Consider the following 47142-nt stretch of genomic DNA (forward strand, 5'->3'; position numbering starts at 1 on the left):
AAACTGCGCCGTTTCATGGGAATACCTCTTGGGACCGTTGATGGTGCGTTGTAGGTAGACAGCAGATATTGTTCGGTGTAGCTGTATAAAAATGAACAATCTGGCTGAAAATATCGCGCAATGACAACGTTGGCACATCTGGAAACCTTTGTTGAAGTTGCCGGTCTTGGCAGTTTCGCTGCTGCCGCCCGGCAGCTCGACTTGCCGAGGTCGACAGTGACGGCTCGTATCAAGGCACTGGAGGAAGAGCTTGGCGTTGCCCTGTTCCAGCGCACGACCAGGCAGGTGCGCCTCACGGTGGAGGGCGAGGCCTACCGGGAAAAAGTGCAGCCGGCCTTGCGGGATCTGGAGGAGGCCGGAGAACAGCTGAAATCGGCGCAGGCACCGCAGGGGATGGTGCGTATGTCCGTCCCGGTCGACCTGCCGCTGGATGTTCTGGCAGAGGCGATGGCCAGCTTCAATTTGCGATATCCGGAAGTCCGGGTCGAAGTGCATGTCAGCGATCGACCCGTTGATCTGACCGGCGAGCGGTTCGACTTCGCCCTCCGCGGCAACCGGGTTGCATCGGAAAGTGTCATCGTCCGGAAGATCGCCTCCAGTTTCCTTGTTCTTGTTGCCCGGCCGGAGCTCATGGAAGAGGCGTCGTTCGGGGAACTGTTGACGTCAGGACGGGTGATCGATCCCGCCGAAGTGCTAGAAGAGGCAGGGCAAGGAGGAGGCGCCCCTGTTTACAGGACGCGGAACCTGCAGCTTGCGCTGGCCCTGGTGCTGAATGGCGGTGTGGCGGGTATCTTGCCGAAATCGATGTGTGCCGAATTCCTGGCGGATGGACGCTTGGCCGAGGCTGCGTGTCCGGTCGATCTGCCGGAGCTGCCGCTCTTTGCGGTCCTGCCGTCACGACGGTTCATCCCCAAGCGCGTTCGCCTGCTGGTGGATCATCTGGCAAGTGCTTTCGGCTGATCGGATTTTACACGGTCTTGCCCCAACCAGACATTGCCGTTGGGCAGCTTGTCGGCTATCACCGCCCCACCAGACATTAATCGATTTATGAAAGGCATGTTCATGAGCTCAAACGGCGCGGCCGCGGAAATCGGCCTGATCGGTCTCGGTACCATGGGTGGCAACCTTGCGCTCAATATTGCCGAACATGGCTTTCAGATCGCGGTGTTCAACCGGACCACGGAGAAGACCGACCAATTCATGGCGAAGGCCGGGGAACTCGCGCCGAAACTGGTTCCGACCAAGACGCTGGAAGACTTCGTTGCATCCATCAAGACCCCGCGCGCGGTGATCCTGATGGTTCCGGCCGGTGAAGCGGTCGATGCACAGATCGAGGCTCTGCGGCCGCTGCTCGATGCAGGCGATCTCATCATCGATGCGGGCAATGCCAATTACCACGACACGAACCGCCGCGCGGCGGAAGCCGGCGAAAAAGGCCCTCGCTTCATGGGGATCGGTGTTTCCGGTGGCGAGGAAGGCGCGCGCTTCGGTCCGTCCATCATGGGCGGTGGTGCGAAGGACGCCTGGGATCAGGTCGGCCATATTCTGGAAGCGATTTCCGCCAAACACGAAGAAACGCCCTGCGCGGCCTTTCTGGGTGAAGCGGGCGCGGGTCATCTGGTCAAGACCGTCCACAACGGCATCGAGTATGCCGACATGCAGATGATTGCCGAGGTCTACGGCGTCATGCGCGACGGTTTCGGCATGTCGGCTTCAGAGATCGGGGATGTCTTCGAGAAGTGGAATGGCGGCATCCTGCAGTCCTACCTGATCGAGATTTCCGGCAAGGTTGCCAAGACGGCGGATCCGGACACCGGTAAACCGATGCTCGACATCATCCTGGACAAGGCCGGCCAGAAAGGCACTGGCCGCTGGACGGCCATCGAGGCGCTGATGCTGGGCACCCCGGCGAGCGCCATCGAGGCGGCCGTTGCCGTGCGCAACATGTCCGCGCGGTATGAGGAACGCAAGGAAGGCGAAGCCGAATTTGGCGCGGCTCCGAGCGGCATGGACCGCGAGGCCGTGACGATCGATGCGCTGGAAGCTGCTCTCGTTGCCGGCAAGATCATCTGTTATGCGCAAGGCTTCGGTCTGATCCTGGAAGCGGCCAAACAATATGGCTGGGCAATGCCCCTGCCGGAAATCGCCAAGATCTGGCGTAACGGCTGCATCATTCGCTCGTCCATGCTGAACGACATGTCGTCCGCACTGTCCGACGACGCCGAACGCAACCTGATGCTGGCGCCGTTCTTCTCGGCAAAGCTGAAGGAAACCGAAGCGATGCTTCGCCAGGTCGTTGCCCAGTCCGCGCTGCATGGTTTGCCGGTACCGGCCCTTTCGGCGGCGCTGTCCTATTTCGACATCATGCGCACAGGCCGTTCCACCGCAAACATGCTTCAGGGCCAGCGCGATTTCTTCGGCGCGCATGGCTTTGAACGCACCGACAAGGACGGCGGCGGCTACCACGGCCCCTGGGCGATGGGCTGAGGCCAAAAAATCAGACGCTCAGGCTTTCGCCTGGGCGTCATTGCGGCTCGGCGTGTGCCCTGCGAAGCACTTGTCCGCAATGACGGCGCACGGATATGCGCCGCCTCGCAGTGCCATCCTGCTGGTTACTGCGCCAGTCCAAGTGCCGCCATGTTGGCAATTGACGCCGGCAGGCCGGAATGGTCGCGCAGTTCGATGATCAGACGGGGATCACTCTCGAGTTTGGAAAGCGCGCCGAACACGGAGTGCCAGTTGATGGTGCCCTGCCCAAGCGTCCAGTGGCGGTCGGCGTATCCATCCGCGTCCTGCAGGTGGATATGGCGCAGACGATTGCCGGCGGCCCTGACGTAGTAATCGACCGGCGGGGCGCCAGTCGTGCCATGAGCATAGTGAGCGTGTCCGGTATCGATAGAGACTTTCACCGCCTGTGAACCGAAGCTCTCTGCAAGCTTTATCCGGGCATAAGGGTCCTTGTCCTCGATGTTCTCGATGACGAGTTCGCAGCCGATATCTTCTGCCCGCTTGACTGCGTCGCTCATGGTCAGGTGACAGAGCTCTATCTTGCGCTGCCGGGCATTTTCATAATTGTCGAGGTTGTTGAAGTCCCAGGTCGAATAGGGGCTGTGCACGACCATGTGGGTGCCGCCCAGTGCCTCGCAGACTTCCAGCCCCTGCAACAGGCGCTTGCGTACGATCTCGCGGACATCCACATCCATGCTGTCGACGGTGAAGCCGAAGAAGGGGCCGTGAATGCCGACACGGCCCTGATGGCCGTCCAGCAGTTTTTGGGCCTTCTCGACAATCGGTTTCCAGTCACCGTTCAGCACTTCGGCCGGCCAGAAGTCCTGAAGTTCCAGATCCCGCGGTTTGTCCAGCATCAGATTGCGATGGGTTTCCAGCGCGTCGACTGTCAGCGCGGCACCAAGAATTGGGAGATCGGTCATGAAACACCTTTGAAGGAGACGAAACGGTTGTCGCCTGATTAGAGGCTGATCCTTGACACTATTGCGACGGAGAGCGGATCAAATTTCAGTATCCACGGTCCCGGTCGACGGCTGGGGGAACCGTACCGTCTTCAAAATACCGGCCGATGTTGTCTGCCACGATCCTGGACGCTGTGCTGATGATGGTCGGGGCGGATATGTGCGGCAGCACCGTGACCTTGTCATGATCCCACAGCGGACTTGACGGTGGCAGTGGTTCTTCATCGAAGACGTCGAGAACTGCATGGCCGAGCGGGCCGTTGTCGAGTTTGTTGATGAGAGCGGCAGTGTCGATAATAGGGCCTCGGGCGAAATTGATGATCGAAGCGCCCTTCTTGCAGGCGCTCAGCTCGTCCTGGCCGATCAGCCCCCGTGTTTCATCCGTCAGCGGCATCAGCAGGACGATGAAATCGGACTGGCCGAGCACCTCCAGAAGCCCGGCGCGACCATGCCGGCAGGCTATGCCTTCAATTGATTTTTCGGTGCGGCTCCAGCCGAGCACGTTGAAGCCGTTGGCTTTCATCCGCAAGGCGGTCGCTGCGCCGAGCTTGCCAAGACCCAGAACACCAACCGTGCGTTCCTGTGGACGTTCGAGTACATGGTCCTGCCAGACCTTCTGCCGCTGCTGGGCAATGTAACGGGGCATGCCCCTGTGCAGGTAAAGCGTCCAGGCAAGAACCGCTTCCGACATGGTTTCCGCCATTTGCGGATCCGTCAGGCGGACGATCTTCGGACCGTTTGCGGGAAGCTCACCCATCAGGCGCTCCACCCCGGCCCACAGGCTTTGTACCCAGACCAGATTGGGAAGTGCCGCCACATTGGCGGGGTTCGGATTGGCGACGATGGCAACGCGCGCTTCAGATCGTTGGTCTTCCGTCAGGTCTTCGAACGGCTTGACGTCGGCGATGCCGTCGAGAGCCTTCGGCAGTGCTTCGCGCCAGCTCTGGCGCTCATCAGGGCTTGCGGAGGAAACAAAGGGAACGACGGGCCTCATGCGGCGAAAACCCCGGCTTCATCGGCAAAGCCCTTGATTTCGATTGGGTTGCCGGAAGGGTCCTTGAAAAACATGGTGCTCTGCTCGCCGGGTTGGCCCTCGAACCGGACGGTCGGGGCGATGACGAAGGCGAGGTTAGCGTCTGTCAGTTTTTGCGCAAGCGTCTTCCAGGTCTCCATGTCCAGCACCACGCCCAGGTGCGGCATCGGCACCATGTGATCACCGACCTTGCCGGTGTTGGTCGTCTCGAAAGGCTTGCCGAGATGGAGGGACACCTGATGGCCGAAGAAGTTGAAGTCGACCCAGGTCTGCGTGCTGCGACCTTCCTTGCAGCCAAGCAGGCCGCCGTAGAACGCGCGGGCTTCGTCCAGATCGGTTACGTGATAGGCAAGGTGAAAACAGGGTTGCATCGCTCGGCTCCTTTGAAAATGGATGTTGAGTAGCAGATCCGATTCAAAACATTTAAGATGTTTTTCTGCTTCTGAGCGAAGGGAAATGTTTTGGACACCCGATTTCTTGAAAGCCTGCTGGCCGTTGCCGAAACCGGATCCATTGCTGCGGCTGCGCGGCAGCAGGGGCTCACGGCCGCTGCCGTCAGCCAGCGTATTCGTGTGCTGGAAGCCGAATTGGGGGCAACGCTTCTCAACCGAACGGCACACGCAGCCCTGCCGACCGAAACCTGTTTCCGGCTGTTGCCCGCAGCACGTCGCCTTGTGCGGGACGCGGAGCAGCTGACAAACCGCATAGATGCTGATGGGTTAAGCGGTCCATTTCGGCTTGGGGCGGTATCGACGGCCCTTTCGGACAACGTGCCCGCGGTCATCCAGCAGTTCCGGCAAAAGGCGCCTCAGGCGGTGCTGACCGTTCGGCCCGGCACGTCGGCCGACCTTTACGAAGGATTGCGCAGCGGGGCGTTGGACGCGGCCATTACGGTTGCCGCCCCATTTGAATTGCCCAAGGACATCATCTGCAGAACACTGGAGGCTCAGGCTATCGTTCATGCCTTGCCGCCCGAACGCGATCTATCCAAAACCGAGGCCGGAAAACTGCCCTGGATTGTCTATGACAGGCAATCGTGGGGCGGCCGCAAACTCTGGGCGGATTTTGGCGTGTTGGTTGGCGAAGAACACATCCTTTGTGAGCTCGATGCTCCGGAAACGATCGCGCAGATGGTGTCTCAGGGAGCAGGACAGGCGATTTTGCCCGTATGGCGAGGGTTGCGGATGCATGGTCCGGAGATGACCTTGAAAGATCTTCAGGGCGGCGCCGGCCGCGAAATGGTTTTCTTGCGAAAGCACACTTGTTCCGCACCGGTACTTGCCGACCTCGTGCACAAGGTGTTACGCGATCAGGTCATCAGTACACATGGTTAAATTCGGCACTTACTGGTTGATCTTATTGAGTTTAAACACCTTTTAAGGGTGAAAAGAATCACTGTCATAGTAAGAAAATTATGTGTCATGACGAATACCGGCATTAAAATGTCGTTTGCAGGCATGTTCACGAAATTTGACGTATGAATGGTATGAGAATTGCGACTATACTGTTGTGCTAGGAGCCTCTTAATGCAATTGTATTGGTCGTTGGGCCTGAGCTCGGTACAAATACCGAGTATGACCTTCTTCTCAAGTAGAGACGGCGGTCAGGCTTATTTCGAGCAAGAACAACGTATATGCGTCAAATGAAGGCTGAATTAATAAGATTTAATCTAGAGGCCTTCACGGCTCAATTCTGTTCTCAACTCGTTATTCTTTTCCATTGGACGCGCAGGGAGGTGATTGCTTTCACGGAAGCTTTCGCGCGCCGCGCCCAATTCAATCTCAAGCAAACAGACTGCACAGGAGCATCCTCATGAAGAAGTTGTTTGTCTCGGTCGCCGCGACCGCTCTTATCGGCATGGCCTCGTCCGCCATGGCAGAAGAGTGCGGCACGGTCACCGTTGCGGAAATGAACTGGGCGTCGGCAGGCGCTATTTCGCAGATCGACAAGATCATTCTGGAAAACGGCTACGGCTGTACCGTTGAACTGGTGAGTGGCGATACCATGCCGACATTCACCTCCATGAATGAAAAAGGCGAACCGGACATGGCTCCGGAACTCTGGATCAACGCCGTGCGCGAGCCTCTCGACAAGGCAGTTGCCGAAGGTTCCCTGATCATCGGCGGTGAAATCCTGAACGAAGGCGGCGTCGAAGGCTTCTGGGTCCCGACCTATATCGCCGAAGAGCATGACATCTACACCGTCAAGGATGCCTTGGCACATCCGGAACTGTTCCCTGGCGCGGAAGACGAAAGCAAGGGTGCCTTCTTCACCTGCCCTGCAGGCTGGAACTGCCGCATCACCACCGGCAACCTGTTCCGCGCCTTCGGCTTCGACAAGGGCGGTTTCGAACTGGTCGATCCGGGTTCCGCTGCGGGCCTTGACGGTGCGTTGGCAAAAGCCAACGAGCGCAAGGAAGGCTGGCTCGGTTACTATTGGGCACCGACCGCGATCCTCGGCAAGTACGACATGACCCTGCTCGACTTCGAAGTCCCGCATGACAAGGAAGAGTGGGACACCTGCACCGTGATCGAGGACTGCCCGGAGCCGAAGCCGAACTCCTGGGTGAAGTCTGAAGTCTTTACCGTCGTCACCGACGACTTCGCCAACAAGGCAGGCCCGGCCATGGAGTACATCAAGGGCCGCACCTGGGATAACCGGACGGCCGGCAAGGTTCTTGCCTGGATGACCGACAACCAGGCTGCCAACGAAGATGGCGCATACTATTTCCTCGAAAACTTCGAAGATGTCTGGACCCAGTGGGTCAGCCCGGAAGTCGCTGAAAAAGTGAAAGCCGCGCTCTGACAGGCAAAAGAAACAACAGGGGCCGCTCCAATGGTGCGGCCCCAACCATTTGGGGCAAAAACTAAACCATCGGGACAACAAAGATGGATTGGATAGAATTTCCATCGCTGGGTCGAACAGACCTGCTGGCGATCAAGAAGACAATCGACGGTTCGTTCAGAGGTTTCACCAGAACCTACGGCGACTATATCGACAACTTTTTCAACCCCTTGCAAGATTTCCTGGTCTTCCTCGAAAACCTTCTGATCAACTCGCCCTGGCCGATCATTCTCGCGGTTTTCGCGCTGGCGGTTTACTTTTTGAGCCGAAAGATCAGTGTTACGGTCGGAACGGTACTGGCCCTGGTGTTCATCGGGGTGTTCGGGCTCTGGGAAGACACCATGCGCACCGTCGCCATGGTTACCGTATGCACCTTGCTGGCAATTGTTCTGGGAATTCCGATCGGCATCGTGATGGCGCGGTCCGATCGTGTTCAGGGTTTCGTCAATCCGATCCTGGACCTGATGCAGACGATGCCGAGCTTCGTCTACCTCATTCCCGTTGTGATGATTTTCGGTATCGGCAAGGTCCCGGGTCTGATAGCCGTCGTGATTTACGCCATTCCGCCGATGATCCGCCTGACAAATCTGGGTATCCGGCTTGTCGATACGGATGTGCTTGAAGCTGCTGATGCCTTTGGATCCAGCGCCCGTCAGAAGCTGATGAACGTTCAGCTTCCGTTGGCTTTGCCGACCATCATGGCCGGGATCAACCAGTGCATCATGATGTCGCTTTCCATGGTTGTTGTCGCTTCCATGATCGGCGTACGTGGACTTGGGCAGGAAGTGCTTGTTGCCATTAACAACCAGTACCTGACCGCAGGTATGCTCAGCGGCCTGTCCATCGTCGCGATCGCCATCATCTTCGACCGCGCAACCCAGGCTTTCGGCAAGCGCCTTCAGAAACACTCGGAGGTGGTTCATGGCTGAGGCAACGGGTATCGAGATCAAGAATCTCTACAAGATCTTCGGATCGAACGGCAAGGAGATGGTCAAGAAGGTCAAGGACGGCATGTCCAAGTCCGAGTTGAACGAGAAATTCAACCATGTGCTTGGCCTCAACGACATCAACATCTCCATGCCAGGTGGCAAGATCCAGGTGGTGATGGGCCTTTCCGGCTCGGGCAAATCCACCTTGATCCGCCATATCAACCGGTTGATCGACCCGACCGATGGCGAAGTGCTTTATGGCAACGATGATGTCTGCAAGATGTCTCAGGCAGAGCTTCGGGAATTCCGCCGCCACAAGACGGCGATGGTGTTCCAGAAGTTCGCGCTGCTGCCACACCGCACGGTGATGAAGAACGCCATCTATGGTCTGGAAATCCAGGGTGTGCCGGTCAAGCAAGCTGAAGAGCGTGCGGCCCGCTGGATTGCCCGCGTCGGGCTGGAAGGGTTCGAGAACCACTATCCCAACCAGCTGTCCGGCGGCATGCAGCAGCGTGTGGGGCTTGCGCGCGCACTCACCAACGATGCTGACATTCTGCTGATGGACGAGGCGTTCTCGGCGCTCGACCCGCTAATCCGCATGGACATGCAGACCGTGCTTCTCGACCTTCAGGAAGAGCTGCACAAGACCATCGTCTTCATCACCCACGATCTGGACGAGGCGCTGCGCCTTGGCGACAGGATCGCGATCCTGCGCGACGGGGCAGTTGTGCAGCAAGGGACCGGGCAGGAAATCGTTCTGAAGCCTGCGGACGCCTACATTGCCGACTTCGTCAAGGAAGTGAACCGTGGCCGGGTGATCCTGGTCGACACGGTCATGGATACGTCCCGGACGCTGGAAAACGGACCGACGATTTCCAGCGGCATCCTGCTGGAAGAAGCGGCCCGGACCTTTGCCGACACGGGCGAGGGCGAGGCAAACATCGTCAACAGCGATGGCCGTCCGATCGGCGTGCTCAACGTGCATGACACGATCTATGCGATGGTGACGCCGGCAACCCACTGAGCCAATGAAGTGTGAAAACGTCAAAACCCCGGAGTTCGCTCCGGGGTTTTTTGTATCCTGGGCGGCGACCTCCACTCTTTCTCGGAAGAAGCCCCGGTGTATCTGCAAGAAGAAAAAGCCCCGGAGTGTTTCCGGGGCTTCAGGATTTCCGGAAAACTCGACTTCAGCGCTCTGTGAAGATCGTTCGTGCCGCACGTGTTACAGGGTGCAGCAGGTAAAGGAGGATCGATTTCGATCCGGTGACCACTTGGGCGTTGACCTGCATGCCAGGGCGGATCGGCCGTTCGTGTGAACCGGCGCCGATGACCTGGCCGGGAAAGGCGAGGGTTGCCTTGAAGTAGTATTCGCCGAATTCGTCCTGGAAACTCGAGGCGGAAATGGTCTCCACTTCCGCGGCCACGGTGCCATAGATGTTCGGGTCGTAGCTGGTGATCGTGATGTCGGCCCTGTCGCCGATGTTGATATGGCCGACGTCCTTCGGATTGACCTTCACCTCGGCAACGAGGTTTTCGGACAGGGGGACGATCTCGGCAATCAGATCGCCGGGATTGACGACTGCACCACGACCGGTCGGGCCAAGGCTCTTGACGTAACCTGCCACCGGCGCCTTCACGAACAGGCGGTCCTGCCGGTCTTTCAGTTTGGCGATTTCCTGTTTCAGTTCGTCGCGCTCCTGGGCAATCCTGGCGCGCTCGTCGGCGACATCCCGGTTCACTTCGGCGCCGGCCTGACTGAGGCTGGCCTGGGCTTCGGTCAGCATTTCACGGGCCTGTGCGAGATTGCCGAACAGCTGTTCAAGTGTGACCTGCGACCGCTGAAAATCCCCCTTGGCCTCCAGGAAGCGGCGACGCGACGTGTAGCCGTCTTTCAGCAAACCTTCCTGGATCTGGAATTTTTCCTTTTCCAGTTCGACCTGAGATTTTTGAAGTTCGACCTGTGCTTCCAGGCTGACCACTTCGGCACGCCTCTGGGCGACACGTGCGGTGTAGGCTTCCTGTTCGTCGGCAACCGCCTTGCGGTTGGCGGTCAAGGCCGCCCGTTGCTGGGTGCTCAGGCCATCCACCGACGGATCCAGGCGCAGGCCAACGGTGTTGGCATCGCTGTATTCCTGTGCAAGCAGACGGCGTTCCTCAAGTTCCAGATAGCTGAGACGGCTTTGAATGCGGGCGAGTTCCGTGGTCGTATCCTGTTTTTCCAGGTGGGCGAGTGGGTCTCCGGCCTGTACCAGCTGGCCTTCCTCAACAAGGATCTCCGAGACGATGCCGCCTTCCAGGTGCTCCACTTTCAAAATCTGGCCGGCAGGCGCTATCTCCCCGATCGTGTTGGCCACTTCCCGGATCTGGCCGACGGCAGCCCACAGCAACAGGAAGCCGGTCGCGATGGTCAGTCCCATGAGGAGGCGTGAATAAAAGGCCGGGGGTACGCCGTCTTCCAATTCCAGCGGAAGGCCGACGCGGCCGTAGACCGCCTTGCGGAGAGTGTCGGGATCGTCTTTTGCTGCCATTGGAAAGTCCTCGGCGGTTGTCTTGCGGCGGGCCGGCGACGGCCCCGTACGTTATTTCGATTGCTGCTTGAGCACGTCTTCAAGGATGTCCTTCGGGGCTCCGGCTATCGCCACCATGCCGTTCTGCATGTAGACGAGGTTGTCTGCCATGCGCATGTGGCTGGGGCGGTAGGTCGTGATGACGACGGTCGACTTGCCGCGAACCTGGTCGATCTTCTTCATCAGGAACTTGTCGCCTTCGAAATCCAGATTTCCGGCAGGGTTATCGAGCAGATAGATCGGGGCAGGGCGCATGAAGGCTCTGGCCAGCAGCAGGCGTTGTTTGACGTTGTCCGGCAGCACTTCGATCAGCTGGCCGGTCAACCGGGTCTCCACACCCTGGGGCAGAAGCTCGCCATAGGCGTTGAGGCCGAATTCCTCGAAGGCCTTGCGAACCTGATCGTTGTCCGCCTGCGGATTGGCCATGCGGAAGTTCTGCGCAATCGTACCGTAGAAGAAATCGTGGTGTTCCGGTGCATAGCCGATGGAGTTGCGCCATTCGCCCGGGTCGAGCTGGCGGATGTCGAGATCGTCGACAAGGACAGCGCCCATCTGGGGTCGATAAAGCCCGAGTACGGCCCGCACCAGCGAGGTCTTGCCGCAGCCGCTCGGGCCGGTGATCGCGGTTACGGATCCCTGCTCCATCTGAAGCGAAAAATTGCGCAAGGCCGGTTCCTGGCGGGAAGGGTAGCGCAGCACGACGTTGGAAAAGCGGATCGTGCCCTGGAACTGGCGGTGCAGGCTCGGCAGCCTGCCGGGCTGGCGTTCCATTTCGATTTTCAGAAGGCTGTTGATCCGTTCGATCGTCTGCTGGGCCTGGCCCAGTTGCGATACGCTGAGAAAGGCCTGATGCATCGGGCTGAGCGCACGCCAGGAAAGGGCCATGACGGCAATGAGCGCGCCTTGAGAAAGGTCCTGGTTCATGACCAGAACGGCTCCGAAACCGAGGACACCGATGCCGCACAGGGTCATGAACATCTGCGAGACCACTTGCATGACCTGCGACAGTTGCCTCGTCTTCAGGTTCTTCAGCGCAAAGTCTGCGGAAATCGCCCGGTATTTCTCGACCCAGATGTCGTCGGCGGACAGTTCCCGGATGGCCTTTCGCTTCGACAGGATCTCCACGGTGATGTTCTGCATGCGCGATTTTGCATCGCCGGCCTGATTGATTGCCTGTTTCATGCGCGGAACGATGAGCATGGCCGACAGGACATAGAGCACCAGTAGCCCAGCCGGCAGCAGTGCCAGCGGCCCGCCAATGAAGCCGAGAACCATGACGAAAATCACCGAGAAGGGAAGGTCGATCAACGCATTGGCGAGATTTCCGTGAAAGACGTCCCGCACGCCGTCGAACTGCTTCAGACGGGTGATTTGCGCTCCGATGGGGGCAGACGAAATCAGGGGGAGCGGCAGATGCAGGAAATGGCGGAAGGTGGTGTTGGCGACCACCGCGTCGAGCCTGGCGCCCAGGTAAGCCTGGAGATGCGATTTGGTGCCTCTGACCATCCAGTCCATGATCAGCACAAGCGCAATGCCGATCAGCAGCGTGACCAGCACGGAAACGGATTTGGCGCCGATAGCCTTGTCGTAAACGCTCATGACAAAGAGCGGCAGACCGAGCGCCAGGATGTTCGACAGCAGGCCGACGGTCATGATCGACAGCACCGTGCCCCTGAACTGATGGAACAGGCGGGAGGACCAGTGCTGAAAACCGGCGCTTTCGGTGCTGTCATCCGGCTCGATCACGAAGATCTCGGCATCCTTGAGTTCGCTGAAGGCAATGGCGACCGTGCGATGAGCCTCGCCGCTGTAGGCCTGGAACCGGCCGTCGCTCGTGCGCCCCAGGCCGACCAGTAGATTGTCTCCGTGTTTCACCAGGCAGGGAAACTGTTCCGCGGTCAGCTGCTTTGCGGACCGTCCGGTCGGAGTGACCCGAAAGTTCAGCCGGGTCAGCACGGCGCGAAGGTCGAAGATGCCCTTTATGCCTTCAAGGTGAGGCAGGGCTTCGAAGAGATGGCGTTCCATGCCATCCCAACCGAGAGCTTCCAGCAGGGGCAGCAAACAGGCCTCTGCCGGAGACGCGCGGTCGATCGTACTGCCTGAATGCTGCTGGACACGGGTTTCCAGGTTCATCCGGCTTTCTGCCGGGTTCAGATTCTGAAAGATCGAGTCCGCGTTTTCAAAAGCCGCCAGGGACATGTTCAGCTCCTAAGCCTGCTTTTTGGTGTCGGCAGGCTCGCGCCGCCGCAATTTGTATCGAGGGGTGTTCGGCGTGTTCGGCAAGGCGCTAATCCGGCCGTGCTCCATCAGAAACTGCTTGTCGGCAATGGCGCGGAAAGAAGGGCGGTGGCTGACGATCAATGTCGTCAACTGGCCTTTGAGCCGCTTCAACGCTTCAACGAGCTGGGCTTCGCTCTTGTGGTCGAGAGCGCCATTGGCATCGTTGAGGATAAGGATCTTCGGTTCGCCTGCGAGCGCGCGCGCAATGGCAATGCGCTGTACCATGCTGTCGGTGAGATTTTCTTCAATCGCGTTGCCGAGCATTGTGTCGTAGCCCAGCGGCAGCAGGTGAATGTCCTTTTCAAGGCCGATCAGGTCAGCGGCCATGCGGGCTTTTTGCGGGCTCGCGCGAGATCCGAAGAGAGTCAGGTTCTGCAGGATCGTGCCGGCGAACATCTGGGCGTCGTTGCTGACGTAGGCGATGTGCCGGCACAGATACCGGTGGTCGACACCGTAAAGATCCTGTCCGTCTATCATGATCTTGCCGGAGGTCGGTTCGATATCACCGGAAATCAGGCGAGCAAGCGTCGTTCGGCCGCTGCCGTCGCTGCCCTCAAAGGCAACCGTTTCTCCTGCATTGATCGTCAGGCTCAGATTCTGGACAGGCACGATCGCATCGCTGCGCGCGGCGAAGCTGGCATTTTGCAGCTTGATGTTGCCGACAATTGTCAGGTTCCTGTTTCCTGATCGCTCTTCCTTTGGCAAATCGAACAGGGCGCGCGCTTCGCGGAAGTCATGTTTGACCCGCTGCATGTCCGTCCAGTGGTTGATGCCGCGCAGCAGGGGCTGCACGACCTGACCTGCCAGCAGGGTGCAGGCCGCAACCGCCCCGACACTGATGAACCCGGACATGACCATGAGGGCCCCGGCCGACACCACGCAGACCGTTGTGAGGACGGTGAAGAACCCGGAGGAATTCCGTGCCCGGTTGTTGAGATCGATATAGTCGTAGCCAAGGCGAGAATTTTGCGTCTGCAGGCGTTCAAACCTGCGCAGGATGACCGGCTCGAAGGCCATGGCCTTGATGGTGTTGAGGCCGGACAGGACCTCGAAGATGAAATCGTATTTTCGCTGATCCTGCTCCGCGCGTTTTTCAATCAGGCTGTCGATCCTTGTATTTAGAGCGGCGGTTCTCAGGGCAAACAAGGCCAGGAGAACAAGCGGCACGAAGCCGATCGGCCCCCCGATAAGAAACAGGACGGCAAGAAAGAGGAGGCTGGCGGGAAGGTCGATTGCCAGGAGGCGGGCCTGACCACCGTAATGGTCACCCATTGCTTGCAGCGAGCGCAGCGCGTCCAGGTGTTTGGTCACCGTCGCCTCAGAGTTGATGTCCGCTCTGGAGTGCAGAAGACGTCTGGCTGCTTCGACGTTGGCCTGGTGGGTGAAAGAGGCTGCAAGCCAGCCTGTCAGATACGACCGTGTCGTTTTCAGAACTGCATCGATCACCAGAACGAAACCCAGTCCTGCGATCAGGATGACGAGCGTGTCGGTCGATTTGTTCGGCAGAATCCGGTCATAGACCTGCAAGATGGTCAGTGGCATCGCCAGACCGAGGATATTGATCAGGATGGAAGCGGTTATCACCGAGCGCGGGAGTTTCGGTGTTGATACTTTTTCTCCGGTTTCGGAGGAAAAAAACTCCAGTTGCGGCAGTTTGATACTGGAAAAAGTATCAGTGATAAAAGATGCCATAGTAAGCGCCTCCTTGAATACATTAAGGCGCGTAATTGTTTCAAAACCGTTTACCAAAAATACCACAAATTCTAAATTTACATCAAGTTATACATGTAATTCGAAGATTGAAGTTGGTTTTTATTAAGGTAACCCTGCGTGTGATGACGTTTGGTTTTAACGGAGCACGTGCAAGTCATGGCCGACACCGATACTTCAGCGAATGCAGGCAAGCCCGGCGTTTCTTCTTCAACGGAGACCGCAGCAAAGTCCAACGGCGGATCAGAACCGTCGCCTGCACGCATGGAGGCTCAAGCAGGCGATCCCTACCGCCCGGCCGGTGGCAATGATTATTCCCTGTCCGTGGAACCGGAAGATACCGGTGAAGCAACCTTGGCGAACCTTTATCAGGCTGTGCCCCTCGAGGATCGAGGATCTGGTGCTTCAACCCAGGATGCCGAGGGACTTGGCGGCGACGGCGGCAGAGACGGCCAGGGTGCGCATGGGGGGCTGGGTCAGGGATTGGGCGGAGCTGGAGCCGGTGACACGCTACTACCGGACGGCGGTACCGAAGTGGCCGAAACCGCAGATGGTGGTCCAAACGATGACGGCGGCCTTGGCGACGGTGCCGTTCCGGAAGCGCGTGGTCTCGACCCGACGTTGTCTCAATTCGATCTGGGCGGCGATGGCATTCAGTCATCGGGCTCCCAGGTTGGTGACGGAACCAGCGGCGGAGGCGGAGGTGCTGGTGAAGGCGGCGATGGTGGGAACACCGGGGTCGGCCCTGTCGAGGACGTCGACAGCACCGACAATTTTGTAACGGAAAACGCCGCAGGGGGTACCGTTGTCGGCGTGGTCGCCTTTGCGAATGATCCGGATGCGACGGATACGGTCACCTACTCGATCATAGACAGCCGGTTCGAGATCGATCCGGATACGGGCGTTATTACCGTTGCCGATGGCGCGGTGATTGATCGCGAGACGACCCCCTATATCGATATTGAAGTCACTGCCACCTCAACGGATGGTTCGACTTCTACCGGAACCTTCCGGGTCACGGTGGGCGACGAGAACGAGTTCGGCATTGGACCGGTGACGGACGTTGATGGTGCCAACAACTTCGTCCAGGAGAACTCGGCCGGTGGCACGGTTGTCGGCGTGACGGCGTTTGCCGAAGATCCGGATGCGACGGACACGGTTTCCTATTCCATCACCGATGGTCGGTTCGAGATCGACCCGGATACGGGCGTGATTACCGTTGCCGATGGCGCAGTGATTGACCGAGAGACAACCCCCTATATCGACATCGAGGTGACGGCAACGTCAACGGATGGGTCAACCTCGACCGGGACCTTCCGGATTATTGTCGGAGACGCGAACGAATTCGACATTGGCCCGGTGACGGACGTGGACGGAGACGACAACTTCGTCCAGGAGAACTCCGTGGGCGGCACCGTTGTCGGCGTGACGGCGTTTGCTGAAGACCCGGATGCAACGGACACGGTCACCTATTCCATCACCGATAGTCGGTTCGAAATCGATCCGGATACGGGCGTGATTACCGTTGCCGATGGCGCGGTGATCGACCGCGAGACGACGCCTTTTATCGATATTGAAGTGACGGCGACGTCCACGGATGGATCGACTTCGACCGGTACCTTCCGGGTCGCGGTCGGAGACGCGAACGAATTCGACATCGGCCCAGTGACGGATGCGGACGGAGCCGACAACTTCGTTCAGGAGAACTCCGTCGGTGGCACGGTTGTCGGTGTGACGGCGTTTGCTGAAGACCCGGATGCGACGGACACGGTTTCCTATTCCATCACCGATAGTCGGTTCGATATCGACCCGGATACGGGCGTTATTACCGTTGCTGATGGCGCGGTGATTGATCGCGAGACGACCCCCTATATCGATATTGAAGTGACGGCGATGTCCACGGATGGATCGACTTCGACAGGAACCTTCCGGATCACGGTGGGCGACGAGAATGAGTTCGACATTGGCCCGGTGACGGACGTTGATGGTGCCGACAACTTCGTCCAGGAGAACTCCGCCGGTGGTACAGTCGTTGGTGTGACGGCGTTTGCCGAGGATCCGGATGCGACCGACACGGTCACCTATTCCATCACAGACAGCCGGTTCGAGATCGACCCGGACACGGGCGTGATTACCGTTGCCGTTGGCGCGGTGATCGACCGCGAGACGACGCCTTTTATCGATATTGAAGTGACGGCGACGTCCACGGATGGATCGACTTCGACCGGTACCTTCCGGGTCGCGGTCGGAGACGCGAACGAATTCGACATCGGCCCAGTGACGGATGCGGACGGAGCCGACAACTTCGTTCAGGAGAACTCCGTCGGTGGCACGGTTGTCGGTGTGACGGCGTTTGCTGAAGACCCGGATGCGACGGACACGGTTTCCTATTCCATCACCGATAGTCGGTTCGATATCGACCCGGATACGGGCGTTATTACCGTTGCTGATGGCGCGGTGATTGATCGCGAGACGACCCCCTATATCGATATTGAAGTGACGGCAACGTCAACGGATGGCTCGACTGCTACCGGCACCTTCCGGATCACGGTGGGCGACGAGAACGAGTTCGACATTGGCCCGGTGACGGACGTTGACGGTACCGACAACTTCGTCCAGGAGAACTCCGCCGGTGGCACGGTTGTCGGTGTGACGGCGTTCGCCGAAGATCCGGATGCAACGGACACGGTCACCTATTCCATCACGGACAGTTGGTTCGAGATCGACCCAGACACGGGCGTGATTACTGTCGCTGATGGCGCGGTGATTGACCGCGAAACGACCCCCTATATCGATATTGAAGTCACTGCCACGTCAACGGATGGGTCAACCTCTACTGGTACCTTCCGGATTATTGTGGGCGACGAAAACGAATTCGATATCGGGCCGGTGAGCGACATCGACCCGGAAGCCAACAGCATTTCAGAGACCGCCAATGGGGGCGAATTTGCCGGGATCACTGCCTTCGCCGAGGATCCTGATCCGGCGGACAGTGTCACCTACCAGCTGACTGGTGACGACAGGTTCGAGATCGATCCGGACACAGGTGTCATCACCGTAAAAGATGGCGCGACGTTCGATGCGGAAACAGAACCTTCCATCGAGATGACTGTCACCGCAACGTCAACGGATGGCTCTTCCTCAACGAAGACCTTCACCGTGACCGTGACAGACAGTAATGAAGCACCGGATCTGATCGTTCATCTGGAAAACGGCTCAGAACAGTTTGTCGTCAACGGCAGCTTCGAAATCCATGACGGGGTTCACGGCGGACCCGCCGGGTCCGGCTGGTACGAAAATCCAACTTCGATCGAGGGTTGGACCTACGACAACGTTGATGTGCATGAGGCGGGGCACAATAGTTACGGCGCGACAGACGGCGATCATCATCTGGACCTTGCAGCCATGAACAATGGCTGGGCTTCGCAGCAAATAGAGGGACAGCTTGATGGTCAGGTCTATCATCTGACATTCGACATGAAGTCGCGCGGCGGCGTGGGGGAAAGTGTCGCCGAGGTCTATTGGAACGGCGAGTTGATCGACACGATCGACCCGGCCACTACGGGAACGGGCTGGCAGGCCTATGCCTATGACATCGTTGGCGGATCCGGCGACGGCTCCAATACGCTGACATTCGTTGAGATCGGTTCCGATAATCTGGGTGGTGCGCTGATCGACAGTGTGTCCATCGTTTCCGATAACCGCACTGCGGTCGTCGAGGAATATTACGGCGCCGAGATTGCTCCCTTGTCAGTATTCGATCCGGATGTGGGCGATACGCATACATTCACGGTTTCGGACGACCGGTTTGAGGTGGTCGTATCCGGCGACAGATACCTGCTCAAATTGAAAGACGATCAGGCCTTCGATTACGAAACCGAGACTCAGGTGACCCTTGAGGTGACGGCAACCGACCAGGGGGGGCTTTCCGACACAGAGATCGTGGTGATCGACGTGATCGATATCGACGACACCAATTCTCCCATCGGTCCGCTCACCGACATTGATGCCAGCGCGAACCAGGTTCTTGAAAACGCCGCTGCAGGCGCCGTCGTGGGTCTGACTGCCTTTGCAAACGATCCGGATGCAGGCGACAGCGTGAGTTATCAGCTCAGCGGTGACGCGCGCTTCGAGATCGATCCGGTTTCAGGGGTGATCACCGTTGCCAGTGGGGCAAGCTTCGACAAGGAAACCGAACCGGAAATCGATGTTCTGGTGACAGCTACTTCGACTGACGGATCAGTCTCGACTGAAACTTTCACGATTGCGATTGCCGATGCCAATGAGGCGCCGGACCTCGACTTCGATCCGGAGCTTGGACCGGGTGTTTCCGTGACGCTGACCTTTGTCGAGGAATACGCCGGCCACAGCAATGTGCTTGGTGTCTTCTACGTGGATGGCAACGGCAATCCCATGGCCGGCGAAATCGTCTGGGTCAACCAGAACCAATTGACACCGGGCGATACGGCGACCCTCTATCTGGAAGGCGTCGAAGCGAGCGAAATCGGCTATTTCCTGATCCCGGATGGTGCAGACACGAACACTGGTCTTCTTGCCGGTGACAAGGTGACGTTCCAGAAGGACGGGCAGGGGAACTGGCAGGCCGTCGGACCTGACGGGACGCTGCTGGTCGGGGCCGAGGTCAATGTTCTTTTCTCCGGCAACGGGTCACTCAATCCGGATGGATACGACTACACGGTGGAAAGCGGCATCAGGATCGGCTTTGAGGACATTGCCGGCGGGGGTGACGAGGATTTCGACGACGTCGTCTTTGACCAGACAACTTTCGAAACCACTGCTCGTGCCGCGGTCTATGAAGAAGATCCGGGGGCGGAAATCGGTACCTTGTCGGTATTCGATCCCGATGTCGGCGATACGCACAGTTTCACGGTTTCCGATAGTCGCTTCGAGGTCATATCGATCAACGGTGAGAACATTCTCAAACTGAAGGACGGTGTGGCGCTCGATTATGAGACCGAGACCCAGGTGAGCGTTGAGGTTACCGTTACCGATAGCGGCGGGCTGTCGGACACGGAAACCATCGTGATCGACGTCATCGACGTGGAGCCGGAAGGGCCTGCCGACGACAATGAGCCGATCGGGCCTGTCAGGGATGTCGATACGGCCCAGAATCTGGTTGCGGCGACAGCTGCTGCCGGAATGGTGATCGGCCTGACGGCATTTGCGGTAGATGCCGACGCCGGAGACACGGTGACCTATTCCATCGACGACAGCCGGTTTGATATCGACGCAGACACCGGTGTGGTGACCCTCGCCAATGGTGCAGCACTGGTTGCAGGCGAGACCATCGACGTGACGATCACCGCCACATCAAGTGATGGATCCCAGTCGAGCGCGGTTTTTCCCGTGACGGTGACTTCGGGTGTGACTGAGAACGCGCCGCCTGATCTGATCGTCGGCAACGCGATCTACCGGCCGGACCAGGGCAACAAGCACTGGGACGATCATCATGATGGCCATTGGGGGCATATCCAGGACGGGGAAACGGGGCACTATCATGAAGATGACGGTGTCCACGGTCAGACCTATCACGGCCACGACGACGACTGTACGGGCAACGAATATCACGTTCCCGAAAACCAGACAGGTGTCGAACTTATCGAACTTTCGGTAGTGGACCCCGATATCGGCGACACGCACACCTTCACGGTGTCGGATGACCGGTTTGAAGTCGTCAGCAACGGCGACAGTTATCTGCTGAAGCTGAAGGATGATGCGGCAGTCGACTACGAAACGGAGCAAAGCATCACGATAGACGTTACCGCGACGGACAGCGGAGGCTTGTCGGATGCCGAGACAATTACTCTGGATGTGGTCGACTTTGATGATGTGCCCCTGTGCGAGGTCGGGACAAGTAATGCCGATACGATTGTTGGGGGCGATTTCGTGGACAGCATTTCCGGACTTGGCGGAAATGACATCCTGCTGGGCCAGGGGGGCAACGACCTCATCTATGGCGGGGCTGGTGACGATGTGATCCGGGGTGGCGCGGGCGACGACGTTCTTTCCGGCGGTGACGGGTCGGATCTGTTCGCCTACATGCTCGGCGACGGGCATGACAGCATTTACGGCGGTGCCGGCGGGAGCTGGATCGATATCGTCGATCTGAGCAAGGCCGCCGATGGCACCGATATCGGAACTTATGGTGTCGACTGGTCCATCACCATGACGGAAGGTTCCATCGAGAGCATCGATGCAGCGGCGGGCGAGATCACCCTTTCGCAGGATTCGGGGGGCTACATCGAGTTTGCCGATGGCGGACGCATCGACTTCACGGATCTGGAAGGCGTTCAGTACTGATCTGCAGGAATGAAAAAAGCGGGCTTGTTACGCCCGCTTTTTGTGTTGCCTGTTATTGAATCGGAGGCAGTGGTTCTGTCTCGATAAAGACGGTGTCGCTGGTCACGACCTCGACGACGGTCGACTGGAAGACATCGTTTTCCGACGGTCCAAGGCGAAGGTCCCAGGTATTGAACTCAGGCATGAGGCGCGGGATCGGTGCCGGCCGTTCCTCGATGATCCCGAAATGCTGCGGCGCCAGCCGGCCAATGTTGGCCAGCAGGAAGAAGTCCGCAATGCGGCTGTCATAGCGTGCCCGGACATGGTCGACCTTGCTGAGCAATAGTTCGCGCTCGCCGTCCAGAACATCGAGCAGGGACCGCTGACCGCTGTCGAATTCCACCTGCAGGCCCTTGACCGCGCGCTGATTGGCCTCAATCGCGCGCTTTACCGCCTTGACCTTCAGTCTTGAGGCAGCCCGCTGCTTCATCGCGCGGACAACGTTCTCGCGGATGATCTGTTGGGTGTCGTCCAGCTCGTATTCCTGTTGGGCTGCCGTGAAGTTTGCGCGTTTGACCGCGGCAATGTTGCGGCCACCGGTGAAGAAAGGGGCCGTGACGCGCACGCCAAAGCGGAAGTCTTCTTCGTCCTGATTGCCAAGGTTGCCCTGGTAACCTGTTTGCCATTCGCTCTCCAGCGAGACACGCGGCAGCATGTCGCCGACTGCGGCGCGTGCGGCGTAACGTGCGGCCCTTGCATCTGCCGTTGCGGCGCGGATGGACGGATTGTTCTGCAGCGCGACGTTGATCGCGTCATTCAGACCGGCGGGCTCGATTGTCTGTGGAATGCCAGGCCAGCCGAGCTTGCCCGGCTTTTGTCCGGTCAGGCGCTCATAAACAGCTTCGGAGGCTTCCAGGTCGCCGACCGCCTGGTCGGAGTTCCCCTGCGCTTCACCGAGACGGGCAAGCGCCTGTTCGATATCGGTGCGCGTTGCGTCTCCCGACTTGTAACGGGCGCGGGCGGCGTTCACTTCCCGTTGCACCACGTTGGTATAGGCCCGCAGGTGAGCGAGGATCGCCCGATCGCGAACAACGCGCAGATAGGCATCAGCTGTATTGAACAGCAGCGTCTGTTCGGCGCCAATGAGCTGGTTGCGACCGGAATTCGCTTCCTCATGAGCCTGGTTCAGCCGATTGACACCGGCAAAACCCTGAAACACCGTCTGGGACATGGAAATGCCCAGCTCGTGGAAGAACGACCTGTCGCTGTTGCCGCTGCGCTCGCTGCGGAAGGCGTTCTGTTCTCCCAGGTATGTGCCGGTAACCGTCGGCAGAAACTCGGACCTGGCGGTCCAGACGTCCTGGTTGGTCGCTTCGTAACGCGACCGTTCCGCCTTGAGGCCCGGGTTGATGGCGTAGGCCGACCCCATGGCTTCTTCGAGCGACTGGGCGGATACGGTTGCGCTGGCGAAGGACAGGCTGATCAGTGACGCGCCTGCCAGCAGACCGGCAAGGCGGGTTTTCAATCCGTGCATCAGTTTGGCGGGGGCAGGGAAGGTCGTCATTGCAGCACCGTGATCGTTGTCTGCCCTTAAGGTAAAATTTTATAGTTAATCAAAAGTAAGTTGAGATTAGAGAATATGGCCAAGAGTTTTCAGTAATTACCCTAGGGTAATCTTTGTTTGGCGTCACTTCTTTTAGGATATTGATATTAATATCAAGGTTTAATTTGATAATAATTTAAGTTGAATTCAGTGATAAGTCAGCTTCCCGTTCGGTCTAAACTCGGGTGAAACTTTTTGATCTGCGAAGGCAGTAGATGTTTCCCGAACAGAAAGCCCTGCACCTGCAGGCATCCGGCTTGTTGCAGGAATTGCAGCTGTCGTTCCGTTTCGACACCTTCGGCGATTACTGGGATCTTGAAACTATGGCCGAGCAGAACGGCAGAGCGCAGGATTGCCCGGGCATGAGGGTTGGTTTCCAGCGACTGGGTGAAGGCTCTGTCGACCTTGATCTTGTCGAAGGGAAAGGCTTGCAGCGTGTTGAGCGAGGAATAGCCCTTGCCGAAGTCGTCCATGGCAACGCGCACGCCCATTTTGCGCAGCGAGAGGATCGTCTCGTGAACCCGTTCGTGATCCTCGATCGGGGTGGATTCGGTGAGTTCTACTTCCAGGCGTTCCGCCGGCAGGCCTGTCTTCATAAGTACGGTGGAAACGAGACCGGCAAAATCGCAACGGGAGAACTGCAGCGGGGAAGCGTTGACCGACAGCGTTACCGGGTTTTCCCAGCAGGCAGCTTCCTTGCAGGCTGCTTCCAGAACCCAGTTGCCGATATCCAGGATGATGCCTGACCGTTCGGCAATCGGAATGAAGTCCTCCGGCGGAATCGGGCCTTTTTCCGCGTGGCGCCACCGGACAAGCGCTTCGTAGCCAATCAGCTCGCCGGTCTTTGTCAGATTCTGTTTCTGGAAGACCAGGTTGAGCTGGTTTTCGAGCGTTGCATTGCGCAAGTCAGCCGCCAGGCCCGCCTCCCAGCGATTGGTTTCCTCCATGCCCGTGACATAGGGCTGGATCAGGTTGCCGCCGATCGATTTTGCTTGCTTGGCAGCAAGGTTTGCCCTTTGCACCAGCTTGTTCAGGTCCTTGCCGTCGCGCGGAAACACGGCAAGGCCAATACTGGAGCGGATGGACAGGCGGTAGGATTTCCACTGAACCGGCCTTCGGGCAAGGGAGCGAACCAGACGGGCGAAGTCTACGGCGTCATCCAAAGTGTCGAGCGACGGATTGATGACCAGAAATTCGTCACCGTAAAAGCGGGAGATGAAGACACTGTCGCTCAGGTTGTTTTTCAGTGTGCTGGCCAGGGTGCACAGGACAGTGTCGCCGACTTCGTAGCCGTGAAGGTCGTTGATGGCCTTGAACTGGTCCAGGCTGATCAGCACGACGGCGCATGTCTTGCCCTCCAGTTCGGCCTTTTCCAGAAGGTCTGCCGCAGCCTTCTGCACAAAATGCCGGTTTGGAAGTCGTGTCAGAGAATCCTGCAGCGACAGGTGTTTATAGGCTCGCCTGGCCGCGTTTTTCCTGTACCGGTCGAGCAGCGCACCAGTTGCAGCCACAAAGGTGCATAGACCGAAAATGACCAGCGACATCACCATCATGTGCTTTTCGGACATGAGCATGATTTCGCGCGGGAAACTGACTTCGCGAAGGGGCGTGGCCGGGGAATGCACCGGCATGTGTATCGAAACTGCTGACAGGAAAAGGAAAAGCGTTGCACTTACAAATGCGCGTCTGGACTGCAGCTGCGGAACGAAACTCATTGCAATTGCCCCAAGGCACGTTCCGAACAGAAATGTCCAAAGTCCGAAGGCTTCGCTCGTATCAGGTAAACCGGCGATCTCCCTGGCCGTCGTCAGTGTCAGACCCATTCCTGCAATGGCAAGGCCAAACAGGATGCCGCCAAGTTCCGGTGCGAGCCGGATGTTTCGCCGCACAGCAAGCGCATAACCTGACAGGAGACCGGCAAAGACGACAAGCAGGGCAAGCAGAGCCGTTTGAAGTCGGTACCCTGATTCCGCGGGTAGCTTTACCGAAGAAAAGGCGATGATCTGGGCCGCCCAGATTGCCGAGGCGCCGACGAGTGCAGACCAGATGAGCCAGATGACCCGCGCAGGGCTTGCATCGCGGTCAACCTTCGCAAGGAGCAGGAAGGAAAAGGCGCATCCGAAGAGACACGTTGCGATCGCAAGTGTCAAAAGAGCATGGTCATGCTCAAAAGACAAAACTGTTGCGACGCGTTCCATAAAAGCTCCCACCGACGGTTGATTTCATGAAAGCTTAAAAAGCATAACAAACTGTGTTTTTTCGGAGTATTTCAAGTATTGCACTTTGTTTAATCTGGTATTGTTGTAATTGCGCATGAAGTATCCGGTCAATTGGTGGCTTTTATTGTCAGTATTGACCTGTTTTGCGAGCGGCTTTGGGGCGCGTGGGTGCCGCTGCCGGTTTGCCTGCGTGCAATTGGAGCGGAAGAGTTGCTTCTGAAGAGCGTGGCGAAACCCGCCCTTTGTCTGAGCCAGGCAATTCGTAAACATCTGCCGCCAAAAGCGCGGCATTTTCAGGTAGTGGCGCGTTCTGCAGCACTGACTTGACGCTTCGGTAACTGGAGCATGTCCTTAAGTCACCGTAATTTTTGACAATATTTTTTCAGCCTCAAGAAAGCCCGAAATTCGTGCAAAATCCAGCAAATGAGCGGATCCGGAAGGTCCCAACTCTACCCGGGTGCCCTGAGGGCATGGGGATGGATAAAATTCTATCGATATAATTAGCAATACGGCATTGATTTGCTTCCAAAACAGGGCGGCCGCGCCGGAGGGCAATGCCTTCAGCGATCAGAAATACCGCTCCGGCCTCGAGCGAGAGGTGCGGGACAATGCAAACTGTTTAAGACACGTCAGGAGAACGGGTGCATCCCGCAATGCCAACGAAAGCCAGATCCACTCGCGTCGACAACGCTTATGAACGCTTGAAAACCGAGATCCTGAACGGGCAATTGCCACCCGGATTTCAGGCGCCGGAACCGGACATCGCGACACGGCTGGGCATGAGCCGGACGCCGGTTCGCGAAGCGCTTATCCGGCTGGAGGCTGACGGTCTGGTGGACCTCGTGCCCCGCCGGGGAGCAAAGGTTCTGCCGATTTCGCTGCAGGACATCTGCGAGATCTACCAGATCCTTTCGGCGCTTGAAGCCCTTGCCGCAGGCACTGCTTGCCGCAAGGCGGGTGACGAGACGCTCGCGGAAATCGAAGAAGTGCTCAACGAGGCCGATGATGCGCTGGAACGCCAGGACATCGAGGCCTGGGCCGTACACGATGACAGGTTCCACAGGCTGATGGCCAAGGCGAGCGGCAATCTGCGTCTGGAAGCTGAAATCGAGGGGTTTCTCGATCAGGTCTACCGGGCCAACACCGTGTTGCTGCGCCTGAACAAGGCACCGGCCTCAAATGCTGCCGATCATCGCAAGATTGTGCAGGCGATCCGGGACGGCGACACCGACGGCGCCACGGAGACGGCGCGGTTACACCGTCTCAACGGAATGCTCAGGATGAAGGATCTGCTGCAGGACTGCGGTCTCAGCCACGTTTGATCATTTTGGCGCAGCGGGGGCCGGGCCGGTGGACTGTCCGATGATCAGCTCCGCGTCCAGATGCAGGGAAGCCGGTTTGCTGGCCGGATTGGAAATCATGTTCAGGAGCAGCTCGGCAGCCTTTTCCCCGGCGTAGCGAACCGAGGAGCGGGTGCAGGTGAAAATCGGCACTTCGCCGCTGTTGGGCAGGAAAGACAGGGCATCGTCATGGGTGATGATGGACACGTCCCTGCCTGTCTTCAATCCGCACTGGCCGACAGCGCGGGCGACTCCGATCGCCGATATCATGGACGAAATCAGGAAGGCGGTCGGCGGATTGTCGCTCTTCAGCATCTCCATCGCATTGTCGCAGCCGTAGGGTTCGGTCATGTCCGCACTGCGCATCAAGGCAGGGTCCGGTGTCAGGCCCCGTGCTGCCAGCGCTTCCTCGAAGCCGCGCCGGCGCCGGTTGGCAAAGTCCATGTGTTCCAGACCGTTCAACAGTGCGATCCGGGTGTGGCCGAGGTCCAGCAGCAGGTTCGTCGCCCGCTCGAAGGCTCGCCGGTTGTTCATGTCGATCCACGATGTTTCTTCCTCGGCACCCGGGATGCGTCCGTGAACGACGAAGGGCAGATTGAGTTCTTTCAGAAGCCTGTGCCTGCGTTCGTCATTTGCGGGGCCGTGAATGATCACGCCGTCGGCCTTCTTGCGTGAGGCGATCTGCCGGTAGGCGTCTTCTTCCTTGGCATCGTCGACGACGGAGATGATCATGTCGTAGCCGTGGCGCGAATAGGTCTCTCCGGCGCCGGCTATGAACTCCAGAAAGATCGGGTTCATCATCTCGTGAATTGAGCGCGGTATGACATGGCCGATGGCCATTGCGCGGCCGGTTGCAAGCCGCCGCGCCTGGCTGTTGGGCGCGTAGCCGAGCTTGTCGGCCATCTCGGTCACGCGTTTGCGCGTTTCTTCGCTGACTTCCGGATAGCCATTGAGTGCGCGGCTTACCGTGGTCTGAGACAGGTTCAGCCGTTGCGACAGTTCTTTCAGGTTTACGCCATTGCTCATTCTGGCCCAAAACGCTTTGAAAGCGCCCTCCCAACAGGCTGTTATTGAAATGCAACATTAATTCGCGAGTTGCGCGCTTGACAAGGCCGAAGCCTGAAGACATGGTTAGGGCCAAATCCAAAGCGGTTTGGATAAAGGGTTCTGGTAGAATTGCCGACCTGGAAAAACGGGTAGGTATTGCTGCAAGGTGGCGAGGTATGCCACCTTGGGTGGAGTGTTCCAGCATAGGGACAATCTGGGAGGACAGATATGAAACTACGTTTGAAAGCCTGCACGGCAGGTCTGGCGCTTGCCATCGGGCTTGGCGCGGGCTCTGCATCCGCGGCTGACCTGAAATTCGCTCCGGGCGAAGGCCCGTTCAACTGGGACAGCTACAACGCATGGGCTGAGAGCGCGCCTGACCTGAAGGGGCAGACCGTGACGATCGCCGGCCCGTGGCTGCAGCCGGAAGACGGCTATTTCCGCAACGTGCTAGCCTATTTCACCGAAGCTACCGGCGCTGAAGTCATTTACACCGGTTCGGATTCCTTCGAACAGCAGATCGTGATTGATGCAGAAGCCGGCGCCGCACCGAATATCGCTGTCTTCCCGCAGCCGGGCCTTGCCGCCGACATGGCTGCGCGCGGCCTGCTGAAGCCGCTTCCGGAAGGCATGGCCGACTGGGTCGCCAACAACTACGGGGCCGGTGAAAGCTGGGTGAACCTCGGCACCTACAAGGATGCCGACGGCCAGGATCAGCTGTTCGGCTTCTTCTATAACGTCAACGTCAAGAGCCTTGTCTGGTACGTGCCGGAAAACTTCGAGGACGCCGGCTATGAAGTGCCGACGACCATGGAAGAGCTGAAGGCGCTGACCGAGCAGATCGTTGCCGATGGCGAAACACCCTGGTGTATCGGTCTGGGTTCAGGTGCTGCCACGGGCTGGCCGGCAACCGACTGGGTCGAGGATCTGATGCTGCGCACGCAGCCGGCTGACGTCTACGACCAGTGGACCACCAACGAGATCCCCTTTGACGACGAGCGTGTCGTTGCCGCGATCGAGGAATTCGGCTGGTTCGCACGCGACGATGCCAAGGTCGCGGGCGGCGCGGGAGCCGTTGCTTCCACCGATTTCCGTGACAGCCCGAAGGGTCTCTTCTCCTCGCCGCCGCAGTGCTACCTGCACCGCCAGGCATCCTTCGTGCCGGCCTTCTTCCCGGATGGGGTCGAGTTCGGCACCGACGTCGACTTCTTCTACTTCCCGGCCTACGCGGAAAAGGATCTCGGCAGCCCGGTCCTCGGTGGTGGCACGCTGATGGCGATCACCAATCCGTCCGACGCGACCAACGAACTGATGAAGTTCTTCGAACTGCCGCTCTCGCATGAAGTGATGATGGCCCAGACCGGCTTCCTCACGCCTCACAAGGGTGCCAACCCGGCAGCCTACAAGGACGACACGCTGCGCGGTCAGGGCGAGATCCTGGTCAATGCCAGCACCTTCCGTTTCGATGGCTCCGACCTGATGCCGGGTGCCGTTGGCGCGGGCACGTTCTGGACCGGAATGGTCGACTATACCGGCGGCAAGGACGCAAAAGCCGTCGCCGAGGAAATCCAGAAAAGCTGGGACGCCCTCAAGTAATCCTTCAGGCGGCCGGTCTCCCCAGGGAGGCTGGCCGTTCTTCTGACGGATCGGCGAAAACGTCCAAGAAACAAAGTTCCTAAACGCAGGAAGCCCCCGGTCTTCCGGGTGCCTCCCCATAATCAATAATGGGAGGGAACGGCCATGCTATCGGACAATCCGGCACTGTTAGGGCTCTTTACCATCGTCGTTGGCGTTGGAGCCTGCCTTGCCTATTTCTTCTTTTCGAATGTCTTTCTCGACAAGGTCCTGTTTCCGGCGCGCGGCCCCAATGCAGGAAAGAACATCAACCGGGCCAACATGATCCGGCCCTGGCTGTTCCTGTTCCCGGCCTTGTTCGCTCTGACGCTGTATCTTGCCTATCCGGTCTTCGAGACCTTGCGACTGTCGCTGACAGACCGCTCCCAGGGAGGGGCTTTTGTCGGCCTTGCCAACTATCGCCAGATGATGAACGAGGCGAAGTTCTGGGAAGCGGTGCGCAACAACATGCTATGGCTGATTGTCGTGCCGGCTGCCTCGACGGCTTTCGGGCTGCTGGTCGCCCAGCTCACGGACCGGATCAGATGGGGCAACTTCGCCAAGTCGCTGATCTTCATGCCGATGGCGATCTCTTTCGTTGGCGCATCGGTTATCTTCAAGCTGATCTACGATACGCGCGCCGCCGATCAGAACCAGATCGGCGTTCTGAACGCGATCTGGCTGAAGTTTGACGGTGGCATTGGCTCCGTTGTCTTTCTTCAGCTTCTTCCGACCCTTCTCCTGCTGGCGTTCGCTGTTGTTGTTGCCTATGTGGCCTGGACCTTCGTGCGTGGCATTGTCGCCCGGGGGGAGGACAAGTCGATCTGGCTTCTGCCCCTGCGCCTTCTGGTCGCCGTTGGCGGGATCTGGCTGATCTGGATTTCGCTGAGTTCCGCGGTCGGTGTCTGGATTGCCGAAGTGCCCTACGGCGAACCGCAGACCTGGCTGACGTTGCCGCTGTGGAACAACTTCTTCCTGATGGTGGTGCTGATCTGGATCCAGACCGGCTTTGCCATGGTGATCCTGTCCGCGGCCCTGCGCGGCATTCCGGAGGAAACCGTGGAAGCTGCGATCGTTGACGGTGCCAATCCGTTCCAGATCTTCTTCAAGATCAAGGTGCCGCAGATCATGGGGACCATCGTAGTCGTCTGGACGACGATCACGCTTACCGTGCTCAAGGTGTTCGACATCGTCTTCGCGATGACCAACGGCCAGTGGGAGACCCAGGTTCTGGCCAACTACATGTACGACAAGCTTTTCCGTGCCAACGATTGGGGAGTGGGGTCGGCGAGTGCCATCATCATCATGCTGCTCGTCACGCCGATCCTCGTCTGGAACGTTTACAACGCCCGGAAGGAGATGAAGTGATGGCCAGTATTGCTGGGAAAAAATCCGGCCTGACCTGGGCCGTTCAGATTTCCGTCGCAGCGCTCGTTCTGTTGTGGCTGTTTCCGACTGTCGGGCTTTTCGTCTCGTCCTTCCGGACCGCGGACCAGATCTCCAGCTCAGGCTGGTGGGCGGCGCTGTTTCCGGCCGAACAGAACGAGGTCTACCGAACTTTGGATCCGGACGAGACCCGTGTTGCCGACGGAGACCTTTTCACCGTGTCCGGCAACATCTTCGAAGGTGAGCCGCGCGAGATCCGCTCGTGGGGCGTCTCGTCCAGAGACGTGTCTGCTTACCAGCCGGGCGAAACGGCGGATATGGGCGATGGCGAAAGCCTGACGCTCCTCGCCGACGGGTCCTATGTCTGGAAGGGCAATGACAAGCAGATCTCCGGCCGTGGCCAGCGTGTTTTCGTGACCGCGACCGTGCCGCCGGAATTCACGCTGGAAAACTACCAGACCATCCTCTTTTCCGGCACCGGACAGGACAACATGGGCAAGGCGTTCTTCAACACGCTGACGGTCACCATTCCGGCGACGATCATCCCGATCGTCATTGCGGCGTTCGCAGCCTATGCCCTTGCCTGGATGGAATTTCCCGGCCGCGCCCTCTTGATCGCCGCCGTTGTGGCGCTGCTCGTCGTGCCGTTGCAACTGGCGCTCATTCCGCTGCTGCGGCTCCATCTCGCCGTCGGTATCGGCAAGGGCTACATGGGGGTCTGGCTGGCCCATACGGCCTTCGGCATGCCGCTCGCGGTCTATCTGCTCAGGAACTACATGGTCGGATTGCCACGGGACATTATCGAGAATGCCAAGGTGGACGGGGCGACGGATTTCCAGATCTTCACCCGCATCATCCTGCCGCTCAGCTTTCCGGCCCTGGCGTCCTTCGCCATCTTCCAGTTCCTGTGGACCTGGAACGATCTGCTGGTGGCCAAGGTGTTCCTGATCGATGCCACAGGCTCGACCACGGTGATGACCAACCAGATCGTCGAACTCCTGGGAACGCGTGGCGGCAACTGGGAAATTCTCGCGACGGCGGCCTTTGTGTCCATCGCAGTGCCGCTCTTCGTGTTCTTCGCGATGCAGCGCTACCTCGTGCGCGGCCTGTTGGCCGGGTCGGTGAAATAACATGAACAAAATCAACAATCGGGAGCAGCCGGCATGACATCGTTGTCCTTGAAGAATGTCAGCAAGTCCTATGGATCGGTCGAAGTTCTGCGCAACATCAACATGGAGATCAACGCAGGCGAGCTGATCGTTTTCGTCGGCCCGTCCGGGTGCGGAAAGTCGACGTTGCTGCGGATGATCGCAGGACTTGAAAAGATCACCGGCGGAACGCTGGAGATCGATGGTGTGGTCGTCAACGACGTGCCGCCGGCACAGCGCGGCATTGCCATGGTGTTCCAGTCCTATGCGCTTTATCCGCACATGACGGTCTACGACAACATGGCCTTCGCCCTGAAGCTGGCGGGCAAGTCGCGCGACGAAATCGACAAGGCGGTGCGGGCGGCTGCGGACAGACTGCAGCTCACTGCCTATCTCGACCGTCTGCCGAAAGCACTGTCCGGCGGTCAACGCCAGCGCGTTGCCATCGGCCGCTCGATCGTGCGGGATCCCAAGGTATTCCTGTTCGACGAACCGCTGTCGAACCTCGATGCCGCCTTGCGTGTTGCCACCCGGATCGAGATCGCACAGCTGAAGGAGAGCATGCCGGAAAGCACCATGATCTACGTCACCCACGATCAGGTGGAAGCGATGACCCTCGCGACCCGGATTGTCGTGCTGCATGGTGGAGACGTGGAACAATTCGGTGCGCCGCTGGACCTTTACGAGCGTCCCGCAAACACGTTCGTTGCCCAGTTCATCGGCTCTCCGGCAATGAACCTTGTCGATGCCAAGGTGACGGCGACCGGCCAGATGACATCCGTCCAGATGTCCGATGGCGGTCATGCGGACGTACCGATTGCCTCGCTCGACAGCGACAAGGGTGCGCGCGTCAAGCTTGGCGTGCGTCCGGAAGATCTCAGCGTTACCGAAGGTGACGATTATCTGGTCGCGGCGAATGTCGAAATCGTGGAAGCCCTCGGCGAGACAACAGTGCTCTATTTCGCGCCGAGAGAAGGCCACGATGCTTTCATTGCCAAGATTCCGGGTATCTACAAGGTTGAGAAGGGCACGGAACTGCGCCTGACGGCCCCACCGGAAAAGCTGCATCTGTTCGATGGCGAGGGGCGGTCGTTCCTTTACAGGTGATATTCCCGGCAGGGTTGGGTGTTTTTGGTAACGCTGTTGACCCCCACCCCTAACCGCTCCCCACAAGGGGGAGGGGGACTAATGCTTTACCGCGCTAACATGTAGGTGCGCTGAAACCCGCTATCCCTTTTCAGGTATTCGGGCAGACAAGTGAGATCTTTTCAATCTGCACGGACTGATCTCCCTCCCCCTTGTGGGGAGGGGTTAGGGGTGGGGTATTCATCGACTGAAGCTTGGGATACCAACCCCACTTGATCCCTGCCTCTAATCCCGGCAGATCTAATGCTGATGCCCTGCATGGCTGTGCCGGGTTGCATTGATGGATTCGACCTGGGCCTGCATCTCGATATGGCCGAAATCGAATTCGATCTCGATTTCGAACTCCTCTCCTTCCCGGAAAGGGCGGGTAAGGCCGCCGAGGCGCAGGGCGAGAGCGTTGGGAGCAAGAACGAGGGACTTGCCCGGTTGGATCGGAACGGGCGGCAGGGGATCGTAGCCGGTTTCACCGTCCTTCAGGGCAAAGCCGACCAGTTCGACCTTCGAGGCGATCTCGGTGTGACCGCCAACCAGCTTTACCTGCCGTCCGGAGGTGTTCTCGATGTTGACGAAAAGCAGCGCGGAGTTGGCCGAAGTCTCGCGGATCCAGGCGTGGACAGCACGCACGCCTTCAGACGTGCCTTCGTGGCTGCCTTCATCCTCATCGTGATGATGTTCGGCTTCGTCATGCGTTTCGTGTGCTTCTGCATCGCCATGCCTTGTTTCGGAGGCAGTATGTGTGCCGGACGCCAAAGCAGAGTGAGGCAGGCAGAACAGCAGTAGCAACAGGACGGCAAGGGCGCGCATATCGGGAAGATCCTTCGGGCTTCAGGTCAGGCGCGCAAATCAGTAATGATATTACGTGACATTGCCATGAAGGCCGGCAGAAGCGCGAGCAGAACCGTCAGACTGACGAAACCGGCGATGAGGTGAAACTCCGGCCAGTCGAGCGTTGCCGTCACCAGAATGTCCGTTCGGGCGGTGACGATTGAGGAGATGACATCGACCGCGATCCAACCTACGCCCAGCCCGACGGCCGAGCCCAGGACAATCAGGGTGGCGGCATAGGACCAGACCACGGCAAAGACGAAGCGTCCCGGTGCCCCGAGAGCCCGCAAGAGTGCCAGACGCCTGGCGAACAACCGGGCAAGGGCTATCAGCCCCGTCAGGACACCGGCGGTCACCAGCACCTGGGTCAGCACCGCCATCACCGACATGATCTGACGGATGTCCCCCATGAGTGCATGAAGTTGCGCAAGCACCGCGCCGGGGAAGAACGCCATGGTGTCGTCGCGGGTGAACTCGGACCGCAGGGCGTAATTCGCCCAAAGCTCATTGGCATGAACGAGTATCGCCGGTGTTCCCGGGAAGTAATCGGCGTCAAACGGCGGGCCGATCTGTGTCTGTCGTTCCGGGCCATGGCCATTGGTCAGCCCGTGCACTTCCCAGACGCTTTCCACCGGAACGAGAATGGCCTTGTCCCACGGGCTGCCGGTGGGCGGCATCCTGCCGACGATGGTGAGCGCGTGGCCGGCGTGGGCATCTTCTTCCGCGCTGTCACCAATGCCGTGCGCGGGTTCGAATGTCTCGCCAAGCTTCAGGTTGACCCGCGAGCCGGCAACCGCTTCCCCGCTGCCGGCAAAGAGCCTGCCTTCGGCAAGGTTCCCTGCCAGATGCGTGACGAACTGAGGCGTGGTGCCGACAACGGGTGACGACAGGTAGCTGTCGCCGAAGGCTATCGGGGCGGCAAGGTCGACGTCGTCATGGAGGGCAATCTCGTTGTAGATCTCGCCTCCCAGAAGCGGCACGTCGCTTGGTTGCAGATAGACGGCGGCAAACATCATGGTGATTTCGCTGCCGGGGGCTGCGACGATCAGATCGAACTTTTCCGCTGCCCGTGCCGTTCCCTTTCTGAGGCCGCGTTCCTGGGCTATCAGGCCAACGCCGATGCCGATGGAAATGGCGATCAGGAAAACGAAGGTCAGATTGGTCCAGCGGAAGCGCCAGAGCAGTGCTCCGACCAGCGCCTGTGGCCGGAAGCCCCAGATCACGATCAGGCCGGTTATCACGACGGGTAACAGAAGCAGCACGAGCCACAGCGTGTCCTGGGCAAGCGGCGAAAGGTCCTGCCAGCGGTCTGCGAAAAAGTCAGGCACCGGCCGCCTCCGTCTGCAGGTGGCCGTCCGTCACTTCTATGATCCTATCCATCCGGTCCAGCAGATGCTGGTCGTGGCTGACGGCGATCAGCGTCTTGTTCCGCGCGCGGGTCAGGCTGATTAGGTCTTCGATCAGGGCATCGGCGGTCTTGCGGTCGAGGCTTGCCGTTGGTTCGTCCGCGAGAATGATCTCGGGGTCGTGGGCCAGCGCGCGGGCAATCGCAGTGCGTTGGCGTTCGCCTCCGGAAAAACTGTCTACGGTCCGCGCCTCTGCCGGCACCTTGAGGCTCTTGAGAAAATCCCGTGCGGTGTCGGTGATCGACCGGCGCTTTTCTGCCGGGTTGAACGCCGTTGCAAGGGAGGCGTTGCCAAGGGCGCTTAGTTCTTCAAACAGCAGGAAGTCCTGGAAGATCAGCCCGACATGGCTGCGGCGGAACGCGGCGCGGGCGGCGTCGTTCAGCTGCACCAGATCGGTTGCACCCCAGCGGATATGACCTGTCATAGCCGGGTGCAGTCCGGCGAGCGCGTAGAGAAAGGTCGATTTCCCGGCACCTGACGGGCCACGCAGGCCGATGGTCGCGCCTTGTGTTGCATCAAAGTGATCGCAGGACAGCAGTACCCGGCCACCGGGTGTCCTGACGCGGAGATCGTCGACTTGAAGAGCAAGATTCATGAGACGCTGTCAGCTGCGTTCATAGACAGCATCGACAAGTCTTGCCCGGCTGACGAACCCGGTCTCGGGATCCTTGAAGGTTCCCAGTTCGAGAACACCCCTTGTCACGATCTTGCTGTTGAAGGCGACCACGTCGACAATGCGCTTGGTGTAGATGGCGAGAATGTCCCGCGGCCATTCCGCCTCGGTTTCACAGAACGGGCAAACTGCCATCGGAATCTTGGTGAGCACGAAGAACTGGCTGTCGGCCTTCAGGGGTGGGGCCATGTAGCCACCGACCGATACCCTTGTGCCTTCCAGTGAATGGGCGAGGTCGGAAAAGCTCCGGTCCTTGTTGTAAAGCGTGCGCAACTTGAGGGGGGCGTCCGCCGCACCGGCCGTGTCCGGCAGCAGAATTCCGGCAAACGGAGCGAGGCCGAGCCCGACGATAAGCTGTCTGCGGTTCATGACATCCCTGGTTCTGGCCAATTCATGCTCCTAACTTATCCGGCTAATATGACAAACAGGCAAAGGCCTGCCGGGCGGCAGGCCTTCAGGATCCCTGGCAGGTATTCGGCCGGGGATCCCGCTGAGCGCTTGTTGGACGCTGACTGAGGGCTTATTGGGCGTTCACAGCGTGGTTCATGACGTGGAAGATCACGTTCTGCTCGATGGTGCCATCGACCAGATGTGCCCACGGGCCCTTTGCGTAAACCGCAACATCTTCACCCGAATGGGTTTCGGAGGACTTGGGGATCAGCGCCTGCTGGACGTAGTCCAGATCGGTGGCGGTTTCCTGGTCGAGGTCCGGGCGCGAGCCGGTGTAGTCGTTTTCGCCTTCGCCCTTCTTCAGAACCGAGCCGGTGCCGTTCAGGTAACCGATCACGGTGTACGGCTTGCCGTCGTCCGCGGTCAGAACCTTGTCGGAATGTTTGATGCCCACCTGGGCAACGTCGTAGCAAAGGCCGAGGATGGCCGAACCGCGGCCGCAATAACCGTTGAAGGCGATGGCATGTTCGTGGTCGGCGGTGACGATGATGAGCGTATCTTCATCGTTGGTCAGCTCGTCAGCCATGGCAACGGCTTCTGCAAAGGCAACACCGTCGCGCATGGCGCGGGCTGCATTGCCGTCATGGTTGGCGTGGTCGACGCGGCCGGCTTCGATTTCCAGGTAGTAGCCGCCTTCGTTCTTGGACAGATATTCGATGGCTGCCTTGGTCATGTCGGCCAGGGACGGCTCGTCATTGTCGGCGCGGTCGGCCTCATATTCCATGTGGCTGTTGTTGAACAGGGCCAGTACGGGGCTGGAGCCGTCAAGCTTCAGCGACTGGAAACCGGCGGTGTCGGATGCGAACTGAGCACCCAGTCCGGTTGCACGCTCAACCAGGTCGACATTGTCTTCGCGGCGGCCCTTCAGCCCACCCATTTCCTTGTCCTTCGGCAGGAAGTAACGGCCACCGCCGCCCATTGCGAAATCGACGGTGCCGGCTTCCATGGCGTCGATCAGCTGGGTCGCGATGTCCTTCTGTGCGGTGCAGCCTTCCGGCACCGCGTCTTCCCAGTTGCGGTTTGCGGTCTTGGCGTAGACGGCAGCCGGAGTTGCGTGGGTCAGGCGGGCAGTGGAAACCACGCCGACAGACTTGCCGGCTTCGGTCATCATTTCGGAGAACAGGGCAAGCTGGTTGCCTTCAACGGTGGAGCAATCGTCATGGATGGCTTCTTCACCGAGGTTGATCAGGTTGAAGCGCTGCTTCACGCCCGTGTTCATCGAACCGGCGGTCGGAGCGGAGTCCGGCGTCTGGGCGTTGATGTTGTAGGTCTTGACCAGGGCGCTGTAGAACTCCGGAGTTTCGTAAGGGAGAACGTTTTCCTCGCCCAGCATGCCTTTCTGCTGACCGTCGAAAAGGCGCGTGGCGTAGTTGGTGCCGACACCGTTGCCGTCTGCGATCAGCAGGATCACGTTCTTGGCGCGGTTGGTGTTCGGCTGACGGTCCAAAATGGCCTGAATGGCGGCTTCGCCATCCTTGTACCACTGGCTGGAGGCTTGCGGCAGGGCGTCCTGAGCAAAGGCGACGGAGCCGGTAAGGGCCAGCGCGAGCGAAGTGCAAACGATCGTTTTCATGATATCTCCCGGAGGTGAGGGTGCATCCCGGGAGCTACTTAAAAACGCTGCATGACATCTGATTGACAGTTGGATGACGAAACAGATTTGTTATTTTATTACATAACCTCCACGATTGAATTCAATTCTTCTACTTTTGCGCCGTCTTGTCTCTTCTTCGGTAGCGTCTTGTCATCGAACCGCAGGGTTGGTCCCCGGCCGGGTAATCGACCTGGCAGCCTCGTGAAAAGCCCGGGCAATTACAGATAGAAAAATGGTGTCCTGAAATCTGAGGACGCTGTCGCGTCCTGTGTTCCTGGGCTGCCCGCTATCCCCTATTGTCACATCATTTTCATATGAGCGTCGAATAAGGTTCATATGAAAATGTTTTAACGGGCTTCGAAGTCAGGCTTTTTCGAGTCAACATGATGCCTTTGGAGCAACTGGCCTTCTGCATTTGCAGGAGGAGAGGGGACGATGGCGGATCAGAAGAACATGCTTGGGCAAATAGACATTTCAAAGCGTCAGGCCGAAATCGCGGATCTGGTACAAAAGGCAGGGTTTGCGTCCGTCGAGGAACTGGCGGACCGGTTCGAGGTGACCACGCAGACAATTCGCAGGGACGTCAACGGTCTTTGCGAACTGGGGATCCTGCGCCGGACCCACGGCGGCGTCGAGCCTCCGGCACCGGCGTCCAACATCCATTATTCCACCCGGCAGATCCTCAATCTTCCGGAAAAGCAGCTGATTGCGAAACTGGTGGCCGGCCACGTCGGCAACAACCAGTCGATCGCGTTTTCCATCGGTACCACCCCGGAGATCGTGATGCAGGCCCTGGTTGGGCATGAGAAACTGGCGGTTTTCACGAACAATCTGAACGTGGCCTTCACGGCTTCGGTCAATCCGTCGTTTCAGGTGACCATCACCGGCGGGCGGTTGCGTCATGGCGACCGCGACGTGCTGGGGTCCGCAGCGCAGGCGTTCTTTTCCAACTACAAGGTCGATATCGGCATTTTTGGTGTTGCCGGTGTCGATGAAGACGGCACGCTGCTGGATTTCCATGAGGACGAAGTGGCGGCCCGCCAGTCGATACTCGCCAATTGCCGCCGGTCCTATCTGGTCCTCGATCACAGCAAGTTCGGCCGGAACGCCCATGTGCGCGGCGGTCAACTCAGCGATGTCGATGCGATCTTCACCGATTGCCCGGTGCCGGATGTTTTCCTGGCATCGCTGGAAGGCACAAAAACGGAAGTGTTCGTGGCCGACGACGGGGATGAGGCGTGACATCAGATCCGCATATCCCGGGTGCGAAACCCTCTGGCGCCGGCAAGCCGATCGTCCTTGAAACGGTGTCGCGTGCCTGGGGTGAGACGGTGGCCGTCGATGGCCTGTCGATCGATATTCCGGCAGGCTCCTTCACGGCACTTCTGGGTCCGTCCGGCTGTGGCAAGTCAACGACATTGCGCATGATTGCGGGTCTCGAGAATGTCAGCAGCGGACGCATCCTGATCGGCGGAGAGGATGTCACCGGCCGTCCGTCGGCCAAGCGTGACCTTGCCATGGTGTTCCAGTCCTATGCGCTGTTTCCGCATCTGAACGTTGGCGAGAACATCATTTTCGGCCTCAAGGTCCGCCGGGTCGGCAGGGCCGAGCGGGACCGGCGTCTTGCAAGGGTTGCCGATCTTCTGGGCCTTGGCCAGTTGCTGGAGCGCAAGCCGGGTCAGCTTTCGGGCGGTCAGCAGCAGCGTGTCGCGCTTGGACGGGCAATCATCGGCGAAAAGCCGATCTGCCTGATGGACGAGCCGCTGTCCAATCTCGACGCCAAGCTGCGCCATGAAATGCGGGTGGAGATCCGCGCGCTGCAGCAGCAGCTCGGCTTCACGATGGTCTATGTCACGCATGATCAGGTCGAGGCCATCACCATGGCCGATCAGGTGGTGCTTTTGAACGGTGGCCGGCTGGAGCAGGTGGCGAGCCCGCGGGATCTTTACGAAAAACCGGCAACGCCCTTTGCCGCCCGTTTCATCGGCACCCCGCCAATGAACCTCTTTCCGGCCAATGCCTTCAGGAAACTGTGCACCGCGCCGGACTTCAAGCTGGGCCTGCGCCCTGAGGCAATGCATCTGGAAGACGGCGGCCCGGTCAACGCGTCTGTTCGTGCCGTCGAGTATCTGGGGGCGGATGTGCTGGCCGATTGCGAAGTTGCCGGCACCGGTTTTCAGGTGCGCCTTCCGGCCAGCCGGGCCTTCACGCCCGGCCAGTCCGTGCAGCTCGGCTTTTCGCCGGACGATCTTCATGTTTTCGACGCCGATACCGGCCGCCGCCGAGACGATCTCATTTCCGAGTTCGGAGCCTTGTTGCGCTCCTGACCTGCTGCGCACGCCCGCGTAGACCGACCGCAGACCTGCGGATTTTCGAACCTTAGGAAGTAAACTGATGTTGAAGTCCACTTTCCTGAAAGCCGTTGCGGCAACGGCGCTTTCCTTCAGCACCTGGGCCTCCGCTCAGGCTGTTGATTTGCAATTCTATTTTCCGGTCGCCGTTGGCGGCAAGGCTGCTGACACCATCCAGGAACTGACCGACGCCTATGTTGCGCAGAACCCGGACGTTACAATCGACGCCGTTTATGCCGGCTCCTACCAGGACACCGTCGCCAAGGCGATCACCGCTTCGCGCGGCGGCAACCCGCCCCAGCTTTCGGTGATCCTGTCTGCCGACATGTTCACCCTGATCGATGAAGACCTGATCCAGCCCTTCGACGACTATCTGACCAGCGACGAAGACAAGAAATGGGTCGAAGGTTTTTATCCGGCATTCATGGAAAACAGCCAGACCGGCGGCAAGACCTACGGCATTCCGTTCCAGCGCTCCACGCCGGTGCTCTACTGGAACAAGGAAGCCTTCGAAGCGGCCGGGCTTGACCCGGAGGTCGCTCCGGCAACTTGGGACGAAATGGTCGAATTCGGCAAGAAGCTGACGAAGAAAGACGACAGCGGCAATGTCACCCAGTGGGGCGTGCGTATTCCGTCTTCCGGTTTCCCGTACTGGCTGTTCCAGGGCCTTGCCATCGAAAACGGCGCGATCCTGGCCAATGCCGACGGCAACAAGACCAACTTCGACGATCCCAAGGTGGTCGAGGCGCTGCAGTATCTTGTCGATCTCAGCACCAAGCACGAAGTGATGGCTCCGGGCATCATCGAGTGGGGCGCAACGCCGAAAGCCTTTTTCGAAGGCCAGACGGCCATGATGTGGACCTCCACCGGCAACCTCACCAACGTTCGTGACAATGCTCCGTTCAAGTTCGGCGTTGCCATGCTGCCGGAAAAGGCACAGCGCGGCGCACCGACCGGCGGTGGCAACTTCTACCTGTTCAAGGGAGCTTCCGACGAACAGAACAAGGCTGCCGTCAAGTTCGTTCAGTGGATCACGGCTCCGGAACAGTCCGCGAAGTGGACCATCGCAACAGGTTACGTCGCTCCGCGCGCCGAAACCTGGGAAACCGACACGATGAAAGCCTATGCGGCTGATTTCCCGGCTGTCCTGGTTGCCCGCGACCAGCTGGACTTCGCCAAGGCTGAACTGGCGACCTACCAGAACCAGCGCGTGACCGGCATCTTCAACGATGCGCTTGCTGCTGCCATCACCGGCCAGAAGGATGCCGAAACGGCTCTGAAGGAAGCTCAGGCGCAGGCCGACGAGATCCTGAGCGAATACCGCTAACGCCATTCGGGGCGGAGCGCCGGGTCCCACTCCGGTGTTCCGTCCCGTTCTCCAGACCTTTCGCCGTCCTAACCGCAATTTGCTTTAGGTCGGGTTTTTCTCCTTATCGGGGCCTAGACCATGAAGCGGGGCATTGCCTTGAAACGCGACTGGATCCACGGCTGGCTGCTGTTGCTGCCGGCAATGGTGTTCCTGTTTGCCTTTACCCACATCCCCGCGGTCACGACGTTCCTGAACAGCTTTTTTTCCACCCCGCGCGGACGCCGCCCGGCCAAGTTCATCGGCCTATCCAATTATGAGCGCATGCTGGATGACCCGGTGTTTTGGAAAGTACTCTGGAACAACGTCTGGTTCGCCTTTGGCACCATTCCGATCTCCGTTGGTCTGGCGATCGTCATGGCGCTCTGGGTCAACGACAGGCTGGTTGGCAGAAGCTTCGTGCGCATGGCCTATTTCACGCCAACCGTTCTGCCTCTGATCGCCGTCGCCAACATCTGGATGTTTTTCTACACGCCCGGCTTTGGCCTGGTCGACCAGATCACCGGTGCCCTGTTTGGCTGGCCTGCCAGCAACTATCTCGGCAACCCGGACACCGCGCTCAACGCCATCATCGTGGTCACCGTCTGGAAGGAAGCCGGCTTCTTCATGATTTTTTATCTTGCGGCGCTGCAGGCAATTCCGGTCACGCTGAAGGAGGCCGCGCAGATCGAAGGCGCCGGGCGCTGGACGATCTTCTGGCGGATCACCTTTCCACTCCTGATGCCGACGACCCTGTTCGTCTGTGTCAACGCGGTCATCAATTCCTTCCGCCTGGTGGACCATATCTTCATTCTGACGGACGGTGGGCCGGACAACGCCTCGGCACTGCTGCTGTTCTACATCTACGAGGTCGCATTCCGCTTCTGGGAAACCGCCTATGGCGCAACGCTCACCGTCGCTCTTCTGGTGCTTCTGTCGCTGCTTGCCATCGGCCAGTTCTTCTTCTTCGACCGCAAGGTGCATTACAAATGACCGGCGCCGGCTTTTCCTTCGACAGGGTGCTCAACACCTTCGCTGCCTGGGCATTGGCACTGTTGTGGGTGCTGCCGCTGGCCTATGCCATCTGGACCGCTTTTCATCCGGCGGCCTACGAGGCACGGTTCGAGCTTCTTGCACCGCTGACACTCGACAATTTCTCAAAGGCCTGGGATGCGGCGCCCTTCGCCCGTTACTTCCTGAACACCTTCCTGCTGGTGTCGATGATCCTTGCCGGGCAGTTTTTCCTCGGCACACTGGCCGCCTTTGCCTTCGCCCGGTTCCAGTTTCCCGGGCGCAATGTCTTCTTTACGCTTGTCTTGCTGCAGCTTCTGGTGATGCCGGACATCCTGATGGTGGAAAACTATCAGACCATGCGCATGCTCAATCTGGTGGACACCATCCCCGCCATCGCGCTGCCCTACATCGCGTCCGGCTTCGGCATCTTCCTGCTGCGGCAAACCTTCATGACCATCCCGAAGGAACTGGACGAGGCAGCGCGCATCGAGGGTGCTTCGGTTCTGGGCGTGTTGTGGCGGGTCTATATTCCGCTCGCAAAGCCGACCTATCTTGCCTATGGCCTCGTTTCCGTCAGTCACCACTGGAACAATTTCCTGTGGCCGCTGATCGTGACCAACTCGGTGGACACACGCCCGGTTACCGTCGGTCTCAGCATCTTCTCGGCCATCGACAGCGGGGTGGAATGGTCGGTCATCAATGCCGCGACGTTGATGACCTCCGGGCCGCTGCTGATCGCCTTTCTGCTGTTCCAGAGGCAGTTTGTCCAAAGCTTCATGCGCGCCGGCATCAAATAAAATTAATCCGAGAAACAGCAGAAACCGGGGATGAATGACCATCATCCGGACGGCCAAACCGCTTTGGCAAGGGGCATAGACCTTTGTGCCACTTTTTAAGGCATGGGCTTTCATGCTAATGGATTTAAATCCCGGTTTTCTGCGGGGTTTTCGCCTTTAGTTTTTCTGATCCCCGAGCATCGAGGAGCCCCGCCGTGTCACTCAAATTCCTTGCCATTGGCGAATGTATGGTCGAGATGGCACCAACGGGTGAGGGCACCTATGCCATGGGGTTTGCCGGCGATACGCTCAACACCGCCTGGTATGCGCGCAAATGCCTGCCTGCCGACTGGACCGTCGGCTATTACACTGCGGTTGGCCGCGATCAGGTGTCGGAGCAGATGCTTTCTTTCCTGAAAGAATCCGACCTGGAGACGGCTGCCATCCAGAAGCGGGACGACCGGACCGTCGGCCTCTACATGATCCAGCTGAAGGACGGCGAACGCAGCTTCGCATACTGGCGTTCGCAATCGGCAGCCCGGTGTCTTGCCGCGGACGGGACACATCTTGCATCTGCGCTTAGTGGTGCGGGGTTGATCTACTTCAGCGGGATTACCCTTGCGATCCTTCCACCGGAAGACCGGGTAAAATTTCTGGACGCACTCAGAACCGCGCGAAAAGCCGGTGCCAAAACGGCGTTCGACCCGAACCTGCGTCCGCGTCTTTGGGAAGATGCAGACACCATGCGGGCAAGTGTTACGGAAGCTGCCGGCTGCTGTGATTTCCTGATGCCGTCCTTCGAGGACGAGCTGGCCCATTTCGGTGATGCAACGCCAGACGTCAGTGCTGACCGCTATCTGGCAGCAGGGGCAGGCATGGTCGTGGTCAAGAACGGGCCGGAAGAGGTGATCTGCGCGGATGCCGTTTCCCGGCAGGCTTTCCAGCCAGCGCCGGTTTCCAGCATTGTCGATACGACTGCAGCCGGCGACAGCTTCAACGCGGCGTTTCTGGCGAAGTATCTTTCGGGGGGCGACGTCCCGGCAAGCGTTAATGCCGGTGCACGTCTCGCCGGCAAGGTGATCCAGCATCGTGGTGCCCTCGTTGCCTGCCTCGAAACTGCCTGAGGGTAAGTCCGTATGATTCGGCTGGTGATTGATTGCTTCAAGAAAAGGCGCTCAACCCAAAAGAGAATATATTGCGAATATTGACAGTATGATTTGAAGGTTGTTCCGAATTCTTTCGCCATTATTTGCCTGAAAATAACTTTATGCGATGAAATTAAGCTTTCGTTCGCTCCTTGTCCTTACCCTACGTTCGGTTTTGATCGTTGGCTGAATGGGCCATCTGAGGGGGGCACGAATGTTCTCAGGCATGCGTTTGTCGAAAAAGATTCCGGCGCTGGTTTTGGGCGCCGCTGCGGTGGTTGGCATCGGGATCGGTGTTTCAAGTTACATGACGTCCTCCATCAGCGTGAACAAACTGACAGTGGAACGTCTCAAGGCAGCTGCCGGCACCGGCAAGCAGGAAACGCTCGCTTACCTGCATTCGATTGAGCGCGAACTTGTTCTGACAGCAGAACATCCGGGCACAGCTGCTGCCGTTCAGGAGTTCGCCTCCGTCTGGGATTTCTGGAAAATGTCCGGCGGTAATCCGCAGGAAGAACTGCAAGCTGCCTATATCACCGGCAACCCGCATCCGACCGGCGAGAAATACAAGCTCGACCGGGCCGAGACCGGGTCGGCTTACGACGAGGTGCACGCCAAATATCACCCCTGGTTCCGGAAACTGCAGCAGGACCAGGGTTATTACGACGTGTTCCTGTTCGACGCCAAGGGCAACCTCGTCTACACGGTCTTCAAGGAACTGGATTACGCCACGAATTTCGAAAAGGGTGGTAGCCAGTGGGCCGATACTGATCTGGGCGAAGTCTATCGCAAGGCGATGGCGATCACCGCAGAGGACGAAGTCGCCTTTGAGGATTTTGCCGCCTATAAGCCGAGCTTCGACGCCCCCGCCAGCTTCATGGCGCACCCGATTCACGCGAATGGTGAAACGGTTGGTGTTCTGGCCTTCCAGATGCCGATCGACAAGATCAATTCCCTTATGGCCAGTAGTCTCGGGCTCGGAAAAAGCGGTGATTTGGCCTTGATCGGTGAAGATCGTCTGATGCGCAACGATACGCCGCTCACTGCCGACAAGAACGATATTCTGGCCACGGAACTGAGCGGTCCTGTCATCGACAAGGCCTTCGCGGAAGGCAGTGCCTTCGGCATGAATACCTATTTCGGCGACAAGCTGATGGACGTTGAAGCCGAGAAGTTCACCTACCAGGGCAAGAACTTCGCCATCGTCGCCATGCAGACCTACGCTGAAGCGATGGCGCCGGTGACAACGATGCGCAACCGGATGATCCTCGCCGGGCTCGCCTTGCTTGCGATTGCCGCTGCCCTTGGCTTTTTCGCCGCTCGTTCCATCACGAAGCCGATCGGAAAGGTGGTCTCCGCCATGAACCGGCTTGCTGATGGGGACACACGCGTAGAGACGGACGGGTCCGAGCGTGGCGACGAGATTGGCGACATGTTCAAGGCCGTGGCGATTTTCAAGGAAAACGCCATTCAGCGCCGTCATCTTGAAGACCAGGCCCGCAACGAACGTGACAGGGAACGCCAGCGCCAGGCTTTCCTGGAAGGGGTGATCACGGACTTCAAGTCGATCATGACTGATCGCCTGGCAACCGTGTCCGACCAGATGGAACGGATGCGCGGTGCTGCCACAACGCTGGAAGACCTGGCATCAAATGCGAAGTCTGAATCCGATCAGGCAGGCCACGCCTCCATCAGTGCTTCTGAAAACGTCGCCGCCGTTGCCGCCGCAACAGAAGAAATGACGGCCACGGTTCAGGAAATCGCCAACCAGACCGAAGCCACCACCCGCATCGTTCTGGAGACCGTGGAAGCGGCGGAACAGACCAACCGCAACGTTCAGACGCTGTCGGAAGCCGCCGAGCATATCGGCAGCGTGGTCAATCTCATTCGCGATATCGCAGAGCAGACAAACCTTCTGGCACTCAATGCCACCATTGAGGCAGCCCGTGCGGGGGAAGCCGGTCGCGGTTTTGCGGTCGTGGCATCGGAAGTCAAACAGCTTGCAGAGCAGACTTCCAAGGCGACGGACGAGATTTCCGGCCGGATTTCAGGCATCCAGTCCTCGGTCCGCGATGCAGCGGGTGCCATCGAGCACATTGCCGAGAAGGTGTCCGACATCAAGAACCTGACCAGTTCCGTGGCAGGTGCTATCGAGGAACAGCGGGCGGCAAACCAGGAAATCGCGCGCTCGGCCCGTTCGGCCAGCGACAGTACAGGCAATGCAGCCAGCAGCATGTCGTCTGTTTCCGGTGCAGTTGAACAAACGTCGACGGAAGCCGGATCGGTCAACACTGCGTCCGACCTGGTTTCGGAGGCAAGCGACAGCCTTGCCCGCGAGGTCGAGAAGTTCCTGGCGGACGTCACGAAGGACGTCGAGGACCGGAGACGTTCGGTGCGCAAGGCGATTTCCGAGGATGTTGCCATTACCTTCGCGGATGGCCGCAAGCGTGCCGCGCAGCTGATCGACGTCAGCGTCACCGGCGCGCAGATCCTGGATATGACCGATCTGCCGATCGGCGAACGGATGACGCTGGAATTCCTGGATGGCACCGTGCTGCAAGGCAAGGTCGTGCGCCAGACAGGAGCAGGCTGCGGCGTGGAATTCGCCGAACAGCTAGCAGAAAGCCACATTCTCATCGCCGCATAAGACGGCAATCTCAGGAAACGAAAAGGGCGCCTGTCGGCGCCCTTTTTTGTTGACGAAAGCCCTTGCGCCCCGATCCCGGAACTTCGCTTCGCTGCGTCCGGGATGACGGATGAGGGGGAAAGGAACGGTGCCGTTGGCGCCTTTTCCCTGTCCTTACCATGCACGATCCTCATCCTGAGGAGGGCCAAAGGCCCGTCTTGAAGGATGGGCCACTTGCTCAGTCTCAGCTGCTTGAGCCTACCCAGCGTCCCGTTGGGCAATCCAGTCGTGATCCGGATGG

The 47142-nt window shown here is 58.9% G+C and carries 35 protein-coding genes (1 of these 35 running past the window's edge); 20 read left to right on the forward strand and 15 right to left on the reverse strand.

All coding sequences use genetic code 11. From position 1 onward, the window contains the following. On the reverse strand, positions 1–17 hold the beginning of the coding sequence (locus Q666_RS47160) for an MBL fold metallo-hydrolase (RefSeq protein ID WP_023003370.1). The gene continues 904 nt to the left of window position 1, outside the view; the window shows 17 of its 921 coding nt (coding positions 1–17); its start codon is at positions 15–17; its stop codon lies beyond the left edge, outside the window. 103 nt (positions 18–120) lie between these two features. Here Q666_RS47160 and Q666_RS47165 point away from each other — a divergent pair, with 103 nt between their 5' ends. Both Q666_RS47165 and gndA read left to right on the forward strand, forming a co-directional pair. Then, positions 121–960, forward strand: coding sequence for a LysR family transcriptional regulator (locus tag Q666_RS47165; protein WP_023003369.1), 840 nt, complete (start codon positions 121–123; stop codon positions 958–960). Between the two features lie 102 nt (positions 961–1062). Next, positions 1063–2487: an NADP-dependent phosphogluconate dehydrogenase gene (gndA, locus tag Q666_RS47170; RefSeq protein ID WP_031270481.1), complete on the forward strand. Its 1425-nt coding sequence runs from the start codon at positions 1063–1065 to the stop codon at positions 2485–2487. Between the two features lie 125 nt (positions 2488–2612). Here the strand turns inward: gndA and Q666_RS47175 are convergent, their stop codons facing one another. The 3 genes from Q666_RS47175 to Q666_RS47185 form a co-directional block, all read right to left on the reverse strand. Further along, positions 2613–3431, reverse strand: coding sequence for a sugar phosphate isomerase/epimerase family protein (locus Q666_RS47175; RefSeq protein ID WP_023003367.1), 819 nt, complete (start codon positions 3429–3431; stop codon positions 2613–2615). An 85-nt stretch (positions 3432–3516) separates the two neighbouring features. Then, entirely contained in the window at positions 3517–4464 is a 948-nt protein-coding gene (locus Q666_RS47180; protein ID WP_023003366.1) for a glyoxylate/hydroxypyruvate reductase A, read from the reverse strand. Continuing rightward, a complete protein-coding gene (locus Q666_RS47185) occupies positions 4461–4874 on the reverse strand; it encodes a VOC family protein (protein WP_023003365.1) in 414 nt (137 codons plus the stop codon). The genes Q666_RS47180 and Q666_RS47185 overlap by 4 nt, the downstream gene beginning before the upstream one ends. A 90-nt stretch (positions 4875–4964) precedes the next feature. On the opposite strand from Q666_RS47185, the gene Q666_RS47190 reads away from it, so the two are divergent. From Q666_RS47190 to Q666_RS47205, 4 genes are all read left to right on the forward strand, one after another. Continuing rightward, the gene (locus tag Q666_RS47190; RefSeq protein WP_023003364.1) at positions 4965–5837 is read left to right on the forward strand and encodes a LysR family transcriptional regulator; all 873 of its coding nucleotides are present in this window, start codon (positions 4965–4967) and stop codon (positions 5835–5837) included. Between the two features lie 478 nt (positions 5838–6315). Further along, positions 6316–7308: an ABC transporter substrate-binding protein gene (locus tag Q666_RS47195; protein ID WP_023003362.1), complete on the forward strand. Its 993-nt coding sequence runs from the start codon at positions 6316–6318 to the stop codon at positions 7306–7308. A gap of 83 nt (positions 7309–7391) precedes the next feature. Beyond that, positions 7392–8276, forward strand: coding sequence for a proline/glycine betaine ABC transporter permease (locus Q666_RS47200; RefSeq protein WP_023003361.1), 885 nt, complete (start codon positions 7392–7394; stop codon positions 8274–8276). Continuing rightward, complete coding sequence (locus Q666_RS47205) at positions 8269–9300, forward strand: glycine betaine/L-proline ABC transporter ATP-binding protein (RefSeq protein WP_023003360.1); 1032 nt, start codon at positions 8269–8271, stop codon at positions 9298–9300. The genes Q666_RS47200 and Q666_RS47205 overlap by 8 nt, the downstream gene beginning before the upstream one ends. Positions 9301–9463: 163 nt before the next feature. On the opposite strand, the gene Q666_RS47210 is transcribed toward Q666_RS47205, so the two are convergent. Genes Q666_RS47210 through Q666_RS47220 form a run of 3 tightly spaced genes read right to left on the reverse strand, consistent with a single transcriptional unit; the run spans position 9464 to position 14815 of the window. Further along, the gene (locus Q666_RS47210) at positions 9464–10804 is read right to left on the reverse strand and encodes an HlyD family type I secretion periplasmic adaptor subunit (protein ID WP_023003359.1); all 1341 of its coding nucleotides are present in this window, start codon (positions 10802–10804) and stop codon (positions 9464–9466) included. A gap of 51 nt (positions 10805–10855) precedes the next feature. Beyond that, entirely contained in the window at positions 10856–13042 is a 2187-nt protein-coding gene (locus Q666_RS47215) for an ATP-binding cassette domain-containing protein (RefSeq protein WP_023003358.1), read from the reverse strand. Between the two features lie 9 nt (positions 13043–13051). After that, on the reverse strand, positions 13052–14815 hold the full coding sequence (locus Q666_RS47220) for an ATP-binding cassette domain-containing protein (RefSeq protein ID WP_023003357.1): 1764 nt from the start codon (positions 14813–14815) through the stop codon (positions 13052–13054). 177 nt (positions 14816–14992) lie between these two features. Between Q666_RS47220 and Q666_RS47225 the strand changes: the two genes are divergently transcribed. Further along, positions 14993–21154 carry a cadherin domain-containing protein gene (locus Q666_RS47225; RefSeq protein WP_023014517.1) on the forward strand — a complete coding sequence of 2054 codons (6162 nt, stop codon included), beginning with the start codon at positions 14993–14995 and terminating at the stop codon, positions 21152–21154. A gap of 52 nt (positions 21155–21206) precedes the next feature. On the opposite strand, the gene Q666_RS47230 is transcribed toward Q666_RS47225, so the two are convergent. Together Q666_RS47230 and Q666_RS0133205 are read right to left on the reverse strand one after the other, a co-directional pair. Beyond that, positions 21207–22697: a TolC family outer membrane protein gene (locus tag Q666_RS47230; protein WP_023001174.1), complete on the reverse strand. Its 1491-nt coding sequence runs from the start codon at positions 22695–22697 to the stop codon at positions 21207–21209. 197 nt (positions 22698–22894) lie between these two features. Next, positions 22895–24934 (reverse strand): EAL domain-containing protein, encoded by a 2040-nt coding sequence (locus Q666_RS0133205; protein ID WP_023001175.1) that lies wholly within the window; start codon positions 24932–24934, stop codon positions 22895–22897. Between the two features lie 135 nt (positions 24935–25069). Here Q666_RS0133205 and Q666_RS65910 point away from each other — a divergent pair, with 135 nt between their 5' ends. Continuing rightward, positions 25070–25282, forward strand: coding sequence for a hypothetical protein (locus Q666_RS65910; protein WP_152533332.1), 213 nt, complete (start codon positions 25070–25072; stop codon positions 25280–25282). A 326-nt stretch (positions 25283–25608) separates the two neighbouring features. Then, positions 25609–26277, forward strand: coding sequence for a GntR family transcriptional regulator (locus Q666_RS47240; protein ID WP_023001177.1), 669 nt, complete (start codon positions 25609–25611; stop codon positions 26275–26277). On the opposite strand, the gene Q666_RS47245 is transcribed toward Q666_RS47240, so the two are convergent. Next, complete coding sequence (locus Q666_RS47245; protein WP_023001178.1) at positions 26278–27321, reverse strand: substrate-binding domain-containing protein; 1044 nt, start codon at positions 27319–27321, stop codon at positions 26278–26280. It abuts the gene before it with no gap. Between the two features lie 249 nt (positions 27322–27570). On the opposite strand from Q666_RS47245, the gene Q666_RS47250 reads away from it, so the two are divergent. The 4 genes from Q666_RS47250 to ugpC all read left to right on the forward strand — a co-directional run bounded on the left by Q666_RS47250 (position 27571) and on the right by ugpC (position 32597). Continuing rightward, on the forward strand, positions 27571–28938 hold the full coding sequence (locus Q666_RS47250; protein WP_023001179.1) for an ABC transporter substrate-binding protein: 1368 nt from the start codon (positions 27571–27573) through the stop codon (positions 28936–28938). 144 nt (positions 28939–29082) lie between these two features. Further along, positions 29083–30324 carry a sugar ABC transporter permease gene (locus tag Q666_RS47255; RefSeq protein WP_023001180.1) on the forward strand — a complete coding sequence of 414 codons (1242 nt, stop codon included), beginning with the start codon at positions 29083–29085 and terminating at the stop codon, positions 30322–30324. Then, positions 30324–31472 carry a carbohydrate ABC transporter permease gene (locus Q666_RS47260; RefSeq protein WP_023001181.1) on the forward strand — a complete coding sequence of 383 codons (1149 nt, stop codon included), beginning with the start codon at positions 30324–30326 and terminating at the stop codon, positions 31470–31472. Before Q666_RS47255 ends, Q666_RS47260 begins: the two co-directional genes overlap by 1 nt. A 33-nt stretch (positions 31473–31505) precedes the next feature. Then, the gene (gene ugpC / locus Q666_RS47265; RefSeq protein WP_023001182.1) at positions 31506–32597 is read left to right on the forward strand and encodes a sn-glycerol-3-phosphate ABC transporter ATP-binding protein UgpC; all 1092 of its coding nucleotides are present in this window, start codon (positions 31506–31508) and stop codon (positions 32595–32597) included. Positions 32598–32876: 279 nt separating this feature from the next. On the opposite strand, the gene Q666_RS64855 is transcribed toward ugpC, so the two are convergent. The 5 genes from Q666_RS64855 to Q666_RS47285 form a co-directional block, all read right to left on the reverse strand. Then, on the reverse strand, positions 32877–33440 hold the full coding sequence (locus tag Q666_RS64855) for a copper chaperone PCu(A)C (protein WP_023001183.1): 564 nt from the start codon (positions 33438–33440) through the stop codon (positions 32877–32879). Positions 33441–33466: 26 nt separating this feature from the next. Next, entirely contained in the window at positions 33467–34789 is a 1323-nt protein-coding gene (locus Q666_RS47270; RefSeq protein ID WP_023001184.1) for an FtsX-like permease family protein, read from the reverse strand. Then, positions 34782–35462 carry an ATP-binding cassette domain-containing protein gene (locus tag Q666_RS47275; RefSeq protein WP_023001185.1) on the reverse strand — a complete coding sequence of 227 codons (681 nt, stop codon included), beginning with the start codon at positions 35460–35462 and terminating at the stop codon, positions 34782–34784. The genes Q666_RS47270 and Q666_RS47275 overlap by 8 nt, the downstream gene beginning before the upstream one ends. Positions 35463–35471: 9 nt before the next feature. After that, complete coding sequence (locus Q666_RS47280; protein ID WP_208993933.1) at positions 35472–35930, reverse strand: hypothetical protein; 459 nt, start codon at positions 35928–35930, stop codon at positions 35472–35474. Positions 35931–36060: 130 nt separating this feature from the next. Further along, positions 36061–37563, reverse strand: a complete 1503-nt coding sequence (locus Q666_RS47285) for an alkaline phosphatase (protein ID WP_023001187.1) — start codon at positions 37561–37563, stop codon at positions 36061–36063. A gap of 456 nt (positions 37564–38019) precedes the next feature. On the opposite strand from Q666_RS47285, the gene Q666_RS47290 reads away from it, so the two are divergent. The 7 genes from Q666_RS47290 to Q666_RS47320 all read left to right on the forward strand — a co-directional run bounded on the left by Q666_RS47290 (position 38020) and on the right by Q666_RS47320 (position 46862). Continuing rightward, the gene (locus Q666_RS47290) at positions 38020–38826 is read left to right on the forward strand and encodes a DeoR/GlpR family DNA-binding transcription regulator (protein WP_023001188.1); all 807 of its coding nucleotides are present in this window, start codon (positions 38020–38022) and stop codon (positions 38824–38826) included. Then, positions 38823–39911, forward strand: coding sequence for an ABC transporter ATP-binding protein (locus tag Q666_RS47295; protein WP_023001189.1), 1089 nt, complete (start codon positions 38823–38825; stop codon positions 39909–39911). Before Q666_RS47290 ends, Q666_RS47295 begins: the two co-directional genes overlap by 4 nt. A gap of 67 nt (positions 39912–39978) precedes the next feature. Next, complete coding sequence (locus Q666_RS47300; protein WP_023001190.1) at positions 39979–41262, forward strand: ABC transporter substrate-binding protein; 1284 nt, start codon at positions 39979–39981, stop codon at positions 41260–41262. Between the two features lie 120 nt (positions 41263–41382). Then, on the forward strand, positions 41383–42273 hold the full coding sequence (locus Q666_RS47305; protein WP_023001191.1) for a sugar ABC transporter permease: 891 nt from the start codon (positions 41383–41385) through the stop codon (positions 42271–42273). After that, a complete protein-coding gene (locus tag Q666_RS47310; RefSeq protein WP_023001192.1) occupies positions 42270–43091 on the forward strand; it encodes a carbohydrate ABC transporter permease in 822 nt (273 codons plus the stop codon). The genes Q666_RS47305 and Q666_RS47310 overlap by 4 nt, the downstream gene beginning before the upstream one ends. A gap of 194 nt (positions 43092–43285) precedes the next feature. Beyond that, positions 43286–44194, forward strand: coding sequence for a sugar kinase (locus Q666_RS47315; protein ID WP_031269370.1), 909 nt, complete (start codon positions 43286–43288; stop codon positions 44192–44194). 247 nt (positions 44195–44441) lie between these two features. Next, positions 44442–46862 carry a methyl-accepting chemotaxis protein gene (locus tag Q666_RS47320; RefSeq protein ID WP_208994457.1) on the forward strand — a complete coding sequence of 807 codons (2421 nt, stop codon included), beginning with the start codon at positions 44442–44444 and terminating at the stop codon, positions 46860–46862. Positions 46863–47142: the final 280 nt, after the last annotated feature.

Origin of the sequence: Labrenzia sp. C1B70 (genome assembly GCF_000475395.1) — a bacterium.
GTDB classification, from domain to species: Bacteria; Pseudomonadota; Alphaproteobacteria; order Rhizobiales; family Stappiaceae; genus Roseibium; species Roseibium algicola.

Excerpts from the sequence above, each read along its gene's own strand:
- Q666_RS47165 (WP_023003369.1), top strand. The coding sequence starts at position 121 with ATGACAACGTTGGCACATCTGGAAACCTTTGTTGAAGTTGCCGGTCTT.
- gndA (WP_031270481.1), top strand. The coding sequence starts at position 1,063 with ATGAGCTCAAACGGCGCGGCCGCGGAAATCGGCCTGATCGGTCTCGGT.
- Q666_RS47175 (WP_023003367.1), bottom strand. The coding sequence starts at position 3,431 with ATGACCGATCTCCCAATTCTTGGTGCCGCGCTGACAGTCGACGCGCTG.
- Q666_RS47180 (WP_023003366.1), bottom strand. The coding sequence starts at position 4,464 with ATGAGGCCCGTCGTTCCCTTTGTTTCCTCCGCAAGCCCTGATGAGCGC.
- Q666_RS47185 (WP_023003365.1), bottom strand. The coding sequence starts at position 4,874 with ATGCAACCCTGTTTTCACCTTGCCTATCACGTAACCGATCTGGACGAA.
- Q666_RS47195 (WP_023003362.1), top strand. The coding sequence starts at position 6,316 with ATGAAGAAGTTGTTTGTCTCGGTCGCCGCGACCGCTCTTATCGGCATG.
- Q666_RS47200 (WP_023003361.1), top strand. The coding sequence starts at position 7,392 with ATGGATTGGATAGAATTTCCATCGCTGGGTCGAACAGACCTGCTGGCG.
- Q666_RS47205 (WP_023003360.1), top strand. The coding sequence starts at position 8,269 with ATGGCTGAGGCAACGGGTATCGAGATCAAGAATCTCTACAAGATCTTC.
- Q666_RS47210 (WP_023003359.1), bottom strand. The coding sequence starts at position 10,804 with ATGGCAGCAAAAGACGATCCCGACACTCTCCGCAAGGCGGTCTACGGC.
- Q666_RS47215 (WP_023003358.1), bottom strand. The coding sequence starts at position 13,042 with ATGTCCCTGGCGGCTTTTGAAAACGCGGACTCGATCTTTCAGAATCTG.
- Q666_RS47220 (WP_023003357.1), bottom strand. The coding sequence starts at position 14,815 with ATGGCATCTTTTATCACTGATACTTTTTCCAGTATCAAACTGCCGCAA.
- Q666_RS47225 (WP_023014517.1), top strand. The coding sequence starts at position 14,993 with ATGGCCGACACCGATACTTCAGCGAATGCAGGCAAGCCCGGCGTTTCT.
- Q666_RS47230 (WP_023001174.1), bottom strand. The coding sequence starts at position 22,697 with ATGACGACCTTCCCTGCCCCCGCCAAACTGATGCACGGATTGAAAACC.
- Q666_RS0133205 (WP_023001175.1), bottom strand. The coding sequence starts at position 24,934 with ATGGAACGCGTCGCAACAGTTTTGTCTTTTGAGCATGACCATGCTCTT.
- Q666_RS47240 (WP_023001177.1), top strand. The coding sequence starts at position 25,609 with ATGCCAACGAAAGCCAGATCCACTCGCGTCGACAACGCTTATGAACGC.
- Q666_RS47245 (WP_023001178.1), bottom strand. The coding sequence starts at position 27,321 with ATGAGCAATGGCGTAAACCTGAAAGAACTGTCGCAACGGCTGAACCTG.
- Q666_RS47250 (WP_023001179.1), top strand. The coding sequence starts at position 27,571 with ATGAAACTACGTTTGAAAGCCTGCACGGCAGGTCTGGCGCTTGCCATC.
- Q666_RS47255 (WP_023001180.1), top strand. The coding sequence starts at position 29,083 with ATGCTATCGGACAATCCGGCACTGTTAGGGCTCTTTACCATCGTCGTT.
- Q666_RS47260 (WP_023001181.1), top strand. The coding sequence starts at position 30,324 with ATGGCCAGTATTGCTGGGAAAAAATCCGGCCTGACCTGGGCCGTTCAG.
- ugpC (WP_023001182.1), top strand. The coding sequence starts at position 31,506 with ATGACATCGTTGTCCTTGAAGAATGTCAGCAAGTCCTATGGATCGGTC.
- Q666_RS64855 (WP_023001183.1), bottom strand. The coding sequence starts at position 33,440 with ATGCGCGCCCTTGCCGTCCTGTTGCTACTGCTGTTCTGCCTGCCTCAC.
- Q666_RS47275 (WP_023001185.1), bottom strand. The coding sequence starts at position 35,462 with ATGAATCTTGCTCTTCAAGTCGACGATCTCCGCGTCAGGACACCCGGT.
- Q666_RS47285 (WP_023001187.1), bottom strand. The coding sequence starts at position 37,563 with ATGAAAACGATCGTTTGCACTTCGCTCGCGCTGGCCCTTACCGGCTCC.
- Q666_RS47290 (WP_023001188.1), top strand. The coding sequence starts at position 38,020 with ATGGCGGATCAGAAGAACATGCTTGGGCAAATAGACATTTCAAAGCGT.
- Q666_RS47300 (WP_023001190.1), top strand. The coding sequence starts at position 39,979 with ATGTTGAAGTCCACTTTCCTGAAAGCCGTTGCGGCAACGGCGCTTTCC.
- Q666_RS47305 (WP_023001191.1), top strand. The coding sequence starts at position 41,383 with ATGAAGCGGGGCATTGCCTTGAAACGCGACTGGATCCACGGCTGGCTG.
- Q666_RS47310 (WP_023001192.1), top strand. The coding sequence starts at position 42,270 with ATGACCGGCGCCGGCTTTTCCTTCGACAGGGTGCTCAACACCTTCGCT.
- Q666_RS47320 (WP_208994457.1), top strand. The coding sequence starts at position 44,442 with ATGCGTTTGTCGAAAAAGATTCCGGCGCTGGTTTTGGGCGCCGCTGCG.